Annotated in this window: 53 protein-coding genes (1 of these 53 running past the window's edge); 35 read left to right on the top strand and 18 right to left on the bottom strand. The window is 67.4% G+C overall.

Features of this window, described 5'->3' with window-relative positions:
* The 17 genes from VGK20_06880 to VGK20_06800 all read left to right on the top strand — a co-directional run.
* On the top strand, positions 1-364 hold the end of the coding sequence (locus VGK20_06880) for an RHS repeat-associated core domain-containing protein (GenBank protein HEY2773759.1). Its footprint begins 4,100 nt before the window's first position; the window shows 364 of its 4,464 coding nt (coding positions 4,101-4,464); its start codon lies beyond the left edge, outside the window; it ends in the stop codon at positions 362-364.
* Complete coding sequence (locus VGK20_06875) at positions 361-819, top strand: hypothetical protein (GenBank protein ID HEY2773758.1); 459 nt, start codon at positions 361-363, stop codon at positions 817-819. The genes VGK20_06880 and VGK20_06875 overlap by 4 nt, the downstream gene beginning before the upstream one ends.
* A 247-nt stretch (positions 820-1,066) precedes the next feature.
* A complete protein-coding gene (locus VGK20_06870) occupies positions 1,067-3,454 on the top strand; it encodes a DNA translocase FtsK 4TM domain-containing protein (protein ID HEY2773757.1) in 2,388 nt (795 codons plus the stop codon).
* Between the two features lie 575 nt (positions 3,455-4,029).
* Positions 4,030-4,599 (top strand): outer membrane lipoprotein carrier protein LolA, encoded by a 570-nt coding sequence (locus VGK20_06865; GenBank protein HEY2773756.1) that lies wholly within the window; start codon positions 4,030-4,032, stop codon positions 4,597-4,599.
* 352 nt (positions 4,600-4,951) lie between these two features.
* On the top strand, positions 4,952-5,437 hold the full coding sequence (locus tag VGK20_06860) for a YajQ family cyclic di-GMP-binding protein (GenBank protein ID HEY2773755.1): 486 nt from the start codon (positions 4,952-4,954) through the stop codon (positions 5,435-5,437).
* A gap of 50 nt (positions 5,438-5,487) precedes the next feature.
* Positions 5,488-6,846: a 30S ribosomal protein S12 methylthiotransferase RimO gene (gene rimO / locus VGK20_06855; protein ID HEY2773754.1), complete on the top strand. Its 1,359-nt coding sequence runs from the start codon at positions 5,488-5,490 to the stop codon at positions 6,844-6,846.
* 104 nt (positions 6,847-6,950) lie between these two features.
* A complete protein-coding gene (locus VGK20_06850) occupies positions 6,951-7,376 on the top strand; it encodes a TraR/DksA family transcriptional regulator (GenBank protein ID HEY2773753.1) in 426 nt (141 codons plus the stop codon).
* Between the two features lie 28 nt (positions 7,377-7,404).
* Entirely contained in the window at positions 7,405-8,697 is a 1,293-nt protein-coding gene (locus VGK20_06845) for a DUF4147 domain-containing protein (protein HEY2773752.1), read from the top strand.
* Between the two features lie 43 nt (positions 8,698-8,740).
* Positions 8,741-9,496: a 7-carboxy-7-deazaguanine synthase QueE gene (locus tag VGK20_06840; protein ID HEY2773751.1), complete on the top strand. Its 756-nt coding sequence runs from the start codon at positions 8,741-8,743 to the stop codon at positions 9,494-9,496.
* A 5-nt stretch (positions 9,497-9,501) separates the two neighbouring features.
* Entirely contained in the window at positions 9,502-11,151 is a 1,650-nt protein-coding gene (locus VGK20_06835) for a glycerol-3-phosphate dehydrogenase/oxidase (protein ID HEY2773750.1), read from the top strand.
* 111 nt (positions 11,152-11,262) lie between these two features.
* Entirely contained in the window at positions 11,263-12,399 is a 1,137-nt protein-coding gene (locus VGK20_06830) for a phosphotransferase (protein ID HEY2773749.1), read from the top strand.
* Positions 12,400-12,403: 4 nt separating this feature from the next.
* Complete coding sequence (folE, locus tag VGK20_06825; protein HEY2773748.1) at positions 12,404-12,970, top strand: GTP cyclohydrolase I FolE; 567 nt, start codon at positions 12,404-12,406, stop codon at positions 12,968-12,970.
* Between the two features lie 165 nt (positions 12,971-13,135).
* Positions 13,136-13,372 (top strand): addiction module protein, encoded by a 237-nt coding sequence (locus VGK20_06820; GenBank protein HEY2773747.1) that lies wholly within the window; start codon positions 13,136-13,138, stop codon positions 13,370-13,372.
* Complete coding sequence (locus VGK20_06815) at positions 13,369-13,665, top strand: type II toxin-antitoxin system RelE/ParE family toxin (GenBank protein HEY2773746.1); 297 nt, start codon at positions 13,369-13,371, stop codon at positions 13,663-13,665. The genes VGK20_06820 and VGK20_06815 overlap by 4 nt, the downstream gene beginning before the upstream one ends.
* 160 nt (positions 13,666-13,825) lie before the next feature.
* Positions 13,826-14,002 (top strand): hypothetical protein, encoded by a 177-nt coding sequence (locus VGK20_06810; protein ID HEY2773745.1) that lies wholly within the window; start codon positions 13,826-13,828, stop codon positions 14,000-14,002.
* A gap of 221 nt (positions 14,003-14,223) precedes the next feature.
* A complete protein-coding gene (locus VGK20_06805) occupies positions 14,224-14,847 on the top strand; it encodes a hypothetical protein (GenBank protein HEY2773744.1) in 624 nt (207 codons plus the stop codon).
* Between the two features lie 55 nt (positions 14,848-14,902).
* A complete protein-coding gene (locus tag VGK20_06800) occupies positions 14,903-15,214 on the top strand; it encodes a YciI-like protein (GenBank protein HEY2773743.1) in 312 nt (103 codons plus the stop codon).
* An 18-nt stretch (positions 15,215-15,232) separates the two neighbouring features.
* Here the strand turns inward: VGK20_06800 and VGK20_06795 are convergent, their stop codons facing one another.
* A complete protein-coding gene (locus tag VGK20_06795) occupies positions 15,233-17,239 on the bottom strand; it encodes a TolC family protein (GenBank protein HEY2773742.1) in 2,007 nt (668 codons plus the stop codon).
* A 162-nt stretch (positions 17,240-17,401) separates the two neighbouring features.
* On the opposite strand from VGK20_06795, the gene VGK20_06790 reads away from it, so the two are divergent.
* Genes VGK20_06790 through VGK20_06780 form a run of 3 tightly spaced genes read left to right on the top strand, consistent with a single transcriptional unit; the run spans position 17,402 to position 21,489 of the window.
* Positions 17,402-18,562, top strand: a complete 1,161-nt coding sequence (locus VGK20_06790) for an alanine--glyoxylate aminotransferase family protein (GenBank protein HEY2773741.1) — start codon at positions 17,402-17,404, stop codon at positions 18,560-18,562.
* 16 nt (positions 18,563-18,578) lie between these two features.
* Positions 18,579-20,165, top strand: a complete 1,587-nt coding sequence (gene serA, locus VGK20_06785) for a phosphoglycerate dehydrogenase (protein ID HEY2773740.1) — start codon at positions 18,579-18,581, stop codon at positions 20,163-20,165.
* A 10-nt stretch (positions 20,166-20,175) separates the two neighbouring features.
* A complete protein-coding gene (locus VGK20_06780) occupies positions 20,176-21,489 on the top strand; it encodes an adenylosuccinate synthase (protein HEY2773739.1) in 1,314 nt (437 codons plus the stop codon).
* A gap of 8 nt (positions 21,490-21,497) precedes the next feature.
* On the opposite strand, the gene VGK20_06775 is transcribed toward VGK20_06780, so the two are convergent.
* Both VGK20_06775 and ggt read right to left on the bottom strand, forming a co-directional pair.
* Entirely contained in the window at positions 21,498-22,295 is a 798-nt protein-coding gene (locus VGK20_06775; GenBank protein HEY2773738.1) for an HAD-IA family hydrolase, read from the bottom strand.
* A 29-nt stretch (positions 22,296-22,324) separates the two neighbouring features.
* The gene (gene ggt, locus VGK20_06770) at positions 22,325-24,082 is read right to left on the bottom strand and encodes a gamma-glutamyltransferase (GenBank protein HEY2773737.1); all 1,758 of its coding nucleotides are present in this window, start codon (positions 24,080-24,082) and stop codon (positions 22,325-22,327) included.
* A 165-nt stretch (positions 24,083-24,247) separates the two neighbouring features.
* On the opposite strand from ggt, the gene VGK20_06765 reads away from it, so the two are divergent.
* Positions 24,248-25,309 carry a GNAT family N-acetyltransferase gene (locus tag VGK20_06765; protein HEY2773736.1) on the top strand — a complete coding sequence of 354 codons (1,062 nt, stop codon included), beginning with the start codon at positions 24,248-24,250 and terminating at the stop codon, positions 25,307-25,309.
* Positions 25,310-25,340: 31 nt separating this feature from the next.
* On the top strand, positions 25,341-25,631 hold the full coding sequence (locus VGK20_06760; GenBank protein ID HEY2773735.1) for a hypothetical protein: 291 nt from the start codon (positions 25,341-25,343) through the stop codon (positions 25,629-25,631).
* A gap of 91 nt (positions 25,632-25,722) precedes the next feature.
* On the opposite strand, the gene VGK20_06755 is transcribed toward VGK20_06760, so the two are convergent.
* Positions 25,723-25,947 (bottom strand): sulfurtransferase TusA family protein, encoded by a 225-nt coding sequence (locus VGK20_06755; GenBank protein ID HEY2773734.1) that lies wholly within the window; start codon positions 25,945-25,947, stop codon positions 25,723-25,725.
* Positions 25,948-26,145: 198 nt separating this feature from the next.
* Between VGK20_06755 and VGK20_06750 the strand changes: the two genes are divergently transcribed.
* The 5 genes from VGK20_06750 to VGK20_06730 all read left to right on the top strand — a co-directional run bounded on the left by VGK20_06750 (position 26,146) and on the right by VGK20_06730 (position 31,526).
* Complete coding sequence (locus VGK20_06750; GenBank protein HEY2773733.1) at positions 26,146-28,710, top strand: hypothetical protein; 2,565 nt, start codon at positions 26,146-26,148, stop codon at positions 28,708-28,710.
* A 288-nt stretch (positions 28,711-28,998) separates the two neighbouring features.
* Positions 28,999-29,352 (top strand): helix-turn-helix transcriptional regulator, encoded by a 354-nt coding sequence (locus VGK20_06745; protein ID HEY2773732.1) that lies wholly within the window; start codon positions 28,999-29,001, stop codon positions 29,350-29,352.
* Between the two features lie 154 nt (positions 29,353-29,506).
* Positions 29,507-30,673, top strand: coding sequence for a tRNA dihydrouridine synthase DusB (dusB, locus tag VGK20_06740; GenBank protein HEY2773731.1), 1,167 nt, complete (start codon positions 29,507-29,509; stop codon positions 30,671-30,673).
* Between the two features lie 23 nt (positions 30,674-30,696).
* Entirely contained in the window at positions 30,697-31,236 is a 540-nt protein-coding gene (locus VGK20_06735; GenBank protein ID HEY2773730.1) for a 6-carboxytetrahydropterin synthase, read from the top strand.
* Complete coding sequence (locus VGK20_06730; protein HEY2773729.1) at positions 31,233-31,526, top strand: hypothetical protein; 294 nt, start codon at positions 31,233-31,235, stop codon at positions 31,524-31,526. Before VGK20_06735 ends, VGK20_06730 begins: the two co-directional genes overlap by 4 nt.
* 30 nt (positions 31,527-31,556) lie before the next feature.
* Here the strand turns inward: VGK20_06730 and VGK20_06725 are convergent, their stop codons facing one another.
* On the bottom strand, positions 31,557-32,882 hold the full coding sequence (locus VGK20_06725; protein HEY2773728.1) for an aminopeptidase P N-terminal domain-containing protein: 1,326 nt from the start codon (positions 32,880-32,882) through the stop codon (positions 31,557-31,559).
* Between the two features lie 93 nt (positions 32,883-32,975).
* Complete coding sequence (sppA, locus tag VGK20_06720) at positions 32,976-34,685, bottom strand: signal peptide peptidase SppA (GenBank protein HEY2773727.1); 1,710 nt, start codon at positions 34,683-34,685, stop codon at positions 32,976-32,978.
* 49 nt (positions 34,686-34,734) lie between these two features.
* Here sppA and VGK20_06715 point away from each other — a divergent pair, with 49 nt between their 5' ends.
* Positions 34,735-35,904 (top strand): hypothetical protein, encoded by a 1,170-nt coding sequence (locus tag VGK20_06715; protein HEY2773726.1) that lies wholly within the window; start codon positions 34,735-34,737, stop codon positions 35,902-35,904.
* A 113-nt stretch (positions 35,905-36,017) separates the two neighbouring features.
* Entirely contained in the window at positions 36,018-36,260 is a 243-nt protein-coding gene (locus tag VGK20_06710; protein ID HEY2773725.1) for a hypothetical protein, read from the top strand.
* Between the two features lie 33 nt (positions 36,261-36,293).
* On the opposite strand, the gene VGK20_06705 is transcribed toward VGK20_06710, so the two are convergent.
* The 12 genes from VGK20_06705 to VGK20_06650 all read right to left on the bottom strand — a co-directional run bounded on the left by VGK20_06705 (position 36,294) and on the right by VGK20_06650 (position 51,113).
* Complete coding sequence (locus VGK20_06705; protein ID HEY2773724.1) at positions 36,294-36,926, bottom strand: hypothetical protein; 633 nt, start codon at positions 36,924-36,926, stop codon at positions 36,294-36,296.
* 20 nt (positions 36,927-36,946) lie between these two features.
* Positions 36,947-38,593, bottom strand: coding sequence for a murein biosynthesis integral membrane protein MurJ (gene murJ, locus VGK20_06700; GenBank protein ID HEY2773723.1), 1,647 nt, complete (start codon positions 38,591-38,593; stop codon positions 36,947-36,949).
* Positions 38,594-38,625: 32 nt separating this feature from the next.
* Complete coding sequence (gene lepB / locus VGK20_06695; protein ID HEY2773722.1) at positions 38,626-39,363, bottom strand: signal peptidase I; 738 nt, start codon at positions 39,361-39,363, stop codon at positions 38,626-38,628.
* A gap of 5 nt (positions 39,364-39,368) precedes the next feature.
* Positions 39,369-40,787, bottom strand: coding sequence for a trypsin-like peptidase domain-containing protein (locus VGK20_06690; GenBank protein ID HEY2773721.1), 1,419 nt, complete (start codon positions 40,785-40,787; stop codon positions 39,369-39,371).
* Positions 40,788-41,027: 240 nt separating this feature from the next.
* Complete coding sequence (locus VGK20_06685; protein HEY2773720.1) at positions 41,028-42,710, bottom strand: choice-of-anchor tandem repeat NxxGxxAF-containing protein; 1,683 nt, start codon at positions 42,708-42,710, stop codon at positions 41,028-41,030.
* Positions 42,711-42,959: 249 nt separating this feature from the next.
* Positions 42,960-43,688, bottom strand: a complete 729-nt coding sequence (locus tag VGK20_06680) for a DUF1566 domain-containing protein (GenBank protein HEY2773719.1) — start codon at positions 43,686-43,688, stop codon at positions 42,960-42,962.
* A gap of 172 nt (positions 43,689-43,860) precedes the next feature.
* Positions 43,861-45,987 carry an RNB domain-containing ribonuclease gene (locus VGK20_06675; protein ID HEY2773718.1) on the bottom strand — a complete coding sequence of 709 codons (2,127 nt, stop codon included), beginning with the start codon at positions 45,985-45,987 and terminating at the stop codon, positions 43,861-43,863.
* A gap of 275 nt (positions 45,988-46,262) precedes the next feature.
* Positions 46,263-47,915 (bottom strand): methylmalonyl-CoA mutase family protein, encoded by a 1,653-nt coding sequence (locus VGK20_06670; protein ID HEY2773717.1) that lies wholly within the window; start codon positions 47,913-47,915, stop codon positions 46,263-46,265.
* Between the two features lie 90 nt (positions 47,916-48,005).
* Positions 48,006-48,503 (bottom strand): biotin/lipoyl-containing protein, encoded by a 498-nt coding sequence (locus VGK20_06665; protein ID HEY2773716.1) that lies wholly within the window; start codon positions 48,501-48,503, stop codon positions 48,006-48,008.
* 19 nt (positions 48,504-48,522) lie between these two features.
* Complete coding sequence (locus tag VGK20_06660; protein ID HEY2773715.1) at positions 48,523-48,714, bottom strand: hypothetical protein; 192 nt, start codon at positions 48,712-48,714, stop codon at positions 48,523-48,525.
* Between the two features lie 30 nt (positions 48,715-48,744).
* Positions 48,745-50,295 carry a carboxyl transferase domain-containing protein gene (locus VGK20_06655; GenBank protein ID HEY2773714.1) on the bottom strand — a complete coding sequence of 517 codons (1,551 nt, stop codon included), beginning with the start codon at positions 50,293-50,295 and terminating at the stop codon, positions 48,745-48,747.
* A 215-nt stretch (positions 50,296-50,510) separates the two neighbouring features.
* Positions 50,511-51,113: a TetR/AcrR family transcriptional regulator gene (locus VGK20_06650; protein HEY2773713.1), complete on the bottom strand. Its 603-nt coding sequence runs from the start codon at positions 51,111-51,113 to the stop codon at positions 50,511-50,513.
* Between the two features lie 100 nt (positions 51,114-51,213).
* Here VGK20_06650 and VGK20_06645 point away from each other — a divergent pair, with 100 nt between their 5' ends.
* From VGK20_06645 to VGK20_06620, 6 genes are read left to right on the top strand one after another with little or no spacing between them, the layout of a single operon-like run.
* The gene (locus VGK20_06645; GenBank protein HEY2773712.1) at positions 51,214-52,188 is read left to right on the top strand and encodes an ACP S-malonyltransferase; all 975 of its coding nucleotides are present in this window, start codon (positions 51,214-51,216) and stop codon (positions 52,186-52,188) included.
* Positions 52,189-52,205: 17 nt separating this feature from the next.
* On the top strand, positions 52,206-53,213 hold the full coding sequence (locus tag VGK20_06640; GenBank protein ID HEY2773711.1) for an SDR family oxidoreductase: 1,008 nt from the start codon (positions 52,206-52,208) through the stop codon (positions 53,211-53,213).
* Positions 53,213-54,232 (top strand): ketoacyl-ACP synthase III, encoded by a 1,020-nt coding sequence (locus VGK20_06635; GenBank protein HEY2773710.1) that lies wholly within the window; start codon positions 53,213-53,215, stop codon positions 54,230-54,232. The genes VGK20_06640 and VGK20_06635 overlap by 1 nt, the downstream gene beginning before the upstream one ends.
* Positions 54,229-55,023, top strand: a complete 795-nt coding sequence (locus VGK20_06630; GenBank protein ID HEY2773709.1) for a 3-oxoacyl-ACP reductase family protein — start codon at positions 54,229-54,231, stop codon at positions 55,021-55,023. Before VGK20_06635 ends, VGK20_06630 begins: the two co-directional genes overlap by 4 nt.
* Positions 55,013-55,594 (top strand): hydroxymyristoyl-ACP dehydratase, encoded by a 582-nt coding sequence (locus tag VGK20_06625; protein ID HEY2773708.1) that lies wholly within the window; start codon positions 55,013-55,015, stop codon positions 55,592-55,594. Before VGK20_06630 ends, VGK20_06625 begins: the two co-directional genes overlap by 11 nt.
* Positions 55,591-56,913 carry a beta-ketoacyl-[acyl-carrier-protein] synthase family protein gene (locus VGK20_06620; GenBank protein ID HEY2773707.1) on the top strand — a complete coding sequence of 441 codons (1,323 nt, stop codon included), beginning with the start codon at positions 55,591-55,593 and terminating at the stop codon, positions 56,911-56,913. The genes VGK20_06625 and VGK20_06620 overlap by 4 nt, the downstream gene beginning before the upstream one ends.
* The last annotated feature ends 41 nt before the right edge of the window (positions 56,914-56,954 follow it).

The following is a 56,954-nucleotide window of genomic DNA, read 5'->3' as shown; positions in this document are numbered from 1 at the left end:
CGGGCTCGACGGCGGCATCGACACGTACGCGTACGCGCAAAGCAGCCCGCTGCGCCAGGTCGATCCGACCGGCCGCCAGCTCTGGTGGCCGCCGAACGGCGACGGCCTTCCGCTTCCGTTCCAGCTCCAGGACGGCGTCTGCACGCATCCGGCGGACGTCTTCAACTGGGATCCGGTGCTGGTACGCTGCTGCGAAGAGCACGATCGCTGCTACGAAAAATACCGCTGCAACCAGACGAGCTTCCTTCCGATGGGAAACCTGCTTGGTCCGTGCAAGTCGATCTGCAACCTGCAGGTGGAGCTGTGCGTGGCCAATCGCCTGATGACGCGAAAGATCGACCAGTGCGCAGGCGCGAAGCAATGAAAGAGGCGATAGGAAAAGTCGCGATCGCGGTCGCAGTGCTGGCCGGACTGGCCTCCTGCGACCCGCGGTCGGTCTTTTTCGTCGAATCGAATTTCACCGTCGCCGACTCTTCGCGCCTGCCGCACTGGGTGCACCTGGCGCCGCCACTCTCGCGCAGCGACGTCGTCGCCCGGCTGATCCTCTACACGTTCGGAAAACCGACGATGGAAGTGAGGCGCAAGGACGGCACCGTGATCAGCTCGGAGAGCCTGAGCATCGTCCGCCGCTGGAGCACGGCCCCCGACGACGAAACCAAGGTCGACCCTGCGGTGAACTACCCGGCCTACATGGTTCTCGACGTCGACGGGGTCCGCGATACCGTCGAGTTCCGCCGCATGGAGTCGGTCGTCTCCATGGTCGACTACTCGATTCCCGAGGACGTGCCGGACCAGCCTGCCGCCGCGGCTCCGCCCTGATCGGCCCTGGCCTGCGCAGCCCCGTCAGTTGAGGCCCGCCCCCGGCGCGGTTACCATTGCGCGCTGGCAGTGGAGGTAGGCGGCGGGTGCGGACAGTCTGGCAAGCTCTGATCCTGGGTGTCATCCAGGGACGGACCGAATTTCTTCCCGTCTCGAGCGACGGGCACCTCGCCGAGGGGCAGCCTGAGGGTCTTTGCGATATACTGCCGGATGGTCGGCAGTCTGACGCTGGAGTGGAGTGTGTGGCGTGGGGTCGGTAGCTAGGCCGGGCGCAAGCAGCAAGGATCCTTCGAGGCTGATCCAGGAAGTCGAGGCGATCGTCGCGTCGGCCATGGCGGCGTTCCTCGCCGTCTGCCTGCTTTCCTACGTCCCCGAATCGCCGGGTGTGAACCACGGCGGCCTTCTCGGATTCACGCTGGCCGACATCCTCGTGCAGGGCTTCGGCTACGGAGCCTTCGTGTTCCCCGGCGCCCTCGGCGCGGCCGGCGCCTCGCTGTTCCTCAGCCGCAAGATGCGCCTGACGCCGGTTCGCTGGGTCGGCGCGGTGTTCCTCCTCTTCCTCGTCTCGATCACCCTCGGTGTCTACCGCCCCTACGCAGAGCCGGAGGCGGCCGGAGGCTGGGTCGGCGGCTTCCTTGCCACGCTGATGCTGCAGGGCATCGGCCGCGGCGGCTCGGTGGTGCTGCTGGTCTCCCTGTTCCTTCTCGACTTCATGATGATCACGGGGCACGCGCTGTCGGAGCTCATCCGGCGCCTGGCGATGGCCATCGACCAGGCGTTCGAGACGGCGCGCCAAGCGCTGCGCGACTTTTTCCGTTCGATCGTCGAGAAGCTCCATCTTCCTTCGCTGCGGCCTCGGTTGCGGCTGCGGCTGCCGCTGCCGTCGTTCCTGCGGCGCAGGCAGGTCGCCGTCGTCGAGCCGCGAATCGTGCGGCAGCGGGCACGCGCGGACGAAGACGACGACGAAGTCGACGAGGACGAGGCTCCTGCAAAGCCTGCGCGCCGCGGCTCGCCGATCATCGAAGTGCTGCGCCCGAAGGCTCGCGAAAAAGCCAAGTCCCGCGAAGCCACCCAGGCCGAGTTCTCCTTCGGCAACCTGTCGGGCAACTTCCGCATCCCGGCCTCGAGCCTGCTCGGCAAGCACGACGACCGCGGCGAGTACGTCGACGAGAAAGCGCTGGTCGACAGCTCGGCGATCCTCGAGCAGAAGCTCGCGACGTTCGGGGTCGGCGGCCGCGTCACGGCAGTGCGGCCCGGGCCCGTCATCACCACCTACGAGTTCGAGCCGGAAGCCGGCGTCAAGGTCAGCCGCGTCGTCAATCTCTGCGACGACCTGACGATGGCGCTTCGCGCGCACGGCGTTCGCATCGTCGCGCCGATTCCCGGCAAGAACTGCGTCGGCATCGAGGTCTCGAACAAGAACCGCGCCGTCGTCGGTCTGCGCGACCTCGTGGACGCGGCCGAGTTCCGCGACCATCGCTCGCCTCTTGCGCTCGCTCTCGGCCGCGACACGACCGGACGCGCCGTTTACGCAGACCTCGCCAAGATGCCGCACCTTCTGATGGCCGGCGCCACCGGCACCGGAAAGTCGGTCGCGCTCAATACGTACATCCTGTCGATCCTGTACAAGGCCACGCCGAACGACGTGCGCTTCATCATGATCGACCCGAAGATGCTCGAGCTGTCGCTGTACGAAGGGATTCCGCACCTGCTCGTGCCGGTCGTCACCGACGTCAAGAAGGCCGCGGCCGCGCTGGCCAACGTGATGCGCGAGATGGACCGGCGCTTCGAGCTGATGAAGGACAAGAAAGTCCGCAGCCTCGACGACTACAACCGCCGCATCGCCGAGGAGGCCGCCGCCGCAGCGGCCGAAGCCGGCCGTGCGAAACCGGTGGCGAAGGCTGCTGCGACCGAATCCGAATCCGATGCGGAGGGTGAAGGCGAGGCAGTCGCGGATGCAGCGCCGGAAATTCCGGCGCTGCGGCACGAACACCTGCCGCGCATCCTCGTCATCATCGACGAGCTGGCCGACCTGATGATGACGGTCGGCCGCGAAGTCGAATCCGCGATCACCCGGCTTGCGCAAAAAGCGCGCGCAGCCGGCATCCACCTCATCGTCGCGACGCAGCGACCCTCGGTGGACGTCATCACCGGACTGATCAAGGCGAACTTCCCGTCGCGCATTTCGTTCCAGGTCACGTCGCGTCCGGATTCGCGGACCATCCTGGACACCGTCGGTGCCGACCGCCTTCTCGGCAACGGCGATGCGCTCTACATGGCGCCCGGGACGTCGCACCTGCAGCGCCTGCACGGAGGCCTCGTCGGCGACGGCGAAATCAAGCTGATCGTCGATTTCCTGCGCGGCCAGGGCGAGCCCGACTACCGCATGGAAATCCTCGAAACCGGCAGCGAAGACGGCGACGACGAGGACGGTGAGGACACGTACGACGAGCTCTACGACCGTGCCGTCTCGCTGGTAACCCAGCACGGCCAGGGCTCGACTTCATGGCTCCAGCGCAAGCTCGGCATCGGCTACAACCGCTCGGCGCGCATCATGGAAATGATGGAGCGCGAAGGGGTGGTCGGGCCCGCCGATGGCGCCAAACCCCGGAAAGTGCTCGTATCGGCGCTCTGATCGTGACCCTGCAATTCTTACGGTCCGCGCGTTGCCGTCCAGGCGATGCGCGGCGCACGCTCGTCGCGCTCGTCGCAGCGGGCTTTCTCTGTTGTCCGCTTGCGGCGCGGGCCGAGGACGCCAATCCGTCGTCGCCTGCACCCGCAGCGCCGCCACCTGCCGCGTCGCCGGCGGATTCCGGTGCCAAGCCGCCGGTCCACCCGACCAAGCATGTGACGCCGGTCAAGGCGGCTGCTGGCGAAACTTCAGCCGCACCGGCAAAGCCTGCGCCTGCCGCGAACATTCCTGCGCCTGGAAAAGCGGCGCGGCCCGCGGCTACGACGCCTGCGCCGGCCAGTGCGGCTCCAGCGACAAAAACGCCGCCATCCGCGCCGTCGAGAGCGAAACCCGACGCGAAGGCGGGACCCGCGCGAAGCGATGTAAAGGCGGCGCCGGCCAAAGCGGCGCCTGCGGCAAGCGATGTAAAGGCGGCGCCGGCCAAAGCGGCTTCGAGCGCAGCGAAATCGCCGGCCGCGCCTGCGGCTGCAGCGCCGGCTGCACCCGCTCCGCCGGCATCGGGCGCCGAAGCCGAGGCCGTGTGGAAGTCGTATGAGAAGCGCTGGTCGCAGACCGCCGACTACTCCGCCGGGTTTCGCCAGTCGATCGAAGTTCCCGACGTCGGCACGAAGGTCGAGAGCGCGGGGCGCTTCTATTTCGCGAAACCGGGTTTGGTGCGCTGGGAATACACCGAGGGGCCGCCGCAGACCGTCGTCGGCGACGGGACCTGGCTATGGCTCTACCAGCCCGATCTCGAACAGGTCTACAAGATCCCTTACGACAAGGCGTTCGGCCGCGGCGGCCTCGTCGAACTGCTCGCGGGCCGCGAGGGAATCTCCGAGCGCTACACGGCCTCGCTCGAAAAACCGGATTCGTCGACGGTGCGCATTCTTCTCAAGTCGAAAGCCGAGGGAGGAGGCGACCTCGAGGTGACTCTGGCCTCGGACACTTTCGATCTGCGCGCTGTCACCGTGCACGATGCCGCGGGGACGACGACGCGGATGACGTTTGCCGAGCCGCATCGCAACAAGGGCGTCGACAAGTCGCGGTTCACGTTTACGCCGCCGCCTGCGGTCGACATCATCACCGACACCGATACGGGTTTTTGATTCAAGACCGGGCCGGACGCCGATAAGGGTCCATCTGCTTCGTTGTCGGCGCTTCGTTCGCTCCGGCGTACAGGAAGTACGCCTGCGCTCACTCACGCGCCTCCGCCTCGCATCTGGGCCCTTCTCGGCGCCCGGCTCGCAGATACGTGCCTGAGAGTTGGGCCGGACGCCGATAAGGGGCCATCTGCTGCGTAAACGTGGCTCGCGTTCTTTCTCGAGGGCGTCACGACATGTTTCGCCGCACCGGCCTCGATGCATCCGCTGCTCCCGCGCGCGCGCTCGCAGATTTCGGCCTCGAGGGATAGACAGCGGCTGCCGCAATGCGCGCCATTGCGCACGATGGAGAACAATCATGCCGACGTTCGACGTGGTTTCGAAAGTGAACTGGCACGAAGTGGACAACGCGCTTGGGCAGGCGGTCAAGGAAGTCGCCCAGCGCTACGACTTCAAAGGATCGGACACCAAGCTCGAGCTCGTCGAGAAGGCGTTCGAGATCGAGTCGTCGGACGACTTCAAGATCAAGGCCGCCGTCGAGGTGCTCGAAGGCAAGCTCGCCAAGCGCGGTGTGTCGCTGCAGTGCCTCGACAAGGGGAAGATCGAGCCGGCCTCCGGAGGGCGCGCGCGTCAGAAGATCGGGATCAAGGCCGGAATCGAGACGGACAAGGCCAAGGCCATCGTCAAGGACATCAAGGGCACCAAGCTCAAGGTGCAGGTCGCGATCCAGGCCGACAGCCTGCGCATTTCCGGCAAGCAGCGCGACGATTTGCAGGAGGCGATCGCGTTCCTTCGCAAGGGCGACTACGGGCTTCCGCTGCAGTTCGAAAATTTCCGCGATTAGGGCGAAACTGGCCGGTCTTCATCAGGACGACTTCGCCAGGACGCTCTCGAATGGAAACCGGCAAGAAGATCTACATCGCCCGCCTCGGCTGCCCCAAGAACCAGGTCGACGGGGAGTTGATGCTCGGGAGCGCGCTGGCGCAGGGGCACTCGGTGGTCGACAGCCCCGACGATGCGGACGTGCTCGTCGTCAACACCTGCGCGTTCATCGCGGCCGCGCGCGAAGAATCGGTCGACACCATTCTCGAGCTCGCACGCGTCAAGGCGGCGCGCGAAGGCAGGCGCCTCGTCGTCACCGGCTGCATGGCCGAGCGCTACGGCAGCGAGCTCGTGCACGAGATTCCCGAAATCGACGCGATGGTCGGTACCGGTGCGCTCGACAGCTTTACCACCGCGCTCCATTCCGACGGTGGCCGCCTGTTTCGCGCGGCAAGCCACCACTACCTGCCGTCGGCGCTGATGGAGCGCGCGGTCACCGAAACCGACGGCTCGGCCTATCTCAAGGTTTCCGAAGGCTGCGACCACGAGTGCTCGTTCTGCGTGATCCCGAGCTTTCGCGGCCGCCACGAGAGCCGCCCGCTCGAGGACATCGGCGCCGAAGCCGAAAGGCTCGCCCGGCAGGGAATCGTCGAGCTGAACCTCATCGCGCAGGATCTTTCGGCGTACGGCCGCGACCTCGGCCTGAAGGACGGCCTGGCAAAGCTGCTGTGGCGCCTCGGCCGCGTCGGCGGGCTCGAGAGGGTGCGCTGCTTCTACCTGTATCCGAGCACGCTCGGCGATTCCGCGCTGGACGCGATGCGCGAGGTGGAGAACGTCGCGGCCTACGTCGACATTCCGCTCCAGCACGCCGACGGCGAAGTGCTGCGCAGGATGCGCCGCGCCAAGGACACCGGGCAGATCCGCCGCGTCATCGAACGCATCCGGGAGCGTGTTCCGGGTGCTGCGCTGCGCAGCTCCTTCATCGTCGGGTTTCCCGGCGAGACCGACGCGGCATTCCGTGCGCTGTGCGACTTCGTCGAAGAGAGCCGCTTCCACAACATCGGCGTTTTCGCGTACTCGCCGGAGGAAGGAAGTGGCGCGGCCGGCCTGGACGGCGAGGTGGACGAGACCGTCGCTGCCGACCGGCGCGACGAGCTCATGGCACTTCAGGAGCCGATCACCGCGTCGCTTCTTGACGCGCAGGTAGGTAGTTGCCAGCGCGTGCTCGTCTGCGGCCGGGACGAGGACGGCGCATGGTACGGCCGCACCGAGTTCCAGGCTCCGGAAATCGACGGACTTACCTTTCTTGGTGGGCTCGACGGTCTCGGTGGCGAACTGGAAATCGCCCCCCTGAAAGGAAAAATCGTCGAAACCGAGATTACCGGCGCCCAGGGAATCGATCTTTTCGGACAGATTCTCTTCGTTTCCTGACGACTTGCGCTCCCGGCGCCCAATGCCGCATTGACGAATGGCCATCGCGTCACTAAGGTTACCCGCCTTTTGGCCCGTTCCTGTTCGCTTTGGGGGTTGGTGTGATGAGAAAACGCGACCGCGACAAGTTCCAGACCAAGCTGCTCGACATGCGCAAGGAGATCCTGCGCGTCATCCAGCAGGACATGAAGGATGGCCGCGAGGGCGAAGCCGGCGAAGGTCGTGACACTTACGACATCGCCAGCGACGAGCGCGATCGCGAGATCAACCTTCTGCTCGGCGATCGTGAGCGCAAGAAATTGCAGCTCATCGAAGATGCACTGCATCGCATCGAGACCGGCGAGTACGGCGAGTGCGAAGAGTGCGGCGGCGAGATCGTAACGGGGCGCCTGGACGCCATGCCGTTCACGCGTCTTTGCGTGACGTGCCAGGACGAGCACGAGCAGGCCCAGCGCACGATGCACGTCGATTCGGGCACGATGGCGGCACCGCGCTACCCGGCTACCGAGACCGAAGACGAATCGTTCTGAGCCGCCGGGCGATGGCGCTCTCGTGCGGATGCGCGAGGACGCCGTGGCCGCGTGGCGGGCCGGCCTGGCGGCGGTCGCGCCCGGTCCCGCGACTGCCCGCGCGCTGGCCGCTCGTCCGGATCTCGATCTTTGCGATCCCCGACTGCTGATCGTCGCTGCCGGCAAAGCGGCTGCGCCGATGCTGGCGGCCGCCTTCGGCTTTGCGGCCACGCGCGGTGCGCGGGCCATTGCCGTCGTCCCCGAGGATGCCGATACCGCCGGGCTCCAGGACCACGCTACGGTGATTCGCGCCGGCCACCCGCTACCGGACGCGGGCAGCGAGCAGGCCGCAAAGTGCGTTCTCGATGAAGCCCGACGACTCGGGCCAGGCGATCGCCTTCTTGTGCTGCTGTCGGGCGGAGCGTCGGCTCTTCTCGAAACCCCTCTGGCGCCGCTGACGCTCGAAGATCTTCGCAGAGCGAACCACGTGCTCGTCGAAAGCGGACTCGCGATCGGCCGCATCAATCTCGTGCGTGGCTGTCTTTCGGCAATCAAGGCCGGGCGCCTTGCGCAGGCCGCGCGGCCCGCTGCCGTGACGACGCTGGCGATCTCGGATGTCGAACACGACGATCCGGCGGTGATCGGCTCGGGACCAACCGTCGTGCCCGTCGGATCGCGCCGCGAGCAGTGCCGAAGCGCAATCGAAGCGCTCGGTGCGAGCCTCACGCGACTTCCCCGTGCCGTTGCCGCATTTCTCGAGGAGCAGGCAAGTCGCGATTCCGACGCAGACGACGCGCACATGATCGATGCCGGCGACTACACGGTGATCGCGTCGGCAAGCACGGCCGCGCGCCGCGCCGAAGACGAGTTGCGCGCACGTGGCTATGACATCGCATCGCACGCCGCGGGAGCACGGCTTTACGGCAGCACCGAAGCCGCCGCCGCAAGGATCCTGCGCCGCCTCCAGTCCCCGCACGCCGGCCCTTCTGGCGTAGTCGTCGCGGGCGAAACGACGGTCGAAGTCACGTCGAGAGATCCCGGCCGGGGCGGGCGCAACCTCGATCTGGCCGCGCGCCTGGCGCTGGCAATCCGGGACGAGCGGGAAATCGTCATCGTGGCGGCCGGGACCGACGGCCGCGACGGATCGAGCCGGGCCGCCGGCGCCGTGATCGACGGCGGCAGCGCCGAGAGGGCCGCGGCGGCGGGTTTTCCGCTGGAAAAAGCCCTGCGCGACTTCGACGCCGAGCCCGCTCTGGAGCGCGCCGGAGCCCTTTTCGTGACCGGCGCAACCGGCACCAACGTCGGTGACCTCGTCGTCGCGCTGGCCGGTGCCCGGGTTTGACGCGCCGCGGACTTGGCCCCCGTTTCGTGTTATGCCGACGCGGATGAGCGCCGCGCAGCCTGTGGCATACCTGAGCGAGATCTTCGCGTCCTTCCAGGGCGAGGGATCGCGTGCGGGCCAGCGTCACCTGTTCGTGCGCTTTGCCGGCTGCAACATCCGCTGCCGCTGGTGCGATACTCCCGACTCGCTGACCAGGGTTGCGACCTGCAGGGTCGATTATCCCGGCGGCGGCAGCGAGACGCTCGACAATCCGCTCTCGCTTTCGCGTCTTTGCGAAATCGTCGCCCGCTTCGTGCGCGAAGATCCGTCGCTCGTGATGATCGCGATCACCGGCGGCGAGCCGATGGTGCAGGCCGGCTTCCTCGCCGCATGGCTGTGCACGTCGCCGCCGCCGCTGCCGTGCCTCCTGGAGACCAACGCGATGCTGTCGTCCTCGCTCGCCGACGTGCTGCCGGGCATCGCGGTCGTGTCGGCCGACGTCAAGCTTCCGTCCAACACCGGCGAAGGCGCGCTGTGGGACCGGCACCGCGCCTTCCTCGAAGCGTGTCGCGGTACCGAGGTCTACGTGAAGATGCCGGTGGATGATGGGACCGACCCGGCGGAGGTCTCGCGCGCGGCGGCGCTGGTCGCCGATGCTGCGCCTGGCGCCGTGCTGTTCGTGCAGCCGGTCTCCGACCCTCGGACCGGCCGCTGGTGCATCGACATGAAGCGCCTCGGCGAGCTCGCCGCGCTGGCCTCCGCGAGCGTCGCCGACACGCGCGTGCTTCCGCAGATCCACAAGCTCGTCGGCGTGCGGTGAGCGCGATGCACCCAGGCCCCGAGCACCAGCGCGAGCTCGACTGGCAGAGGCTCGATGCGGAATCCTTCGACGTCTGCGTCGTCGGCGGAGGCATCAACGGTGCGGCCGTCGCGCGCGACGCCGTGCTGCGCGGCATGACGGTGGCGCTGCTCGAGAAGAGCGACTTTGCCGCCGGCACCAGCAGCCGCTCGAGCAAGCTCGTCCACGGCGGCGTGCGCTACCTGCAGCAGGGCGACGTCGCGCTGGTCCTCGAATCGTGCCGGGAGCGCGACGTGCTGCGCACGAAGATCGCGCCGCACCTGGTGCGTGCCCAGCGCTTCGTGTTCCCGATCTACGACGACGATTCGACGCCGGTCTGGCAACTGCGCGTCGGTCTTACGCTCTATGACCTGCTTGCCGGATTCCAGAACGTCGCAAGGCACAAGCACCTCACGGTGGCGGCGCTGCGAGAGATGGAACCGGCGCTTGCGAGCGATGGCCTCAAGGGCGGCGCGCTGTACTACGACTGCTGGACCGACGACGCGCGCCTGACGCTGGAGACGGCGCTTGCCGCGCGCGCCGGCGGCGCTGCCATCCTCAACCATGCCGAGATCACTGCGTTCGAGAAAGACTCGACCGGCCGCGTCGTTGCGGCCGAGGTGCACGACCGCCTCGGCAGCCACCGTGCGACCGTACGCGCGCGCGTTTTCATCAACGTCGCCGGTCCCTGGCTCGACGACGTGCGCCGTCTCGACGACGGCGGGGCGCCGCCGCGCCTGCGTCTTACCAAAGGCGTGCACGCGGTGTTCGACCGCTCGCGCATCGGCAATCGCGACGCGGTCGTCATCCGTGGCATCGACGGGCGCGTGATGTTCGCGATTCCCTGGCAGAGCCAGTCGGTGGTCGGCACCACCGACACGTTCTACAGCGGCGATCCCGACGACGTGCGCGCCGATGCCGACGACATCGACTACATCCTGGCGGCCGCCAACCGCGCGTTTCCGCGGGCGGACGTCCGCGCCCGTGACATCGTCGCGACGTGGGCGGGCCTGCGGCCGCTGGTTGCGCCCGAAGACGAGCGCACGGCATCCGACGTCAGCCGCGAAGACCAGGTGTTCGAGAGCCCGGCCGGCCTGCTCTCCCTCGGCGGCGGCAAACTGACGACGCACCGGCGCGTGGCCGAGGTGCTGGTGGATCGTGCGGCCGCCAGGATCGGCCGCCGGGTGGGACCGTGCCGCACCGCGAGCGTTCCCCTGCCGGGCGGCTCGGGATTTGCGCCCGGAGATGCGGCCGACGACGAGCCGTCCTCGCGCGAGGAGCACATCCGCCGACGCTACGGGGCCTTGTCCGGCGAAATCGCGGCCCTGGTGCGGCACGATGAGAGTCTCGGGGCTCGCGCCGTCTCCGATCGTCCCGACCTCATCGCCGAAATCGTGCACGCGATCGAGTACGAGATGGCCTGCTCGATCGAAGATGTCCTGTCGCGTCGCGTCCCGCTCGCGCTGCGCAGCCGGGAGCGGGAGGGGGACGTCGTGCGAGTCGTCGCCGACCACCTCGCGCGTCATTTCGGGTGGGACCAAAGGCGCGCCGAAGCGGAAATCCGGGCTTACCGCGAGCGCCTGCGCCTCGAATCGGAGGCATTCACGACGCGCGCGCCGACAGCCGACGTCGCGTGAGTTTTCGCTATTTATGCGCCCGATATTGACTTTACTCTAACGCGGCAGCATATCCCGTCCACTTTTTTCCCCGGATTTTCCCGCGCTTTGCGCGAAGTCGACGCTGACCCGATGCCGCTGCAGCCACTGGCCCTCGACAAGAAGGCACTCGCCGACATCGCCGTCGAATACGGCCTGGGCAAGATCGGCCCCGGCAGCGGCGCGATTCCGCTGTGGGGCAACAAGCGCTACCTGATCGACGTCGCCAAGACGGCCTACGAGCTCCAGGTGCGGTCGCTCGAAGACGAATTCGATCTCAGGCGCGAGCTCGAGCTCTTGTCGTTCCTCGAGAAGCACTCGTTCCCGAGCCCTCGTCCCGTTGCGGACCGGCGCGGGCGTCACTTCCTCGAGCGCGAAGGGCACTACCTGGTGCTCTACAAGCTGGCCAACGGCCGCATGCCGACGCCACCGGCGCTCAACCTCAAGGCCGTCAACAGCCTGGGGCGCGCGCTCGGCCAGCTCCACATCGTCGGGCGCGGCTACAAGAAGGCCATCGACAACCGCTTCGGCTTCGAGCGCATCTTCGAGGCCTACGCGACGGTGCGCCGGCGCATCCCGCCGTACTTCAAGAAGATCATCCGCACGATGGACGAGGAGACCGAGTACCTCGGCAACTACCTCGAGACCAAGCTGCCCAAGGGCATCATCCACGGCACCGTGCACTGCTACGGCCTGCTCGCGCGCGGCGACGACGTCGTCTCGATCGGCGACTTCGATGCGGCTTGCCGCGGCAAGTACGTCTTCGACCTCGCCACGGCGGTCAACGCGGCGTGCTTCGTCGACGGCGGCTACGTGCTCGAGCGCTTCGAGTCGATGATGGCCGGCTACGAGTCGCTGCGCACGCTGTCGCTGGCCGAGTGGGATTCGTTCCCGAACGAGCTTCGCTTTGCCGCGCTGCGTTTCGCCGTCACTCGCCTTTGCGAGTTCTTCGAAGGCGAGTCCGACGAAGTCCAGCGCATCAACGAGGACTTCCGCGAATACCTCGACCGCCTGCGCGTGCTGCGCCGCGAGAAGGAAGGCGGCATGGAAGGCCTGCTGATGGCGATGGCCACCGGCTACGACTACCGCAAGTACCAGAGGGTCAAGGGCGGCGAGTTCGAGGGCGAAGAGGGTGAAGAACCCGTCGAGGACGAGCTCGACGGCTCGCCCGGCGAAGAAGTCGCGGGCGACGAGGAATTCGGGGAAGACGAAGAGAGCATGGAGGACTGAGCCCATGTCCTCCAGAGACCCCGCCGAGGCACAGGTGCGCCAGATCCTCTCCGCGCTCGGGGAGGACCCCGACCGCGAAGGCCTGCGCAAGACTCCGGCGCGCGTGATGCGCGCGTACCGCTACTTCACCAAGGGCTACGTCGAGGATCCCCGCGCCGTGATCGGCGACGCGATGTTCACCGAGGACTACTCGGAAATGATCATCGTCAAGGACATCGACTTCTTCTCGCTGTGCGAGCATCACCTGCTGCCGTTCTTCGGCCGCGTGCACGTCGCCTACCTGCCCAAGGGCCGCATCGTCGGGATCAGCAAGCTCGCGCGCCTCGTCGAGACGTATGCGCGGCGCCTGCAGGTGCAGGAACGCATGACCGACCAGATCGCATCGACGATCAGCGAGGTCCTCGGCGCAGCCGGGGTCGGCGTCGTGGTCGAGGCCGAGCACATGTGCATGCGCATGCGCGGCGTCGAGAAGCCGAACTCGGTGGTGGTGACCAGCTCGCTCGTAGGCGTGTTCCGCGAGAAAGAGACTCGGCAGGAATTCAACAACCTCATTTCGACCAAGATGCGCTGAGCGCCGGCGCGGCCGAAGCGCTTCGCCGGCCGCGCTAACTTGAGGTCACAACTTGTGACCTCAAGATCGTAAACTCCCGATCTGCCAGCTGGGATTTCGTCGTAATTGCAACTGTGGAATCGAAGGGGGTTGCCCGACCGCTTACGCTGCGGCACTATCGACCCTATGTCGGATGCGGCCAAGTCACTGGAACTGGAATCCGAAGCTCTGCGATTGCCGGCCGAGGAGCGTGCGCGATTGGCGGAACGCCTGCTTGCGAGCCTCGAATCGGAGACAGACGCTCGAGCTGAAGCACTGTGGCTCGCGGAAGCCGAACGACGCCTGGACGAGCTCGAGAGCGGACACGTCATCGGGGTGAATGCCGACCAGGTCCTCGCCGATGCGCGTTCGAAGCTTCGGTGAAGCGAGTCGAGTTTCATCCAGAAGCGAGCGCCGAGTTCCTGGCGGCCGCGACATACTACGAGTCGCAGGCCCACGATCTTGGGCACGATTTTATCACGCTGGTCGAGCGTGCCGTCGCCCGCCTTCAAGAATTTCCCGACATCGGCCGTCCATTCGGTCAGCGTCTTCGACGGATCGTCGTTCCACGCTTTCCTTACGGACTTGTTTATCGAGCAGAACCCGATCGAATCCACGTCGTTGCAGTGATGCACCTACGTCGTCGGCCTGGATACTGGCGTCTGCGCACGTCGTAGGGGTCTTGCCGAACTCCTCGATCGAGCTGGTCTGACCGACCACCTCCCGGCGGGCAGATTGTTCGTAGTCACACTGTCGATATATCGTAAGGGATGGCCGGCCTGCGATTCGCCGCCTTAGCGTCAGCATTGGACAGCTGGAGCATTCGGAAAAACGACGATGAGGGTGAGTTTTGGACTTTTCGTGATGATGGCCGCGTGCACTACGCTCAAGCCGAACACCACGCACGTCACGGCTGGTACGATGTCCGCAGAAGCGCCCGGCTACCGGGTCTGCAACTCCATCGATATCTCGCTTTCCGCGGGGAGGATCGCGCCGACCTTCCCTTCGTCGTGATTTATGAGCGGTACACGTTCGATGGTGCTCGCTGGCTTCGAAAGGAGCGCACGGAAAAGGGGCTCTGGGAGAACGAGGAGGCTGACGCTTTTCCGTCGAACCAAAAATTCCCTCGATGACAGTCTCCTTGTCCCACTTGCACCGCCGGGTCTTTCAGACGTTACGCGGACGGATCCTAACTTGGTCGATGCGAACCGAAATGCCGTCATGGGGGGCTTCGCGTGAACGAAGCGAGTTTTCGAGGTGGTTCGCGGATAGGATGGGTAAACTCGTCCTGGCCGTTCGCCACGCTGACCGTCAAGGCGAATCGAGTTGCGATCTCCAGTCTGGGAACTTACGAGTTTGCACCGTCCGAGGTTGTGGCCATCGAGCCGTATGGCTCGGTTCCGCTCTTGGCCAGCGGCATCCGGATCCGGCACAACAGGGCCGACTATCCGGAAACGATCATCTTCTGGTGCATGGGATCCAGGGACACTGTCCTCAAATCGTTGGCGAGCACCGGGTTCACCCCCAGTGGCCGGGCCGTCCAACGGGCGGGAGGCTTCCCGGTCCGATGGAGCGTCGTCGTTGCAGTCATCGTCCTGTGGAATGGTCTTTTCGTGCTGGACAGGTCGGCGGGAGTTTCGCGATCCCGGCCGCTCGGTACTTTCGCGCTCGTCGCGCTGTTGCTCATTTTCGGCGCAGCCACCGCCACCCGGGTGTGGCCGCGCTTCCAGCGGCTGGTCTTGCGCGAGGGGCATCACGTCAGCGAGATCAATGCGTTCCTGATCCTCATCCAGATGATCACCGGTTTCATGTTCGTGGTGGCCGGAATGATGTTCCTGGTACTCCAGCGTGTCGCCTGACGCTTCCACCGCGCCGCCGGCGTAGTCGCACCACGCCGGACAGCGAGAATACTCCATGGACTACCTGCTCATCTACGACTACGTCCCCGACATCCTCGAGCGTCGCGGCCCGCTGCGCGATGCGCACCTCGCGCGGGCCTGGGAAGCGCACGCTCGCGGCGAGCTGGTGCTGGCCGGCGCGCTCGCGAGCCCGGTCGACGGCGCAGTTTTCCATTTTCGGTGCGACTCGGACGCACCGGTCGTCGCGTTCGCGCAGGCTGATCCTTACGTCCGCGGTGGGCTTGTCACGCGGTGGCAGGTTCGCGAGTGGACGACGGTGGTCGGGGAGCAGGCAGCGACGCCGGTCGGGCGGCCGGCAAAAACGTGACGGATCAGAGGCCAGGCCTCAGAACCTGAACCACCACGGCTTGCCCGGCGCGTCCGGTGTCTCGATTTCGACGCCGAAGCGGCTGAGCAGAGTGCCGTCGGCAAGGCGAAGACGCGCCACCGACAGGGCGTGGTCGGTGATCGCGCGCACCTCGGCGGCCTGCGCTTCGGCCAGGCGCTCCTGGTAGTCGAGCACGTCCTTGGTCGTGACGGCGCCGAGCTCGAAGCGGCGCGACTGGTTGCGTACGTTCTCCTCGGCAAGATCGCGCGCAGCCTTGGAGGCGGCCACGCGCTTGGCCGACGAATCGACGTCGGCGATCGCGCGGTCGACGTCGAGAGCGACGCTGGAGACCGTCTGCTCGAAGTCGCGCGAGGCCCCCCGCACGTTGATCTCCGCCTGGGCGAGGCTGGCACGCCCCGATGCGTTGCCGAACGGCACCGAAAGCTGCAGCCCGACGCCGTAGTCGAAGTAATTGGTGCCGAACATGTCGTCGAGCGAGTGATCGTAGTCGCCGTTGTACTGGGAGAAGTGCACGTTGCCGTTGGCATCGACGATGGGCCTGGCGTCGCCGCGAAGCCCGAGGAACGAGTAGTGTCCGACGAGGTCGAGGTCCCAGAGGCGCTGGCTCTTGGCGTCCTTTTCCTCGACGTGGCGCCGCCCGAGCGCCGCGGTCGCGCCGCGGATCTCCGCGCGGCTCTCGACTGCCGTCTTCAGCGTAGCGGCGCGATCGAGATCGATCGGCGTCACGACGTGCTCTTCGACCGGCTGGATCGGCAGCGGGGCTTTGTTCTCGGCCGCGCCGAACATGACCTTGTACTGGAGGTCGCGCGCGGCAACGGTCAGCGCGTTCTCGGCCTCGATCGCTTTTTCCTCGCGGGAGGCCGCGTCGGCCAGGGCTTCCTTGACGGCAACCGGCGCAAGCAGGCCCACGTTGACCTTGGCCTCCGCGTCTCGCACCAGCTCGCGCGCCAGTGCTACCGAGCGGCGGTTCACTTCCAGCTGGGCCGCATCGGCGACCACCGTCCAGTAGGCCGCGATGACGTCGGAGACGAATCTGGAAAGATTGGCTTCGAACGACGCGAGCGCTTCTTCGGCTTCCGAGCGAGCGACGAGCACGGTCGTCGTCTGGCCGCTCGCGAGAAAATTTCGCAGAAGCGGCTGGCGAAGCGACAGCGTCAGGCGGTTGTCGTAGCGCGGATTGATCTCGTAGAAGATCGAGTTGGTGTTGACGACCTGGGTTTCCCAGTCGATCGCGGCCAGGCCGCCGCTGCGCAGCAGCTTGGAGATCGACGCTCCGCCGCGAACGGCATCTTCCTGCAACGTGGGTTTGCCGGAGGAAAGCGCGCTGGCCGACGGCTGTTTCAGGCGACTTCCGATCGCATTGGTCTGGAACAGGGGGTCGAAGGCACCGGTGGCGCCGAAGGGAGTCCACGCGTCGTAGTTGGCGACTTCGGCCTGGGAGCGGATTCCCGGATTGTTCTGGACGGCGGCCTGCACCGCTTCGGCAAGACTCATGCGCCGCGGTTCGCTCTCGCCGCGCGTCAGCTCCGAGATCATGCGGTCGACGATCTCACCGACGGCAGCGTCGTTCGGCGCGTGAGCGCCTTTGGCCGGCGGCGCAGCGGCGCCCGACGTGCCGAGGGCGGCCGATTCGGTCGTCGTGATCGGCAAGGTCCTGGCGGCGCCTTTGCCGGCGATCGTCGTCACGGGAGCAGCGGCCGGCCCGGTTTCGGTCCCCGGGGCTGCGGCCGCCGATGAAGTCGTCGCAGCGGTTGCCGCGGAAGACGGCGAAGCGGCGGTTGCGGCGGAAGACGGCGAAGCAGCGGTTGCGGCGGTACCCGGCGAAGCGGCGGGAGCGGACGAAGCGGCATCGTCCTGCGCAACCTGGCGGGCGACCGCGGCCGGGCGAGCAGGCGCCGGCAGCGATGCAGGATGAGAGGGTGCAGCAGCCACCGCCGACGCAGTGGCCAGAACCATCCCGACCGCCAGGACGAGCGAGACGCGTCGACGCGAAAAAACCATCATCACCGGTAAAAGCGCAGCTTTTTCACAGCATGAGCCAGTGTCAAACCGCGCGGAGCGCATTGTTGACATCCTGCCGGGCCGGGAATATCGGGTACCGGAACCAGAGCCGCCTCCTTCGTCGCCGTCGGCGACAGAGCGCGCCCTGCTTCCCCGTTCGAACCCATGCTGAAGAAGTATCTGCTCGCGCCGGGGCCGACGCCGGTTCCGCCTGAGGTATTGCTCGCGATGGCCGCGCCGGTGGTGCTGCATCGCACGCCTGCATTCAGTGAGCTGTTTCGCAAGGTTTCCGACAAGTGCGCGCAGCTGTTCGGAACGCGCCAGAGCGTGCTGACGCTGTCGTCGAGCGGTACCGGAGCGATGGAAGCGGCGGTCACGAACACTCTTTCTCCCGGCGATCGCGTCGTCGTCGTAAGCGGCGGCAAGTTCGGCGAGCGCTGGGCCGAGATTTCCCGCGCCTACGGCCTGGAGGTCATTGAGATCGCGGTCGAGTGGGGCTCGGCGGTCGATCCTCAGCAAGTCGCCGACGAGCTGCGCGCGCATCCCGAGACCAGGGCCGTGATGGTCCAGCACAGCGAGACCTCGACCACCGCCGTGCACCCGGTCGAAGACATCGCAGCAATCACGCGCAATACCGAGACGCTGCTCATCGTCGACGGCATCACGTCGGTCGGCGTCATCGACGCGCCGATGGACGCGACCGGCATCGACGTGCTCGTCACCGGCTCCCAGAAGGCGCTGATGCTGCCTCCTGGCCTGGCGCTCATCGCTCTGAGCGAAAAAGCGTGGCGCGCCAGCGCGAAGGCGAAGCTGCCGCGCTACTACTTCGACCTGGCCAAGGCGAAAAAGAGCCTCGAGGACAACACGTCGGCGTACACGCCGGCCGTTTCGATGATCTTCGGCCTGGACGCGGTTTTTCGCCTGGTCGAGGCCGAAGGGGGCTGGCCGGCCGTCTATCGACGCCACCGCATCCTGGCGGCCGCCGCTCGCCGCGGAGTGACCGCGATGGGGCTGGAGCTGCTGGCGCCGTCGGCGCCGAGCCCGGCGACCACCGGAATCCGGGTGCCAGGCGGCATCGACGGCGGCACGCTCGTGAAATACGTCCGCGATGTGATCGGAGTCACAATTGCGGGCGGCCAGGGAAAGCTGAAGGGCAAAATCCTGAGGCTGGCCCACATCGGTTACGCCGATACGTTCGACGTCGTGGTCGGACTGGCGGCGATGGAAATGGGACTCCGGCACTTCGGCCGCGACGTGCCGCTCGGGCGAGGACCCGGTGCGGCCCAGGAAGTGCTGCTCCAACTGTATCAAGAGGCCTGCCAATAGCGGAGAGGTGACGGACGTGGCTCGAATTCTGGTTTCCGACAAGCTCGACAAACAGGGTCTCGACATCCTCGAGGCCGCCCCCGGCCTCGAGGTGGACAACAATCCCGGCCTTCCGCCGGAGGAGCTGAAGAAGATCATCGGCGCCTACGACGGCCTGGTGATCCGCAGCGGCACCAAGGTGACGGCCGACCTCCTGTCGGCGGCCACGTCGCTCAAGATCGTCGGCCGCGCGGGCATCGGCGTCGACAACGTCGACGTCGTCGCGGCCAGCAAGCGCGGCGTCATCGTCGCCAACACGCCGGGCGGCAACAACGTGACCACCGGCGAGCACGCCATCGCGATGCTGCTCGCGTGCGCGCGCGACATTCCCCAGGCCAACGCGACGCTGCGCGCCGGCCAGTGGAAACGCAACGACTTCCTCGGCGTCGAGGTCACCGGCAAGACGATCGGAGTCATCGGCCTCGGCAACATCGGCTCCATCGTCGCCGACCGCGCCAACGGCCTGAAGATGCGCGTGCTCGGCTACGATCCTTTCGTCAACGCCGAGGCGGCCGCGCGCGCCGGCATCGAGCTCGTCACTCTCGACGAGATGTATTCGCGCGCCGATTTCCTGTCGATCCACACGCCGATGACGCCCGAGACTCGCGGCCTCGTCGGCGAGGCGGCTATCGCGAAGATGAAGAAGGGCGTGCGCATCGTGAACTGCGCCCGCGGCGGGATCGTCGACGAGGCCGCGCTGCTGGCAGGCCTCAACTCGGGCCAGGTCGGCGGCGCGGCCCTCGACGTGTTCGCGACCGAGCCTCCGCCCAAGGACGATCCGCTGGTCGCGCACCCCAAGGTCGTCGCCACGCCTCACCTCGGCGCGAGCACCGGCGAAGCGCAGCTCAACGTCGCGATCGCGGTGGCCGAGCAGATCCGCGACTATTTTGCCGACGGCACGATCCGCAACGCCGTCAACGTGCCGTCGCTTTCGGCCGAAGCAGCCGGGCAGGTCGCGCCGTTCGTCGTGCTCGGCGAGAAGATCGGCAGCATGCACGCCCAGATCGCCGGCTGCGCGCCGACCGAGATCACGATCGCCTTCAACGGCGACGTCGCGAGCCTCGACACGCGCCCGGTCAACGCGGCGGTGCTCAAGGGGCTTCTGGCCTCGGTGCTCGACGAGCCGCTCAACGCCGTCAATGCGCCGTTCCTCGCCAAGGACCGCGGCATCAAGATCGTCGAAGTGCGAAACCGCGAGACCAAGGCGTTCACGAGCTCGATCGCGGTGACGTTCAAGTGCGCGGGCCAGTCGCTGCTGATCGAAGGAGCCGTCTTCGGCGGGCAGCACGTGCGGCTGGTGCGCTACGACGACTTCTTCCTCGAGGCGACGCCGGAAGGGAACATCCTGATCCTGCACAACCGCGACGTCCCGGGCGTCGTCGGCCGGCTCGGGACTTTCCTGGCGCAGCACAACGTCAACATCGCAGGCCTCGCGCTCGGCCGCACCAAGGCGGGAGGCGAGGCGGTGGCGTTCTACCACGTCGATTCGCCGCTGGCGCCGGCCCAGGTCGACGAGCTGCGCCGCCTGCAGGACGTCACCGGCGCGCGGATGATCCAGCTGTGAGAGCGTTGCCGTGAACGTATCTGCAAAGACGGTGGTCGTCGTCGGCCTGCAGTGGGGCGACGAGGGCAAGGGCAAGGTCGTCGACCTGCTTTCGGGCAAGGCCGACGTCGTCGTGCGCTACCAGGGCGGCAACAACGCGGGGCACACGCTGGTCGTCGACGGCGAGCAGACGGTGCTGCACCTGGTGCCGTCCGGTGCGCTGCACCCGAATACGACGTGCGTGATCGGCGGCGGCGTCGTCGTCGATCCTACCGTGCTCATCAAGGAGATCACTGCGCTCAAGAAGCGCGGGCTGCTCGCGGGCGCGCGTTCGTTGCTGATCAGCCAGGAAGCGCACGTGATCCTGCCTCACCACAAGGCGATCGACCAGGCGCGCGAAAAAAAGCGCGGCACCGGCATGATCGGTACGACCGGTCGCGGCATCGGCCCGGCCTACGAGGACAAATCGGCGCGCATCGGCGTGCGCATGGCCGACCTCGTGCGGCCCGAGCACTTCGCGCGCGTGCTGCGCGGCGTGCTCGAGGACAGGAACGACTACCTGCATGCGGTGCTGTCGAGCGCACGCCTGGATTTCGACGCGATGATCGACGAGCTCGTCGAGTGCGGGCGCCAGCTCGCGCCGATGGTCTGCGATACGTCGAGCTTCCTCGATGAGGCGATCCGCTCGGGCAAAAACGTGCTTTTCGAAGGCGCCCAGGGCGTGCTGCTCGACGTCGACCACGGTACCTACCCGTTCGTCACGTCGTCGAACACCGGAGCCGGCGGCGTGCCCAACGGTGCGGGTGTTTCGCCGAAGCTGGTGAGCCGCGTCATCGGCATCTCCAAGGCGTACACTACGCGCGTCGGCAGCGGCCCGTTCCCGACCGAGCTCACCGATGCTCTCGGCGAGAGGCTGCGGGTCGAAGGCGGCGAATACGGCGCGACGACCGGACGGCCGCGTCGCTGCGGCTGGTTCGACGCGATGGTCGTGCGCAAGGGTGTGCGGCTTTCGGGCGTCGATGCGATCGCGCTGACCAAGCTCGACGTGCTGACGGGCCTGGAGACGCTGCGCCTTTGCACCGGCTACAAGCTCGACGGCAAGCGCATCGATGCGATCCCGCCGCTCGCGGACGATTTCGGCAGGGTCGAGCCGATGTACGAGGAGATGCCGGGATGGAGCGAGCAGATCACCGACGCGCGCTCCCTGTCGCAGCTTCCCGAGAACGCGCGCCGCTACGTCGCGCGCCTCGAGCAGCTCGTCGGCGTCCCGGTAGGCATCCTGTCGACCGGCCCCGGCCGCGAGCAGACGATGATCCTGTCGGAGCCCTTCGACTTCGCCGACTGAGACGCGGATCAGCCCGCCGCCAGCGCTGCCAGCTCGACGAAATCGCGCGCGACGAACGTCCATTCTCCTTCGACGTCCACCTCGGCGGCCGCGATGTCGGCGCTGCCCTTGGCTTTGATTGCTCCGCCGAACTCGTCGCGGCGGATCACGAATGCCGTCTGCATGCCGTGTCCCGCCGCGTACGCCAGGTCCACCTGGTGCGCCGCGACCATGCAGCACTCGCGCGGCTCGAGGCGAAGCGCCTCGCACGATTTCAAATAAATGTCGGGGTGCGGCTTGTACGCGCGTGCGACCGACGATCCGAGCACGAGGTCCCACGAAAAGCCGGCGTGCCGCGACAGCGCTACGATGTCGTCGAAGTTGCCGTTGGATACCGGTGCGACGACGGCGATCTTCTTGAGCGCGGCCAGGCCGGCGACGCTGTCCGGCCATGGATCCAGGTGGTTCCACGTAGCGACAAGATCATCGAGCTCGGCGCCGGTCACCGCCGCAGGAAAAGCGTCGGCGACAAGCGCGACGAGATTGTCGCGATGCATTTCGACCAGAGGCCGCAGCGGAAGGCCGAAGCCTGCCGCGAGGAACGTCGAGCGGGCGTAAGCGCCGCGCCAGGCGATCGCGAGCGCTCCGGCGTCGCACGCAACGCCCTTGTCGCGCGCGAGCGCGTCGAACGCGCGACGCAGCGGCTGGTAGAAATCGCAGACCGTGCCGTAGACGTCGAAGAAGAACGCGCGCACCGGCGCCTCGCCCTTCTTCGGGGAGCGGCCGGGTCCCGGCTGGATCGGAAAGCTTTCGGGAACCAGGCTCATGCGCGAAGTCCGCAGATCTCCCGGATTTTTCAGTAGCCCGCCGGGATGCCGCCTTTTCGCGGATCGCTCGTCGCGTGCAGCACGCGCGCGTCGCCGGTTCCGCTCACGTCGATGGCCTGCACCGAGGCCTTCGCATTGAGCGGCGCGAGCGTGTGCCCGACGCTCTTCAGCGACTTCTGGATGTTCTCCGGCATCTCCGGCTCGACCATCAGCACTTCGGGCAGCCACTGGTGGTGCACGCGCGGGGATCCCACCGCCACCTCGCTCGTCAGGCCGAAATCGACGACGCCGACGAGCGTCGCCAGCGTTGCCGTGATGATCAGCGGCCCTCCGGAGGCCCCGGCGACGAGCTGGACGTGACCGTCGTTGGTGACGATGGTCGGCGTCATGCTCGACAGCGGCCTCTTGCCCGGCGCCACCGCATTGGCTTTGCTTCCGACGAGCCCGAACGCATTCGGCTTTCCGGGCGCCACCGAGAAGTCGTCCATCGTGTTGTTGAGAACGATGTCGCGGCCGGGCACCGAGATGCCGGCGCCGAACCCGGTGTTGACGCTCGTCGTCAGCGACGCGGCGTTGCCGTCGGCATCGACGACCGAGATGTGCGAGGTACCGGCGTCGTGCCCCGCATCCGCCTTCGGCGCGAAATCGGAAGAGTGTGCGGCATGGTTCCAGTCCAGCTTCGCGCGGATCTCACGCGCGTGGTCGGGGCCGAGCAGCCACACCAGCGGGATCTTCGTGAACGCGGGATCTCCGTAGAACGTCGCGCGGTCGGCGAACACGGCTTTTTCGGTCTCTGCCAGCAGGTGGGGCAGCGTCGGTCCGTTGCGGTCGATTTTCGAGACATCCCAGCCCGACAGCACGTCCAGGGCCTCGGCCAGCACCGGTCCGCCGGAGCTCGGCGGAGGCATCGACCAGACGTCGCGGGTGCGGTAGCGAACGTGAATCGGGTCACGCTCGATGGCGCGGTAGTCCTTGAGGTCCTTCGCATCGATCGCGAGCGCCACCTGCGCCGGCGTGGCTCCCTTCCACGTCGCGACGGCGTGGACGATTTCGGCGCCCAGCTCGCCGTCGTAGAAATCATCGGCGCCCACCTTGGCCATTCGTTCGAGAGTGGCCGCGAGCTGGGGCCGCTGCAGGGTCTCTCCTTCGCGCTTGGGGCTGCCGTCGGAGTGCAGGAATACGCTGGCGAGCTCCGGATCGGCGGCCAGGCGGTCGCGGCCCGACGCGATCATCGACGCGAGGTGGGCCTCGATCGGAAATCCCTCGCGCGCCAGCCGGATTGCCGGGGCCGCGACCACCTCGAGCTTGAGCTTGCCGTAGCGCTTGAGCGCCAGCGCCAGCCCGCGCGGCTCGCCCGGAATGCCCACCGCGAGGACGCCGGTCTTGCTGGCCTCCGAATCGACGGTGCCGTCGGGGCGCACGTACATCGTCTCGGTGGCGTGGCGCGAGGCGGCCTCGCGAAAATCGATCGTCGCGGCCTTGTGGTGCCTGGCATCCCAGAGGACGAGGAAGCCGCCGCCGCCGATTCCGGATGACGACGGATTGACGACGCCGGTTGCCAGGGCGGCGGCCACTGCCGCGTCGACGGCGTTGCCTCCCTTCTGAAGGATCTCGACTCCGGCTGCCGACGCGAGACGATGCTCGGCCGCCACGGCTCCGTGCCGGGCTTCGAGGGTGGCCGCAGCGGCCGGGACTGCCGGTGCGGCAACGACGAGGCAGAGCAAGAGCGGGATCGAAACGGCGATGCGCAGCCGCGCCGTGACGGGGGCCGACGATGGTCGCGACATGCCGAATGCGTACGGCGAGGCGAAGAATGTTGCAACGCCATTTGCAACGCGCCCGCCCGGCACGGAAATTGGCCGGAATTGGGGACAGTCCCCATTACATCGCAGTCATGGGGTCAGACCCCATGACATCCGTGTAATGAGGACTGTCCCCAAAAACCCACTGCGATGCATCCCGAGCCGGCCGAGAAACAGTTCTACCTGAAGGACTTTCGCGGTCGCGCGATCCTTTTCCACGTCGAAGACGCCGGCCGCCTGGAAAGGCACGCCGCTACGGTGCTGGCCGAGCTCGTCGACAATCCGACGCTGGTGATCGTCGTCGCGAGGCGCTTTCCGCGCAAGAGGCGGCCCCTTCGCCTCGTGCGCCGCGATTTCGAAAAGCGTCCCGCCGCGCTCGTTCCCCTTTCCGAAAAACTGATGAGCGACCGGCGCGCCGACGTCTACCTGCCGCGCGGCCTGGCAGGCGCCCGGGCGCTGGCCTGGTCGCGCGAGCTGGCCGCGCGCCTCGGCGTCAGCAAGCTCGTCGTCGTCGACGAGAGGGGAGGGCTCGACTCGGGAAGCGGGACGCGTTCGTTCGTCAACGCGATCGCGCTCGGGCGCCTGGTGCGCGCCGAGGAGGACTGCGGCGACTGGAGCTTTGCCGAGCTGCAGCAGCTCCTGCTGGCCGTGCGCAATGGAGTCGACGCTGTGAACCTGACCACGGCCGACGGAGTTGCCGAAGAGCTGTTCACGTACCAGGGTGCGGGCACGCTGGTTACTGCCGAGGAGTACTGCACGGTGGAGCGCCTCGGTGTCGAGCATTTCCAGGAAGCCGAAAGGCTGCTGGCCCGCGGCGAGCGCGAAGGTTTCCTGCTGCCGCGCGACGAGGAGCAGAAGCACCGGCTGCTGCTGACGGGCTACGGTGCCTGGTTCGGAGGCACCCGCCTTGCCGGCGTCTGCAGCCTCGAGACCGAAGCGTATTCCCGCCGCCGCGTCGGCGAGATCGTCGGCCTCTACACGATTACCCGTTTCCAGGGCGAGGGAGTCGGTGTACGCATGATCGACCACGTCGTCGACGTCGCGCGCGAGGGCGGGCTCAGGGGCCTCTTCGCGTGCAGCTCGAACGACCGCGCCGTCGCGTTTTTCGAGCGCTGCGGGTTTGCTTCGGTGGATCCGGCGCGGGTTCCGCCGGCAAAGTGGGTAGGACGCCGCAGCGACGCGATGCCTTGCGTGCTGTGGCGGGACCTGTGACGCTGCCGCGGGCGCTACGGGGAGGATGACGATGGCAAAGTATCTTCGCTCGCTCGGAATCCTGCTCTGCGTGCTCGGGATCGCCGGGTCGATCTGGTGCACGGCCGGCACCGTCGGCGACGACACCTACTACGACGCCGCCCGGGGCATGGACAAGTATCCGGGCAACGTCCTGTACAAGACCGAGTTCAAGATGGCCGAGCCCCGTCACATGCTGCTCGTCGCCGGCGCTTTTTCTTCGGCCCCGGTGGGCCTGATTCTCGGCAGCATCTGCCTCGGAATCAGCGCCCTGCTGAAAAGGGGTCAGGCACCAGAGGAATAGTGCCAGGGTGTTATGGGGTCAGGCACCAGAGGAATATTGGCACTATTCCTCTGGTGCCTGACCCCATAACACATACGCACGTCGCGTTGCGTCATTTTTCGATGAGGATTCGCAGGTGAGTGCTTTTGTTCTCGATCGCGAGAACGAAATGTCCTGCGCTTTCAGCCGCTACGGGCAGGTCCTTCTCGGAGCGGGGGTCGTCCACCAGCACTTCGACGACGGTGCCGGCAGCCAGCGTTTCGAGCACTGCCGCAGTCTTGGCCCAGTTCACGGGGCACTTGAGACCCCTCGCATCGATGGTGACCGAAGCCTTCACCACCACCCGCAAACCCCCGCCGGCACCGCCGGCCCGCAAGTGTTGAAACCCGCGTTCAGGCTGCGCAAATGCCAAAGCGCCCTTGCCAAATCGGCTCGCGGTTGGTTAGGAAGGATGCTGCGGGGGATCGGTCCGTCCGGACCATGACCAGGGACCGTTTCCCGCCGCCCTTCGATCCGCAACCTGAGGAGAGCTTTCATGCGTAATCGCAATCGTACCGTCCTTGCCGCGGCCGTCGCCGGGCTGCTCATTGCCGCCCTGCCGTCGCTGTCGCCGGCCCAGACCGGCTACAGTGCGGCCGAGCAAGCCTGCCGCTCCTCCGTTGCCAAGTCCGGGGGCAAGTACACAAAGACCGTCCTCAAGACTTTGTCGAGTTGCCACAAGAGCCGCGACAAGGACGGCTCCCTGTCGGGCACCGACTGCAACTCCGTCGCGGCAGCCGACAGCAAAGACAAGCTCCCCGGCGCCAAGGACAAGTTCAGCTCGAGCGTGGTCGGCAAATGCGTCGGCGTCGATCCGCCGTCGACGGTGCTGTACTTCCAGTGCCCGGACCCGTGCAACGCGGACGTTCCGCTGATTTCCAATTTCGCGCAGGTCGTCGATTGCGAGGCCTGCCTGGCCAATCACGACTCGGAAGACTACAGCACCGAGGCCAACGGGACGCCCTCGTCGCCGAACGCCAACGATGCCGAAGCTGCCTGCCACAAGTCGATCCTGAAGAACGGCTCCAAGCTCTACAGCGCGGTGATCAAGGACGTCACCAAGTGCCAGACCGACGAGGAGAAGGCGGGAGCCACTGCCATCGACGACTGCATCAATGCCAACTTCGACACGCTGACGCAGCCGGATTACGACAAGTCGCTCAATGCGATCCAGGCCGACTGCGCCGCGGTGACGCTGCCGAGCGGCACTCTCGACAACTGCGGAGGAGGCGGCGTGCTGACGTCCTTCGCGCTCGCCGGTTGCGTCTGCGACGCGGCCCGCGACGGCGCGAGGTCGGATTCGAAGCACTACTACGACCTGAGCGGTCCGGTCACGACGACCACCACGACGACCACCACGACCACGCTGCCCACCCAGAGCGCGCACTGCCCGGATGTCGGCGAGCTGACCCTTTTCTCGAAGATGTCCAACGAGGTGTGCACCACGAACGCCGACTGCACGTTCCCGCGCACCTGCAACACTTCCGACTCGCGCTGCGAGACGGTGACGAACCTCGACAGCGGCTGGAAGGGCATCGGGCACAAGGCCGACGTCAACGATGACGTGACGACCCGCGCCCGGCTCGTCTGTACCGGCCCCGGTCCGAACTGCGGCCAGTGCACCGTGGCCGGCATCGACCCCGAGCCGCGCAACTGCCGCTGCTCCAACGACACCAGCATCGTCTGCAACCAACCGTTCCAGTCGGACGCAGCCGAATGCGGCAGCGGCAACACCTGCGAGTGTTACTTCGGCGCGCCGTTCCCGCTGAACTCGGCGGGCACCCACGTCTGCATCGTCAACAAGTTCGCCAATGACATCACCGGCACGGCCAACATCGACCTCGGCAGCGGCCAGGTCACCGCGAACCTGCACACGCGCGTCTACCTCGGCGAGGACGATGCCGCGCCGTGCCCGATCTGCGGTGGCAAGTGCAGCACCAAGATCTGTAGCAACAACAACGCAATGGCCTGCGTGACCAACGGCGATTGCGGCACCGGCAACACCTGCAACCTCGAGGGTTGCACGATCAACTCCGACTGCACCGGAGGCGGCACCTGTGGTGCCCAGGACACCCCGAACGACGGCATCCGCGACGGCATCTGCTTCAACGGCGGCGACAACACCGGATCGCCGTGCGACGTGCAGGCGACCAACCCGAGCTTCCCGGCCCGGCACGGGCTGCCTGCCGGCAGCGGCGGCGGCGGCTACTCGCTGGACTGCCAGCCCAAGAGCTCGATCAACGTCTCCGGCGACGGCATCATCATCAACCTGACCCAGAACACCGGTGCGAACTCGCTGTCGGCCGGCGTGGACTGCGACGGAGCCCAGGCTGGAACGGATCTTTGCCCCTGCCTGGTCTGCACGAAGGATCCGCAGTTCCCGTGCTCGGCCAACAGCGACTGCACGTTCCAGGGCGGCCGCTGCCACAACGAGAAGACGAGCAACACGATCTACACCTGCAACGCGAACACGGACTGCGACAACCTGAACATGGGTCGCTGCGGAACGGTGATTGCGCACAAGTGCGAGTTCGGGTTCCAGAACACCTGCAACATCAACTCCGACTGCAATCCGGCCAGCGCGGGCGCCTGCGAGGTCTCGTCGTGCTCGTCGATCGGAGCGAACGGGAATAACCCGGTTCACCCGAACGCGTGTTCCGACCACATCTGCACGTCGCAGGACGTGGACAACCTGACGGGCAAGTGCATGAACGGTCCCTTCAACACGTACTGTGACGGGCTGGTGCGCGCCGACGGAACCGGGATGAAGACCTGCAGCTCGAACGCCGACTGCCAGGTCAACTCGGTAGACAACGGCCTGTGCTCGATCCACGAGAACTTCAACTGCTTCCTGGATCCGATCAAGGTCACCGGCTCGCCGGACCCGGTCTTCCCGGTAGCGGCTGCCAACTTCTGCGTCCCGCCGGTGGGCAGTCCGGGCATCAACGGCGCCGTCGGACTGCCGGGACCGGGCCGGGTGCTGAGCCAGGGCTCGGCAAAGACGTTCTGTGCCGGCCACCACGAGATCCAGTACACGCCGGGCGCGGGCAACTGTCCGTAACGGCCTGAGCGGATCACCCGGCCGTGTTCGATCGCGGCTCGAACACGGCCGGCCTCGAGCTGCGACGCCCCGGCTGCCTTCGGCAGACCGGGGCGTCGCCGTTTGGAGCTGTGCGCAAGGCCATTTCTGAGATCGGGATCACATCCCGACTGATTGTGAGAAAAGTTACACCGCTGTAGCCGGCGCATCGCGGCCGCTCCATATGCACGAACGCCGATATCGGCACGCGTCGCCGGATCGCGGCCACGGGTGCCTGCGATGCCGCGATGTCATTGACCCCCTGCGCCATTGTTCGATACGCAAAGAGCCGCCGCCGGTTCTGCGGCGCAGTCGTTTCGACTGCGCAGGCACAGCACGGCAAAGTTCGCAGCGTGGGGTGGAGCGATGAAGACGAAGCTTTCGAAAATTCTCTACGACAAGGGCTGGACCGAGATGGAGCTGTCGCGGCGCACCGGGCTTGCGCAGAGCTACATCAATCGAGTCAAGAACGCGCGCGTCGTTCCGACGGTGCGCACGGCGCTGCGCATCTGCCGCGCGCTCGACGTCGCCGTCGAAGAAGCGTTCGTCTACGAAGAGAAGCCGTACGGCGTCTCGCACTCGGCGTACTTCCCGAGCGCCCACGGGCTCGTCGCCGACGACTGAACACGGTGGGCGGCGCCCGGGCATCGGCGACGGCGCAAGGGCTTGCCGGACGCCAGTCCCCGATTGCCGGCGCGCAGCCAGGCGCAGCGCGGCTTGGCCGCCTGGCTTTTCCGCCTGCTGGCCTGCGCCGGTCTCCCGGGATATCAGGCCCCGGATGAGCGCGGACCGCGACCTCCTGAGGCCGCTTGCGATCGGCCCGATCCGCACGCGCACCAACCTGGTGCTTTCGCCGATGTCGGGCGTCACCGACTGCGCGTTTCGCACCACCGTTCTCGAAGCCGGCGGACGCGACGCCGTCGGCCTGCTGGTGAGCGAGTTCATCGCTGCCGAAGGACTGTCGCGCGACAACCCGAAGACCGTCGCGATGCTGCGCTACGCCGAGAACGAGCGGCCGTTTTCGATCCAGATCTTCGGCGCCGACGCCGACCGCATGGTGCGCGCTGCCGAGATGGTCGAAGAGGCCGGCGCCGACATCGTCGACATCAACTGCGGCTGTCCGGCGCCCAAGGTCGTCAAGCGCGGCGGCGGCGCCCAGCTCATGCGCACGCCCGACGTGCTGCAGGGCATCCTTCGCGCGGTGCGTGCGGCGGTCTCGATTCCGGTCACGGTGAAGATCCGCGCCGGCTGGGACGACAACTCCCGCAACGCCGTCGACTTCGCGAAGATGGTCGAGGACGAGGGCGCCGCGATGCTCGCGATCCACGGGCGAACGCGGCTTCAGCTCTACAGCGGCGAAGCCGACTGGGACCTCGTCGGAGAAGTCGCCTCCCGCCTTTCGATCCCGGTGCTCGGAAGCGGCGACATCGCAGATCCCGACGGCGCGCTCGCGCGTCTTCGCGGCGGCTACAGCGACGGCGTGATGATCGGGCGCGGCGCGATGACCAACCCGTGGATCTTCGGGCAGACGCTCGCACTCGCGCAAGGCCGGCCTGCGGCCGGGCCGACTGCCGCGGAGCGGCTCGCCGTCCTTTCGCACTTCGCTGCCGCATTGCAGGAGACGAAGGACCTTCGAAGCTGGATCGGGCGTCTTCGCGGCCTGGCGTGCCACATGTGCAAGGGACTGCCCGGCGGCGCGGCGACGCGCCGCGTGCTCGGGCGCGCCACCAGCGCCGCGGCCGTCGAACGCATCCTGCGCGAATTCCTCCTCGAAGGGCGGCGCTTCGATTTCGAGATTGCGGACGACGAGGCGCCGGCGCGCTGCGTGGATGGGCCGGCGTACGGCGCGGACGAGCCGGCGTACAGCGCGGTTTCACCGCAAGGGCCGGATCCGGACGAAGCGCGCAGCGACGACGGTTTCGACGCCGTCGCCCAAGTCGCCTGATCCCTGCTGCGGAGCTTTCCTCGATGACCTCGAGTTACGAAGTCTACGTCAGCAAGGATTCCTTCAAGTTCAACGCTGCGCATTTCATCGCGTACCCGGGGTTTCGCGAGCGGCTGCACGGGCACAACTACCGCGTGTCGGTTCGCGTCGAGGGGCCGGTCGGAGACGACGGCTACGTCGTCGATTTCGGCGACATCAAGCGCGCGGCACGCACGGTCTGCGAAGAGCTGAACGAGCGAGTAATCGTGCCGATGCTGTCGGACGTGCTCGTGATCCGTACCGACGGCGGGCAGGTTTCGGTGGCCTGCGAGGACGGCACGACGTTTTCGTTTCCGCTTGCCGACTGCGTGCTGCTCGACATCCGCCATTCGTCGGCCGAAGAGCTGGCGGCCTGGCTCGGCGAGCGCATGAGGACTGCGCTGCCGATCCTCGAAAAGCGCGGCGTCACCGTGCTCGAGGTGGGCGTGGCCGAGGCGCCGAACCAGGAAGCGCGCTTCCGCATCGAGTTGTCGCCGGTGTCGCCGGTGTCGCCAGTGTCGCCAGCGTCGCCAGGGTCACGATGACGCGCCGGCGCCGCGTTGCAGTCGGCGCTGCCCTGGCGGCCGCGCTCGGTATCGGCGCCGCTGCCTGCTCGCGCCCGTTGCCCGAAGAGGGAAGCGCCGACGCGCAGCTCTATGCGGCCCAGTGCGGCAGCTGCCATGCCCCGTACCAGCCGCACTCGATGACATCGACGATGTGGAAGCTGCAGGTCGACCGCATGGACCAGAAGTTCCGCGAAGTGGGCCGGGTTCCGCCGTCCGGACCCGAGCGGCAGCGCATCCTGCGGTATCTCAGCCGCAACGCCGGCGGCTGAAAAATCTGTACACGGATACGTGTACGGGTTTCAGCCGAGCGCGCGCTTTCTCAGCTTTTCCAGCTCGCGGCGGTCCTTGGGGACATCGTCGGTCAGCACTTCGCGGCCGGATTCGGTGACGAGCACGTCGTCCTCGATGCGGATGCCGATGCCGCGCAGCTTTTCGTCCACCGGCGCGTCGGTGCGCAGGTAGATGCCGGGCTCCACCGTCAGCACCATGCCCGGCTCGAGCACGCGCGAGTCGCCGCCCACGCGGTAGCTCCCCGCGTCGTGAACGTCCATGCCGAGCCAGTGGCTCGTGTTGTGCATGTAGTAGAGCGCATACGCGTTGCGCTCCATGCATTCGTCGACGGTGCCGGTCAGCAGCTCGAGCCCGAGCATTCCTTCGACCAGCTCGCGAATCGCGATGCGGTGCACTTCGTCGATGCGCACTCCGGGCCGTACGGCCTCGATCGCCGCTTTCTGTGAAGCCAGCACGATGTCGTAGAGCGCCGCCTGGCCGCTCGTGAACTTGCGACCGACCGGGAAGGTCCGCGTGATGTCGGCGCAGTATCCGCCGTACTCGCCCGCCGCATCGACGAGCATCAGCTCGCCGTCGACCAGCTCGCGGTCGTTGGTCGTGTAGTGCAGCACCGTGGCGCCGGCGCCGCCGGCGCAGATGCTGCCGTAGGCCGGACCCGTGCAGCCGCCGTTGCGAAACTCGAACTCGAGCAGGGCCTGGGCCTGGTACTCGTTCTGGCCGGGACGGATCGTCTCCATCAGCCGCGTGTGCGCCGCCGCGCTGACGCGCGCCGCTTCGCGAAGCCGGTCGATCTCCTCGGGCCGCTTGCGCAGCCGGAAATCCGCCAGCAGCGGCGCCGCTTCGCTGACGACGAGCGGATCGCCGCCGCGGCGCGGCCTTTCGGAGTTGGCTTCGTGCACGAGGTCGAGGATGCGCTGGTTCACGAGGGGATCGCGACTGTGCGCGTAGTAGAGGCGGTCGGCGCGGCGAAGGTGCTGCAGCAGGACGTCGAAAGCCTCGTCGAGCGTCACGGCGTGGTCGGCCCCGTAAGTCTCTCTCGCGCCTTCGAGGCCGGCGCGGCGGCCGGTCCACGTCTCCGACTTGTCGTCGCGCGGGCGCACGCACATCGTGAAGCCGTCGTCTTCCTTGCCGTGGCTCGTCAGGATCAGAGCGCAAGGCTCCTCGAAGCCGCTGAGGTAGCGCGCGTTGGTGTCGGGGCGGTAGCTGTAGTGGACGTCGTTGGCGTAGACCGCCTCCGGCGTCTCGGGAAGGAAGAGCACGGCACCCTTCAATGCGGCGCGCACGGCGGCGCGCCGCTCGGCGAAGGCAGATGGTGCCGGTCCATGAAGAGTCATCGTCATTCCCTCATGGGGTTTGTCCCCATTCCTGTAATGTTATGGGGGCAGTCCCCATGACAGCGGTGGAATGGGGACTGACCCCATTCCATCCTAGTCGATCATCGGCACCGAGTCTGCCACGACTGCGACGCCGGGCTCCAGCGTAAGCAGCGAGGCGCTGTCGCCGAGCAGGGCCTGGATTCGCGTGACCAGCGGCGGAGCCATCGCTGCGGAGGCGCCGGCGCCGAGCTCGGCCATCTGCTCGACCAGGGTGTCGCCCTTCGGGTAGTGCACGAGCTGCACCTTGTCGATGTCGTGGATCCCGGCCGCGTTGGCGGCTGCCCGCACCGCGTCCTCCATGGTGCCGACCTCGTCGACGAGTCCTCTTTCGAACGCCTGCTGGCCGGTCCAGACCCTGCCGGCGCCGATGCGGTCGATCTCCTCCACCTTCTTCTTGCGGCCGGTCGCGACGCGCTCGAGGAAAAGCTGATAGACGTCGGCGATCTGGCTGCGCACCATCGACAGCTCTTCGGCGTCGAGGCTGCGGTCGAGGTCGAACATGCTCGAAAAGCGGCCGCGCTGCAGCGTCGCGGTGTGCACGCCGATGCGACTGAGCAGGGCGCTGACGTCCGGCTTGAAGAAGACGACGCCGATCGAGCCGGTGAGCGTGCCGGGAGCCGCGACGATGCGGTCGGCCGCCGACGCGAGGTAGTAGCCTCCCGACGCAGCGACATCGCCGAGCGAAGCGACGACGGGCTTTTTCTTTGCGGCTTCGCGAATCGCCAGCCAGATCTCGTCGGACGCGGCCGGCGATCCTCCGGGCGATGCGACGCGCAGCACGATCGCGCTGACGCCCTTGTCTCCGGCGGCTTCCGCAAGTGCAGCCGCGATCGAATCGGAGCCGAAACTTCCGCCACCGGGCGGGCTCTTGCCGGTCTGCACCGTTCCGACGGCATGAACGATCGCGACGACGGGACCGTCGTCGATCCCGAGCGAAGCTGCGCGCACCCTCGAGTACACCTGCTCGTCGACCGTCGGTGCTGCGTTTTTGCCGCCGAGCTCGACGAGCACTTCCTGGTGGCTGCGCACGCCGTTGGCGACGCCGGTCTCGACGAGCTGGCGCGGTCGTGAAACGCCGCGGTCGATCGCCTTCTGCAGGTCGGCTGCAGCGATGTTGCGCGCAGACGAGACGGTGCGCACGAAGCGCGCGCTCACGTCGTCGAGAATCGCGTCGAGCATCTCGCGCTGGGCCGGCGACATCGACTCGCGCGCGAGCTCGTCGCCGGCGCTCTTGTATTCTCCGACCTGCTCGACCTGCATCGCGACGTCGATTTTCGGCCACAGGCCGCCGAGGAACACCGAGTGGGCCGAAAGGCCGATCAACAGGGGTGCGGCGGCCGGCGTCACGTAGACGGTGTCGGCGGCCGATGCGACGAAAATCTCCTTCGATGCGGGAGCCAGCTCGACGTCCAGCTCGGCGACGACGCGCTTGCCGGCCGCCTTGACCTCGGCAAGCGCCGAACGAATCTCTTCGGCCTGGGCCCAGCCGCAGTCGAGCTTGCCCGTGCGGGCGACGACGCCGGCGATGCGGCCGTCGTGGCGCACCTTGCGCAGCGCCTCGGTCACTTCACCGAGCGAATGTCCCTGATGAAAGAGACGCCCGACCAGGCCGTTCGGCCGCGCCTCCGAGAAGCTGCCGGATAGGTCGAGCACGAGGTAGCTGCCCTGCTCGATGGTCGGGCCGTGCACCCAGTACCAGGCCGCCCACGCGATGCTGGCCAGCGTCGCGATGCGCACGATCCATTTCCAAAGCTGCATCATCGCGATTCAGCTTGGCATTTTGACAGGTTCGCGCAACGGTCCCCCGCCGATGGCGGCTACTCGTGCGGTGCGGCTGGTCGAGGTCGAGTTCGCCGAGGGCGAAGACGCGGCAACCACGTTCGCGCGCGACGCTCTTGCGATGCTGCGCGTCGCCGACGAGCAGGTTGCGCGCATGCGCGTCTGGCGCCGCCAAACCGAAGGGCTTTCGTTCGGACGGTTTCACCGGGTCGGCGCGGCCGGCGGTGCTTCCTCCATATCCGGCTCCGCCTCGGGCTCCACGTCCGGCTCCGCCTCCGGCTCCGCCTCGGGCTCCACATCCGGCTCCGCCTCGGGCTTCGCCTCCGCTGGAACGGGTACTGCTGCGGGCGACGACGGTGTTTCACGGCGCCTCTGCGGCGGTCGCATCGTTCCGGTCGGTCCCGCTGTCGTCTGCATCACGCTGGTGGTTCCCGTCGTCGACTGGCTGGACCCCGGCGCGGCCTCACTGAAGCCCGAGCAGGTGCTCAATCGCGCGCTGAGGCCCCTTCTGGCGCTGCTGCGCGCCGACGGACTCGACGTCGTCTATCCGGGGCGCGACCTGGTGACGATGGCGGGACGGGCGATCGCGCACGCGTCGTTCACCGTGTCGCGGGACGGCACCTGCGTCGTCGAAATGCACGTTGCAGAGGAGCCTTCGTTCGCCGGTCTTGCCGCGCTACTCGACCGCTCGGATCCGGACGCGGTGGCCGGAACGGATCGCGCTGCGCTCGCGGGCGCGACGTCACTCGAGCAGCACAACGTCGCGCGGCGCAGCAACGAGGAATGGGCGCGGCGCCTCGTGACACTTTCGGCATCGACGTTCGGCTGCGAGGCGCGCCCGGTCGGCGAGTGGAATTCGAACGGACCTGCCGACGTGACGATGGCCAGCGCGGAAGCGGCGGCCGCATTCGTGCGCGAAATCGGACCGGCCCCCGACGGCGCCGCCACCGCGGCGACGGTCTCGATGCTCGGAATGGTGGAGTGCTCGGCCGGCAGGCGGGGCGACCGCATCACCGGCCTGGCGATCACCGGCGACTTGATCGCACCGTTCCACACGATCGACGACATCGCGTGCGAGTGCGAAGACGAGCCGCTGCGGCCCGCGAACATCCGCAAGGCGCTGGCAAGGGCCCTGGCGCGTCCGCGCAGCTTCGTGCTCGGGCTGCGCGACCTCGACGAGCTGATCGCGCGCCTGGCATAGCCCTGCGTGCCGGTCCCGGGCTTCTCCAACCCTCGTTGCCAGTCGGGGCGGGGCGTGGCATTGGTCACGAATATGGTCACGGGCCACGCGCGGCGAGTGGCCCCAGGAGCGCGATGAGCGACAGCGACGAAATCAAGGAAGCTCTTCTCGAACAGATCGCCGACGTCCACGAGACGTTCGTCGAGCTGATGAACGAGCGCCTTCCCGAAGTCGGCAAACACGAGCTCGAGCTCTACTTCACGGTGCTCGGCAAGCTCGTCTCCAAGCTCGAGCAGAAGGACAAGGACCTTCGCTCGGCCGCGCAGGAGCTGTTCGCCGAGGTCGCTTCCGTCGTGATGACCGGACTCACCCGGTGACCGGCGCAGCCCGGCGCGGTTGACGCGCGGCGTTCACGCCTCGACGCGGTATCCCGCGTACGCGACCGCCACATAGATCGTCAGCGTCGACACACCGAGCGCGGTGATCGACGCCGGCAGCGGCCCGAACGACGTGGCCGTCTGCAGCACGACGAGGGCGCCACCGAGCCACAGCCAGCGCCGCCGCTGCGAGGCATCCGAAGTAGCCGCACGCATCGCCATCGCGATGCTCGCGATCACCAGGGCCACTTCCAGCAGCCAAGCCGCGATCGGATGATTCCACAGCGCGAAGCCGAGCTTGTAGTCGCCGCCGGCAATCGTCAGGTCGGGCCGGTGCACGACGAGGTCGAGGAACCAGTGCGACAGCACGACCGCCGCGACGAGCACGGATTCGCCCGTCGCAAGCGCGAGCAAGCGTCGCGCGAGCAGGAATGCGACGGCCGACCACACGAGGCTCGCGACGAGGCTGTGAGTCCACGGCATGTAGGAGAGAACGAGCGGATTCGAAGCGAGCGACGCGTCGAGCCTGGCCTGCTCGACGCCGGAAAGAATCGCGAATACCCACAGGAAATCGACGAATTGCGCGGCAACGAGCAGGATCCAGAGTGGTGTGCGCGGGGACGCCGATTTGGCGACGAAGGCTGAGGTGTAGTGCCCGGCGAACATCGATCGTCCTCAATTCCTCTTCAACGCGCGCGCGACAGGATGCGCGCGAACAGGGAGCGAGCTTCGCCGATTCCGGCTGCGGCAGTGACGCCGAGATAGCCGGCTCCGTAAGGCAGAAGCACGACCGCCGCGCGGATCACCGGATGCGAATCCAGCGGCGCCAGATGCCGCGCGACCAGCGCGAGCAAGGCACCGACGAGCGCACCGCCCCAGAGCGTCGCAAGATGCAGCGGCGCAATGCCCGTTCGTCCGATGCGCCGGTGCAGCGTGCGTCGAAGCAGCACGAACTCCACCCATCCGGCGACGCCGGCTGACGCCGTGAGCATGGCAACGCCCCACTTGGCATCGATCCCGATCATCGACGGCAGGTGCAGGGAGGCGAACCAGCCGAGCCCGATCGTCAGCAGCACGCGAAGCGTCGCGAAGCGAAGCGGGGTTCTCGTGTCGTGCAGCGCGTAGAACGCCGAAGCGTAGAGACGCCCGAGCGTCGTCGCGACCAATCCTACGGCTGATCCCGCAAGGATGCCCCAGACCCACGTCGCGTCCTCTGCCGAGAAGCGACCGGTCTGGAACAGCGCCGCCGCGATCACGTCGCCGACGGCGAGGAACGCCATTGCCGAGGGAACGATGAAGAACGCGACGCGCGAAAGCCCGGCATCGAGGCGGCCGCAGAGCGCTTTTGCGACTTCCGCGCGGCCTCCGACGAGGCTCGACATCGCGGGAAGCTCCGCCGCCGAAACTGCCATCCCGAACAGGCTGACCGGAAGCAGGTACAGCGTCTGCGCATTGGCGAGCGCGGTCACCGATCCGACCGGCAAAAAGCTCGCGAGCACCGAATCGACGTAGCCGCTGATCTGCACGACGCCGCGCCCGACGAACACGGGCCCGAACGTGCGCACCACCGTGCGGGCGGCTGCGGAGCGCAAATCCAGCGAAGGCCGCACTCCGCGCGCGAGGCGGCGCACGACCGGGATCTGCACGAGGAACTGCAGCGCCGCGCCGCCTACCGAAGCCCAGGCCAGCAACACCGCCAGATCCTGGGTGCGCACGAAGCCGCCGAACATCAGCATCGCGAAGATCATCGCGACGCTCCACAGCACCGGCGCCGTGTACGAAAGGAAGAAGCGGCGATGGCTGTTGAGGATTCCGAGGCACCACGCCGACAATACGAGCAGCCCCGTGCCTGGGAAGATGATGCGGACCATCCTCACGGTGAGCTCGCGCTTGGGGCCGGAGAACCCGGGCGCAATGACGTCGACGAGCACCGGCGTGGCCAGCATTCCGGCCAGCACGAGCACCGACGTGACCAGCGCGAGCAGCGTGGCAACCACGCCGGCGACGCGTCGCGCCTCGACCTCGTCGCCGCGGGCCAGAAGCTTCGAGTAGACCGGGATGAACGAAGCCGACAGCACTCCTTCGCCGAACAGGTTCTGCAGGAAGTTGGGGATGCGAAACGCGGCGTTGAACGCGTCGCCGGCGTCGGACTGGCCGAAGTAGTGTGCGAATACCCGCTGGCGAACCAGTCCTGCGATGCGCGACAGCAGGATTCCCGATGCGACGAGGAAAGCGTGTCCGGCGGAGCTCGACGCAGCGGCGGCGCCGGCGTCGCCTCCGGCGGCCGCGAGCGCGGCGCCGTCGGCAGCCATTTCGCCCTGGAGCTCGCTCATCGTGTCTTTTGCCGGCGGACGGAAAAGCCGGATCAGGACACGCGCCGGTTCATGCGGTCCCAGCGGATCCCCGTCTCGTCGCTCGCATAGTAGACGAAAGAGGCCACGCCGACGATGGCCGTCAGCGGAATTGCACCGAGGATGCGCGAGTCGCGCTCGTCGACCCGGTTGTCGTTGAGCACGAAAACGTGCTCCGCGGGCACCTGCCGGGCAGCAAAGTACAGGGCCGAGAGCGCGCCGGCCTTGCGCGTGAAGTAGAGGTGGTCCCCGACCTCCTCGGCGCCGATCACCGAAGCGGCTGCCGCCTCGTCGCCGTCGCACTCGTCGGCGCTGCACGGCTGCGCGCCGGCGGCGGCCGGCGTCGCTCTGTCGTTCCCGCCCGAAACCGCGGGAAGCGGAATTGTCGCCGGATGCCCGTCGATGCGAACCCCGCTCCCGTCCATCTCGACGGTCTGGCCGGCCGTCGCGATGATGCGGCCCACCTGCTGGACATCCGGATCCAGCGGCGAGCGGTAGACGACGACGTCTCCGCACACGGGATCGGCTCCGTAACCCCGAACCACCACGCGATCCTCGACGGCCAGAGTCGGCGCCATGTTGATCGACGAGACGCGCAGTGTCTGCACGAGCCCGAAGCGGAACGCGACAATGACGACGAGGACGAGCGCGAACGGGACGTTGGTCGTCAGCCGGCCGAGCAGGGAGCCTCCGCTCGCGCGAGGCGGCCGCGAAGCGGAAGGTTCGCCGAGCGGCGACGAGCCTGGATCCACGGCGTTCACTGGCTGTCCTGGTTCCTCCCGGCCCGGCCGCTGCGCGCGAGCGGCACGACGACGCGATAGAGACGGCGCCCCCGGACCACCGACACGAGCAGGCTGCTGCTGCCGCGTGCCGCGCCGATTTCGCGGCGGAACCCGTCGACCGTGTTGATTTCGCGGCCGCCGATCGCGGCCAGCACGTCGCCCGTCGCAAAGCCGATTTTCTCGGCCGCGCTGCCGCGCCGGACGCTTTTCACCGTGACGTTGTCGCCGTCGGTGACCACCTGCACGCCGACGTTGTCCCACGCGAAACGGTCGACGACGTCGGTCGGCAGCGATGCGATCTCGACGGTGACCTGCTTTTCGCCGCCCGACTGGTCGACGATGCCGAGACGCAGCGTCTCACCGGAGGCCAGCGCGCGCGCGTGGCGCTCGTACTGGGCCGTATTGCCGAGGGGCTCGCCCTGCACGCGCGTGATGATGTCGCCGGTGTGAATGTCGGCGCGGGACGCGGGACTGTCGGGCTCGATGCCGCGCACGAGCACGCCGCTTCCGGCTCGTACCTTGAAATGGGCCGCGAGCTCGCTCGTCAGGTCCTGCACGTCGATGCCGATCCACGTCGGCAGCACCGAGCCGTGGGCGAGGATCTGGTCGACGACGTTTCGCACTCTCCAGATCGGGATCGCAAAGCCGATTCCCTGCGCGTCGCGGTGGATCGCGGTGTTGATGCCGATCAGGCGCCCGCGAATGTCGAGCAGCGGACCCCCGGAATTGCCGGGATTGATCGATGCGTCGGTCTGCACGATGTCCTGGTAGAGCGCGTCGTCGGTCTGCAGCGTGCGGCCGAGCGCGCTGACCACTCCGGTCGTCACGGTATGGTCGAGACCGTACGGGTTGCCGATCGCGATGACCGTCTCGCCGATGAGGATGGAGTCGTCGTTGCCGATCGGGATGAACGGGAACGTCGACGTCGTCTGCAGCTTGAGCACCGCAAGATCGAAATCGGAATCGCCGCCGATCAGCTTGGCCTCGAACTCGCGGTTGTCGGCGAGCTGGACGCGGATCGTGTCGCCGCCGACGATCACGTGCTGGTTGGTAATGACGACGCCCGATGCGTCGACGACGACGCCGGAGCCCATCGACACGCGCTCCTTGTGAGTCTGCGGGGCGCCACGCCGCTGCTGCTGCTGCCCGAGAAACGGCGCAAAGAACTGGTCGAGCATCGGGTCGCCGCTGCCGTTGGAGCGAAACGGCGACGATTCGGCGACGGTGCGCTCCGTGTAGACGGCGACGACGGCCGGCGCGACCTGTTCCACCGTGCGCACGACGACGGAGCGGCGAAGGTCGTCGGTGACTTCGGCCTGGCCTCCGGCAACTGCGGGGAGGGGCTGAAGGACCGTGGCGACAAAGAGCAACGACAGTGCGGCACTCGGTCGCATCAGGATCTCTCGCAGGATCTCTCGCAGGATCTCTCGATGGATCTCTCGATGGAGACGCCCGCTGGGTGGAACTCGGGCGCGAGGCCGGGGGCCGTTCCGGTTTGCTTCGTGGGTATTTTCCCTTGGCGAGTCACGATCCTCGAAATATTTGGCACCGGGTTCCTGGGCAAACCGTCGTGACCAGCGCTCCTGCGAAGTTTGCCCGCTCACGATGGAAACCTGCGGGTCGGACGGTCCGGCTCAGCAGGGACAGTTCAGCGTAACGTCCTGGCCGACGGCTTTCTTCAGGCACAGCAGCGCATCGGTGGCAGTCGTATGGTTGTCGCCGTTGACGTTGCAGACGCAGTCTTCCGGCGTGCAGGTCTCGCTGCCGACGGCGACCTTCAGGATGAACAGGCAGTCGGACGCCTTCGGCGATCCTCCGGTCGTCACGGGTTCGCCGCATACCGGGGGCGGGGATGGCGACCAGATCGCGACCGCGACGCTCTCTCCCGCGAAGCAGCGGAACGCGACGTGCCCGGCCTGGTTGAAACCGTCTTCGGTGGTCGTGGCAGCAGTGAGCGTGCCGGCGAAATTGATCGCCGAGATCGGACCGAGGTTGGCGAGCTGTTGGCCGTTGCGCGCCACCGCGACCAGGCCCTTGAGCGGGTCGTACAGGAAGAGTCCCGACGTGTCGTCGATGCCGCCGCCGTCCTGCAGATCGATTTGCGCGAAGAACGCGACCTGTCCGTTGTCGTTGAGTGCGTGGGGACCGAGGAACGAGAAGCGTCCTCCGCCTGGCGCGTCCTCGTTGATGCGTGCGACCACGCTGGCGCTGCTGCCGTCGGCGAGAAACAGGCCGTCGTTGGAACCGTTGCTGCCGCCGCTGATGCTGGTCTGGAACAGCACCTGCCCGGACGCGTTGATGAGCGGCACGGGGACGAACTGCAGATAGCGGCCGTTCTGGTCGGGCGCGAGATCGCCCTTGCGCGCGATCGTCACCGCAGTCGTGCCGTCGCTGCGAAATACACCGGCGTTGTCGAGGGCGCCCTGCTGCGTGTTCTGCAGATCGGTGTCGACGAAGGCCACCTGGCCGGCGTCGTTGATCGCGCCTGACGTCGCCGGCACGAAATACGTGCCGTTGCCGTCCGGTGTCGCGCCGCCAAACAAGGCGATGGCGACAGTCGAGACGCCGTCGCCGCGAAACAGGCCGTTGTTGGTCTGGTCGGAGTTGTCGAGTCCGGAGAACAACATCTGTCCGGAGGAGTTGAGAGGCCCGGTGCCAAGGAGATCCAACGTGAACGCGCTGCCGGGCGCCGGGCTGTGGACGCGTACGATCTGCGTGACCCCGCTCTTGTCGGCGCGGTAGAGCCCCTGCGCATCGGTGGTGTCACGCAGGCTTCCAAGGAAGGCCACCTGCCCGGCGTCGTTCGTCGAGATGTCGGAGAACACTGCGAAGCGACCGACACCGCCAGGCACGAGATCGTTGGTTCGCACGAGCTGGACGAGGCCGCTGCCGTCGTCGAGGTAGATCGCCGTGTTGTCGAGCTGGCCGCCCAGCGTGCCCGCGAGCCCGACTTTCGCGGCGACCTGGTCCTTGGTGTCGACGAGATGGATGTCCGCCTGGACGGCCTGATTGAGGTTGCCGTTGAGATCGGGCAGCGGATCGCCGTTGAGCATGATCGTCGTCAGGTCGCCGGCCGTGCCGTTGCTGCGGAAGATGCCGCCGCCGGAGATGAAACCGTTGTCGCGCAGGTTGCTCGGGAAGGCGGCCTCGTCATGGTCGTCGAGGACGGGCGTGCCGAGTTCCTCGGCGAACGCACCGGTTCCGCGCGGCGGAACGTCGCCGCCGACCGCGACGACCGTGAATTCGGCGGTGGCCGGCACCGGGGAAAGGCCGAGTACGAGTGAGGCCAGCAGCAGCAACGAGAGCGTTCGGCACATGACGGGACTCCTCCGCGCGCTTCTTGCGGGCGGTCTGCCGTTCACGTGGTAGTGTGCCGAGACTCGGGCGACCAGAGGGACGAGCGACGACGCGGTATTCGTTGCGGCGCCGCCGAACGGCAACGGCATACGGTTGGCAGCGGGACCTACCATACGCTCGCGCCGGGGCTCACGCCATCGCTGCCGATTTTGGCCGGCGCCATCGCCGGCAACCTCAGAAGTCCCAATCGTTGCCGAGTCGTCCTTGCCTCAGTTGGCGTTGCGAACCGCACGTACGGGCTTGAAGCTTCCGATCTTCCCCGCCGGGTCCGTCCCCGGACCGTTGAAGCCGACGATCCAGCCTTCGATGGGATTGTTCGCGTGCGTGGTCGACGACCAGTACGAGTCCAGCCGCGTGCAGCTGCAGTCTGCCACCGTGCAGGACGCCGCGCAGTCCGAGTCGAACTCGGCGAACGTCGATGCGTTGAATCCGTCCCCGAAGTTCTTGATCGTCTCGAGCTCCACGACGTTCGGGATGCGCCAGTCGGTGTGACCCGCAAAGCCGCCGCCGGCATTGATGCCGGCGAGGAAATCGGTCGCGAGCGTTCCGTCCATGTCGGTGCCCGTGGCCGAGAACGAGTAGGTGTTCTCGACGTCGTGAAGCCCGCCGGAGCGGTCCTTCTTCTCCCACATCAGCCCGGTGGCGTCGTCGGTGACCGTGCCGTCGCCGTTGTCGGTGAACTGCCGCGGCGTCCCCGCCTGGACGTTGCCGTCGGATCCGGGCCCATGCGAGACCGTTTCGCCGGTTTGGGCCGGCGTCGAGGACTGGGCGCAGATCAGCTCGACCGATTGGCCGACTGCTTTCCTCAGCACGGCCAGCGCGTCGGCGCTCGTGACTTTACCGTTGTCGTTTACGTCGCCGCAGACCGCTGCGGCGGTGGTGCTCTTCGCCGCGAGGGCGATGGCGACCACCATCACGGTTGCAAGGAAATTTCGCATCGGAGAGCTCCCTGCATCGTCTTCGGCAGCGATGGCGACCGCTGGCCCGCTGCTCCCGTCGGGCCCCGTGCAGGTCGGGCGGCCGACTCCGGCCCGGATCCTAATCCCCCGCGCAAGATGAGCCCAGACCGGCCGCGCGCCACGGCTGGAAGGCCCGGCGCCGGGCGCCGTCTCAGGCCGGCTCGAGCTCGATTCGCCGAGACGCGAGGTCTACGGAAACCACCCGGACCCTCATGCTTTGCCCGATGTGAATCACTGCCGCGGACACGCGGCTCTGGAGCTCCATTTTCTCCGGCACCCAGTCGAAGTACTCGCGAAGCTTCCCGACGTGGACGAAGCCCTCGACGAAAGCGACGTCCAGCTCGACCCAGAAACCGAAGCGGTCGACGCCGCTGACGGTGCCGGCAAGGCGCTTGCCGACGTAGCTCGTCATGAACAGGCAGCCGGCCGCCGCGACGACGTCGCGCTCGGCATCCATCGCGCGCCGTTCGCGTTCGGACGTGTGGGCCGCCTCGGGTCGCAACGCCTCGCGCGAACGCGCCTGCCCGTTCTGGCCAAGGGTGGCCAGCAGCGCGCGGTGCGCGATGATGTCGGGATAGCGGCGGATCGGCGACGTGAAGTGCGTGTAGCAGCGGCTGGCGAGGCCGAAATGGATTTCCTTCTCGGCCGAGTAGCGCGCCCGCGTCATCGTCCTCAGCACCATGTTGTTGATCTGCCGGGCCTCCGGGCGACCCGCGGCGTCGGCGAGCAGCTTCTGGAACACCGCCGGCGCGACCACGCCGCCGTCATGCCGCAGCCTCAGGCCGAGCGCTCGCGCCCGCGTCGCAAGCTGCACCAGCGCGTCGTCGTCGGGCCTTTCGTGAATGCGATAGAGGAACGGAACGTCGGACGCGTCGATCTTCCCGGCTACTGCCTCGTTGGCGGCCAGCATGAATTCCTCGACGAGACGGTGAGCGAATCGTCGCGGGCGGCGCCGGATGGCCGAGACATCGCCGGCTTCGTCGAGAACGACGACCGCTTCGGGAAGATCCATGTCGATGGCGCCGCGCTGCATGCGGCGCCGGTGCAGGGCATCGGCGCAGCGGGCCATCTCGACCAGGCTTGTGCGCACGTTGGCGGCGATGCGCGCCGGGTCCTCGGCGGCATTCCGTGACGAGGCGCGCGAGGGCTCCTGCAAAGTCCCGCCGGCCGGAGCCTCGGCATCGGTGTCGGCCTCTGCCTCTTCCAGGACCGCCGGCGCTGCATCGGCCGCGGATTCGGTTTTCTCGTCCGTGCTCGCCGGCGCGAACCCTTCGTCGTCGAGCACGGCCTGCACCTGCTCGTACGTCAGCGATGCGAAGCTGTGGATCGCCGAGCGGGCGAACGACGTGTTTCGTACGTCTCCGCTCGAATCGATCTCGAGGAATACCGAGACCGCCAGCCGGTCTACGCCGGGATGAAGGCTTGCAAGACCGCCGGAAAGCTTTTCGGGCAGCATCGGTACCGAGCGACCCGGAAAGTAGACGCTGGTCGAGCGATCGTAGGCCGCGCCGTCCAGCGCAGTCCCGGGCACGACGTAGTGCGAGACGTCGGCGATCGAGACGACGAGGCGCCAACCTGTCGCCATGCGTACGATCGAGACCGCATCGTCGTGGTCCTTTGCATCGACCGGATCGACGGTGACGGTCAGCTCCTCGCGAAGATCCTCGCGCCCGTGCAAGTCCTCGGCAGAAGGCTCGCCAAACGCATTCGCTTCGGCTTCGGCCTGCTCCGGAAAGTCCTCGTCGATCCCGCGCAGCACGCAGACGCTGCGGATCTCGGTCGCGAGCCTGCCGATCTCGCCGAGAACACGCTCGACGCGCACCGTGAGGTCACGATGCGACGACGGATATTCGACGATGGTTGCGGCGACGGCCATTCCCGGCGGCGCCGGATCGCTGTCGTCGGCGAGGACAATGACGTAAGGGCCGATGCGATCGTCCAGCGCAAGCAGCCGCGTGCGTGCGATCGGCGAGGCAACGGCGACGATGGTGCGGCGCGCGCGCTCGAGCACGCGCCGGATCTTCGCGTGGTGCAGTCCCCCGCGCGCGTAGCGAACGGGCTCGACGAGAACGCGGTCGCCGTCCATGGCCGGCCGCAGCGCGCCGCGCTCGACGATGAGCGGTGCGTCGGGCACGTCGAGGATCACCAGCGCCCGCCCCGAGCGCTCCACCTTGATGCGGCCGGTCAGCAGGCCCGATCGCTCGGCCAGTGCCCAGCGCCCGCGAGGCATGCGCACGACGGTGCCTTCGTCCTCGAGCGACTCGAGCGAGGACCACACGTCGGCCAGCGGCGCACCGGTGGCGTGCTCGAGCTGGTCGGCGGTCGAGGTCGGTCGCTTGGATGCGGCGAGCAGGTCGAGAAGACGAGACGCGAGCGCATCGCGAACGATGGTCGCGCCCGAATCGGAGCCCGCCGCAGGCGCAGCGCCAGGAAGATGCGCCGCAGGCGCAGCGCCCCGAGGATGCGCCGCAGGCCCAGCGCCGCGGTCGCGGCGTTTCTTGTGCTTGCGCTCGCCGCCGCGCTCGGCGTGGCGGCGCGAAGGCTTCTTCCTGCTCAGATGAAGACCGGCGCGTCGAACTCGCCGAAGGCCGACCGCATCGCGTCGGAGATTTCTCCGAGCGTCGCGTAAAGGCGCACGGCGTCGATGATTGCCGGCATCAGGTTGTCCGTGCCGGAAGCACGACGGCGGACTTCGGCCAGCGCGGCCTTGACCGCGGCGTTGTCGCGGCCGGCGCGTACCTTGGCCAGCTTTTCCTTCTGGCGCTTCTCGATCATCGGGTCGAGGCGAAGGATGTCGATCGTCATCGTTTCCTTGCTGGTGAACTTGTTCACGCCGACGATGACGCGGTCGCCCGACTCGACGGCCTGCTGGTGCGTGTAGGCGGCCTGCTGGATCTCGCGCTGCTGGAAGCCGGTGACGATGGCTGCCACCGAGCCGCCGAGCTTGTCGATGTTGGCGATGTATTCGCTCGCGCGCTTTTCGATCTCGTCGGTGAGGGCCTCGACGTACCAGGAGCCGCCGAGCGGATCGACGGTGTCGGCAGCACCCGACTCGAAGGCGATCACCTGCTGGGTGCGAAGCGCGGTGGTGGCCGCGACCTCGGTCGGCAGGCTCAGCGCCTCGTCGTAGCCGTTGGTGTGCAGCGACTGGGTGCCGCCACAGACGGCGGCCAGGGCCTGCAGCGTCGTACGCACGACGTTGGTCAGCGGCTGCTGCGCCGTCAGCGAAGAACCGGCCGTCTGCGTGTGAAAGCGCAGCATCATGTTGCGGTCCTTCTTCGCGCCGAATCGTTCCTTCATCGTGCGCGCCCACAATCGGCGCGCTGCGCGGAACTTGGCCACTTCCTCGAAGAAGTTGTTGTGGCAGTTGAAGAAGAACGAGAGCCGGCCCGCGAACTGCTCGATGTCGAGGCCCGCATCACGCGCCGCCTCCACGTAGGCGATTCCGTCGGCAAGCGTGAAGGCCACTTCCTGCACTGCCGTGCACCCGGCCTCGCGCATGTGGTAGCCGCTGATGGAGATCGTGTTCCACTGCGGCACCTTCTCGCTGCAGAACGCGAAGATGTCGGTGATGACGCGCATCGACGCTTTCGGCGGGTAGATGTAGGTGCCGCGCGCGATGTATTCCTTGAGAACGTCGTTCTGGATCGTGCCGCCGACCTTGTCCCACGAAACGCCCTGCTTCTCGGCAAGGGCCAGGTAGAACGCGAGCAGGACCGACGCGGTGGCGTTGATCGTCATCGACGTCGTGACCTTGTCGAGCGGGATGCCGTCGAACAGCGTCTCCATGTCGGCCAGCGAATCGATCGCGACGCCGACCTTGCCGACTTCGCCTTCGGCCAGCGGATGATCGCTGTCGCGTCCCATCTGGGTTGGAAGGTCGAACGCGACCGACAGGCCCGTCGTGCCCTGGCCGAGCAGGAAACGGTAGCGGCGGTTGGATTCCTCGGCGGTGCCGAAGCCTGCGTACTGGCGCATCGTCCAGAAGCGGCCGCGGTACATGTTCGGCTGCACGCCGCGCGTGAACGGGTACTCGGCCGGCATGCCGAGCCCGCCCGGATAGTCTCCGCTCGAAGGGCCGTACAGGGGCGCGACGGGAATGCTGGACAGCGTCTCGAAGCTCTTGCGCCGCTCGTCGGATTTCGCGCGCGCGGGCTCGAGCACCTTGGTGGTCCAGCGCGACAGTTCCTGGTCGAAGCTTGCCATTGTGTTGTTCCCAGCCTCCGGTTGCGGCCGGTTGAGTATTCAAGAGCGGCGTCTGGATGGGCAAGCCGCTCGCCAGCTCGCGGCTTTCCCTCACACCACGAGGACGAGCAGCTGGCCGTCGGAAACTTCCGCGCCCTCGGTGACGGCAACCTCTTTGACGGTGCCGGCCACCAGCGCGGTGATGTCGTTCTCCATCTTCATCGCTTCGAGCTTGACGACGGTCTGACCGGCGCGGACTTCCTCGCCTTCGGTGACGCAGACTTTGGTGATCACGCCCGGAATCGGTGCGAGGACGGCGCCGCGACCGGTGGGCGCGGCGGATTTTGCAGGTGCAGCAGGCGCCGCGGCTTTTGCCTTGGGCGCGGCCGCTTTCTTCGGCGGCGCAGCGACCGGTGCCGGTGCTGCTGCAGGCGCCGGCGCAGCGGTTCTTGCCGCCGCGCGTGCGGCCGTGTGGCCCGGCACCGAGCCCGGCGAAGCCTGCTCTACCTCGAAGCTGTAGCCTTCGACGATGATGCGGGCGCCCGAGGCCTGCTCGATGACCTCGACCGTGTATTCCTTGCCGTACGCCTTGACCTTGTAGGTGGCCATTTCCGTTTCCGGCCGCGCGTCAGCGCGTGCCCATCCTCTGGATCGATGCGATGCGCGCTGAAAGTCCCCACGGTGTCTGTGCGCGCGGGATGCGCACGCGCGCGCGCTGCTGCATGTGGGCGGCATACGCTGCCAGCGCGACGCGCAGGAGGTCGGGCCTTCCCCCGAGGCCGCCCACTCCGGGCGGCACGGTGCGGAATTCATCGACCACGGCGGTGTGTCCTGTTGCAGCGCATCGTCGTCACAGCGGGATGTTGCCGTGCTTCTTCGGCGGGTTGGTATCTTTCTTGTGCGCGAGCATCGCCAGGGCCTGGCCGATGCGAAGCCGGGTGTGCGACGGCGAGATCACTTCGTCGATGTAGCCGAGCTCGGCTGCCTTGAACGGCGTCGCGAAGCGGCCGCGGTAGTCCGCGACGAGCTCCTTGCGGCGTGCTTCGGCGTCGTCGGCGTTCTTCAGCTCGCCGCGGAAGATGATGTTGACGGCGCCGTCGGCGCCCATCACGGCGATCTCGGCCGACGGGTACGCGAGCACGACGTCGGCGCGCACGTGGCGCGGCCCCATGACGGCGTACGCCCCGCCGTAAGCCTTGCGCGTGATGATGGTGATCTTCGGGACGGTCGCTTCGGCGTAGGCGTAAACGATCTTCGCGCCGTGGCGGATGATCCCGCCCCACTCCTGCGCGGTGCCGGGAAGGAAGCCGGGCACGTCCTCGAACGTGACGACAGGGATGTTGAAGCAGTCGCAGAAGCGCACGAAGCGGGCGATCTTGTTCGACGAGTTCGAATCGAGACAGCCGGCCAGGTGCAGCGGCTGGTTGGCGACGACGCCGATCGAGCGGCCGCCGATTCGGGCGAAGCCGACCACCGCGTTCTTCGCGAAGTGCTCGTGCACCTCGAAGAAGCTCCCGGAGTCGACCGTCGCTTCGATGATGGCGTGGATGTCGTAGGGCTGGTTCGAGCTGTCGGGTACGACGTCGTCGAGCTCGGGCGTCAGGCGGTCGACCGGATCGTCGCAGGCCAGCACCGGAGGATCGTCGACGTTGTTCGACGGCAGGTAGCTCAGCAGGCGGCGCACCTTGGCAACGCAGTCCTCGTCGCTCTCGGCCATGAAGTGCGCGACGCCGCTCTTGCTGTTGTGCGTGAACGCGCCGCCGAGGTCTTCCTGCGTGACCACTTCGCGCGTCACCGACTTGATGACGTCGGGGCCGGTGATGAACATGTAGCTCTTCTGGTCGACCATCAGGATGAAGTCGGTCAGCGCAGGAGAGTAGGACGCGCCGCCGGCGCAAGGTCCCATGATCGCCGAGATCTGCGGCACCACGCCGGATGCCAGCGTGTTCATGCAGAAGATGTCGGAATAGCCGCCGAGGCTCTCGACGCCTTCCTGGATGCGTGCGCCGCCCGAATCGTTGAGGCCGACCACAGGTGCGCCGGCTTTCATCGCCAGCCCCATGATCTTGCAGATCTTCTCGGCGAACGCGTGCGAAAGGCTTCCGCCGAGCACCGTGAAGTCCTGGGCGAACGCGAACACCGTGCGGCCGTCGACGCTGCCGTAGCCGGTGACGATGCCGTCGCCCGGGATGCGCTGCTTGTCCATCCCGAAGTCGTTGCAGCGGTGGGTCTTCAGCTTGTCGACTTCGACGAAGGTGCCGCTGTCGAACAGCAGGTCGATGCGCTCGCGGGCGCCGAGCAGGCCTTTTTCATGGCGCGCGGCGATGCGTTCCTTGCCGCCGCCGGCCTCGGCCTGGGCGTTGCGGGTCTGCAACTCGTGGAGAACGTCTTTGAGGGCCATCGCTGGTATCGCGTTTTGTGGGTAGCGCGCGTCGCGCTCCGTGCCCGGGTGCCGATTCAGGCGGCGAAGCCGGGTTACCGGCACGCGGCGGGCGCCGCTGCTGGTCCGGAGTCGGACACCGAGGCAGGCCGCTGCGTACACAGGGTCCGCCAAAAACTCAAGGCGCCCGGTTTCCGGGACTTCGACGTCGCAGTCGGCCGTTTTCCTGCAACCTCTCAGCCGGGCGCAGGCCGCGAAGCCGACATCACCAGGACCAGCGCGGAATCGAGAGCCTGGTCGCGAGTGCCTCCGATGCCGCTTTCGGTCCAGTCGAGCACCACTCCGAGAAGCACCCGCACGATGAAGCGCGCGAGGATCTCGGGTGCGATGTCGGTGCGGACCTGGCCGCGGGCCTGCCCGATCTCGACGAGAGGCTTGACGAGGCCGCGCACCACCTCCTCGTAGTCGGCCGATCTTGCAGTGATCGTCTCGATCGCAAGGCGCGCGACGTCACGGTTCCACCACAGCTTGCCGCGAAGGCTGATCGCAACGACACGGGCGAGCGCAGCCTCGAAGTTCGGCTCTGCCACGAGCAGCGGAAGCTGGGCCTCGGCCCTCGTGATGCGCGTCGAGACGTACTCGAGCAGCAGCTCCTCCTTGCTGTCGAAGTGCGCGTAGAACGTACCCTTGGCCACGCCGGCCTGGGCGACGATCTCGTCGACCGTCGTGGCCTCGAAGCCCTGGCGGATGAACAGGGCATTGGCCGCATCGCGGATCTTCGCGCGGGTGGCGGCGCCGCGCGCGGGAGGCTTGGTGCTTCCTTTGGGTTGCAGTGGCATCGGGGTGCTCTGTACTTCGGTCTATACTGTAACTACCTGTTTTTATTCAGTTTGTAAAATATTTGACGCGCAATGTCGACGGTGGTACTGTACCGCGGTCATGTTCCAGAACCCCGCTGAACCTGCCCGCCGTACCCGCCGGCCGGTGCACGCCGCCCTAGTCTTTCCGGGCCAGGGTTGCCAGCGCCCGGGGATGGGTCGCGATTTTCACGACAGTTCCATAGCTGCACGGCGCACCTTTGAAGAGGCCGGCGACGCGATTTCGCTCGATTTGCGCACCCTGTGCTTCGGCGAGGATCCGCGCCTGCAAAGCACCGAGTTTGCGCAGCCGGCCATCCTCACGGTCGAGATCGCGATGCTCCGCGTGCTCGGCGAGCGCTTCGACCTCGTGCCCGACTGCTACGGCGGCCACAGCCTCGGCGAGTATACCGCACTGGTGGCTGCCGGGGTGCTGCCGCTGGCCGACGCCGTGCGGCTGGTCCGGCAAAGGGGTCGCCTGATGCAGGAGGCGGTCCCCGCCGGCAGCGGCGGCATGACGGCGCTGGTCGGCTCGCCAATCGATCGAGAGCTGGTCGCGCGCGTGCTGGCCGGCACCCGCGTCTGGATCGCCAACGACAACTCGGACTCTCAGATCGTCCTGTCGGGCGCGAGCGCGGCGCTCTCCGATGCGGTCGCCAGCATTCTCGAGCTGCACCGCCAACCGCTGCGCGCGGTCGAGCTCGCGGTGAGCGCGCCGTTTCACAGCCCGATGATGAGCGGCATCGAGGAATACTTCGGCCAGTGCCTGCGTGACGTACTGCCGCGTATCGATGCGTGCCGCGCGACGCTGGTCACGTCCAACACCAGCGGAGGCTTCCACGACGGCGACGCGTACGCCCTCATACGGGCGCTGGTCGCGCAGATCTCTTCGCCCGTGCGGTGGAGGGACAACATGCGCGCGATCGCGTCACGCTGCTCCCGCGTCATCGAGGTCGGACCGGGCAAGCCGCTGCGGCCGATGTTCCTCAGCCTCGAGCACGGTCCCGAGATCTCGTCGGTCGTCGCGGTCCGCAGTCTCGAGCAGCTCGCCGCGTAGCGGGCAAGGTGGCGCCGATGACGAGCGCAGCTTCGATCGACAGTGCAGGCGCAGCTGAGGCGGTGCCGCGGGTTTTTGCGGCGGACTGCTGGGGTCTCGTGCTCGGCGGTTCGAGCGGAATCGGTCTGGCCTCTGCGCGGCGTCTTGCGGCCGCCGGCATGTCGCTCGTCGTCGTGCATCGCGACCGCCGTGCGGCGATGGCGCGCATCGAGAAGGATTTCGAGAGGCTTGCCGCCGATGCGCCGGCTCTCGTCACCCTCAACGTCGATGCTCTGAGTGCCGAGGGGCGCTCGCGCGTGCTCGACGAAGCGGCTGCGCGCCTGCAGGGACGCGGCCGCATCCGCGTGCTGCTGCATTCGATCGCGCTCGGCAACCTGAAGCCGTTGTCGCTTCCGGGCGACGGAACGGTCGCGAATCACCGGCGCCGTGCGCTGGACGATCTCGCGTGCGCCCTCGGCATCGACGGCGACGCACTGGCAAAGGCAGTCGACCAGAGTTTCGCGGGCGGCTGCGCAATGCTGCACGCGCTGGCGACGCCGGCCGACTACGGCAAGCGCATCGCCGACGACGAGGATTTCGCATCGACGGTCCACAACATGGGCACGAGCCTGTACACGTGGGTGCGGGACGTGCACGAGCGTGCGCTGTTCGCGCCCGATGCGCGAGTGCTCGCGCTGACGAGCGAAGGCAACACGATCGCGTGGCGCGGCTACGGTGCCGTCAGTGCCGCAAAGGCCGCGCTCGAAGCCGTCTCGCGCCAGATCGCGCTCGAGCTGGCGCCGTGGGGAATCCGGTCGAACATCGTGCAGGCGGGGATCACCGAGACTCCCGCGTCCGCGCTCATTCCCGGCATCGCAGCGATGAAAGCGGACGCGATGCTGAGAAACCCCCTTGGCCGCCTGACGACGCCGCAGGACGTCGCCGACGCGGTCTATCTGCTGTGCACCGACGAAGCGCGCTGGATCAACGGATCGATCCTTCGCGTCGACGGCGGCGAGCACATCTCCCGCGGAGCCTGCGCCTGATGCTGACCGTCTGCGGCATGGGCCACGCGCATCCGGCGTCCGAGATCAGCAACCGCTTCCTCGAGGATCTCGACATCGGCACCGACGAGGCCTGGATTCTCGAGCGCACCGGCATCCGCTCTCGCCGCACGGTGCTCGACCTCGACTATATCCGCACGACGCGCAACGCCGACATCCGGGCAGCGCGCGAGGCGACGCTCGAGAGCAATGCGGTGCTGGCGGCGCGCGCCGCACGCATGGCGCTGGTCAATGCGGGGATCGACGCCGCAGGCGTGGGGCTCGTCATCGGCGTCGGCAGCGCACCCGACCACGTGACGCCGGCCGAAGCGTGCATCGTCGCCGCCGAGCTGGGCATCGAAGTGCCTGCCATCGACGTGCGCTCGGCCTGCACGAGTTTCGGCGCGGCACTGCATCTTCTGGCGGGCATGCGCGACGATGCGCTTCCCGAACACGTGCTCGTCGTCGCGCCCGAGACGGTCACCCGTACCGTGGACTACGCTGACCGCACGGCCGCCGTGCTGTGGGGCGATGCCGCCGCGGCCGCCGTCGTCTCGCGCGATCCGGCGCGGCCCGGTGCGCGCATCGTTTCGACGTCGCTCGATTCGCGGCCCTCGGGGTACGCCAGCGTCGTCGTGCCGTGGGCCGATTACTTCGCGCAGCACGGAAGCGTCGTGCAGTCGTTCGCCATCCGCACCAGCGTGCGGCTGTGGAAGGACCTGAACACGCGCACCGGAGGCGACGCCGGCAACGGCTCGACCACGGGCGAAGCGATGCACTACATCGGTCACCAGGCCAACCTGCTGATGCTGGAGAACGTCGCGCGAAGCTGCGGAATCGCGGCAGAGCATCATCACTTCAACGTCGACCGCTTCGGCAATACCGCCAGCGCCGGATCGGCCTCGGTGCTATCGGAGCACTGGCGTTCGTTCGGGGCCGGCGAGCGCGTCGCGCTGATCGGAGTCGGCGCGGGTCTTACGTGGTCGGCCACTCTTCTCCAGTTCGCGCAGGCCGCGCAGTGAAGCTGCTCGACAAGGACGGTATCGTCGCTGCCGCGACGCCGGCAGCGAACGACGCCGATGTGCCTGCGGTTCGCAAAGTCGCGCTCGTCACGGGCGCGGGCACCGGCATCGGCCGCGCGTGCGCACAAGCGCTTGCCGCCGACGGCTTTCGCGTCGTACTGCACTGCAATCGCAGCGAAACGCGGGCCCGGGAGCTGATGGCGACGCTCGAGGACGCCGTGCTCGTGCGGGCCGACCTGGCCTCGAGCTCCGAAATCGACGCGCTCATCGCCGAGCTGAAGGAAAAAGCCGGCCGCATCGACGTGCTCGTCAACAACGCCGGCATCACTGCCGACGCGCCGATGGTCGCGATGAAGCTCGAGGACTACGATCGCGTGCACGCGCTGACCCGCGGCACCTGGTACCTGACGCGGCTCGTCCTGCGCCGCTTCATGTACAAGGCCGGTCGCGGCCGGGTGATCAACGTATCGAGTGTCGTCGGGCACACGGGGAATGCGGGGCAGACCTCGTACTCGATGGCAAAAGCTGCGCTGGACGCCATGACGTTGTCGCTGGCGCAGGAGGCAGCCTGCTACGGCATTCTCGTCAATTCGGTAGCGCCCGGCTTCATCGACACCGACATGACGTCGTCGCTGTCCGGCGAGATCCGCGGCGCGATCCTTGCGCGCGTGCCGCTCGGGCGCCTCGGCAGCGCCGACGAAGTGGCCGACGTCGTTTCCTTCCTCGCATCGCGCGCCGGTTACATGACCGGCAGCGTCGTGCACGTCAACGGAGGCATGTATGGCGGCTGAATCAATTGCCGGCAGCGTGCCGCTGCCGGGTGTTGCCGGCAGCATGACGCCGACAGGTGCCGGCGGCAGCATGTCGCTGTCGAGTGCCGGAGGCGGTGCAATGCTGCCGGAGGCCGCGGCGACGATGGGATCGCTGTCGGCGGCCGACGTGCTCGCGCTGGTGCCGCAGGCGCCGCCGTTCCGTTTCATCGACGAGATCGTCGAGCTCGACGACGACCACGTCGTCGGTACGTACCGTTACCGCGAGGACGAGTGGTTCTACCGCGGGCATTTTCCCGGCGATCCGGTGACTCCCGGCGTGATCCTCGTCGAGACGATGGCGCAGATCGGCGTCGTCTGTCTCGGCATTCGCCTGTTCGGCGCCTCTGCTGGCGGCGGCGCGGCGCGCCTGCTGTTCACCGACGTCGAGGCGGAGTTCTGCGGCGTCGTTCGTCCCGGCCAGACCGTCACCGTCCGCTCGCAAAAGCTGTGGCTGCGCCGCGGAAAGCTGCGCGCCGGCGTGGTGATGACGGCGCAGGACGGCCGCGAAGTCTGCCGCGCGACCATGTCGGGCATGAGGCTGTCGTCATGAGCCGGGTGCGCGTCGTCGTCACCGGCATGGGCGTCGTCGCGCCGAACGCGGTCGGCGTCGGCGCGTTCGCCGAAGCGCTTCGCGAGGGGCGTTCGGGCCTGAGGAACGATGCGCGCCTTCGCGACATGGGGTTTGCCTGCACCGTTTCCGGCGTGCCCGAAGGCGTCGACGAGCGCGCGCGAGCTCGCTTCGGCGAGGCCGAGCTGGCCGCGATGAACCAGAACATGGTCTATGCCGCTCTGGCTGCCGACGAAGCGTGGCGGGACGCCGGTCTTCCGGATCCTCGCGACGACGAGGACGCGATCGACTGGGACTGCGGCGCGGTGATCGGCACCGGCATCGGCGGCATCGACACGGTCGCAGAATTCGTCGTTCCGATGATCCAGGCCGGCAAGGTGCGCCGCCTCGGATCCACGTGCGTCGAGCGCGTGATGACCAGCAACGTCAGCGCGAAAATCGCCGGGATGTTCGGGCTCGGCAACCAGGTGACGACCAACAGCAGCGCGTGCTCGACCGGAACCGAATCGGTGCTGCAGGGTCTCGACCGGATCCGTTCGGGCAGGGCAAAACGCATGCTGGTCGGCGGTTCCGAGGCGGCCAGCCCGCACATCTGGGCCGGTTTCGATTCGATGCGCGTGCTCGCGCGTGCATGGAACGACGATCCACAGGCGGCGTCGCGGCCGATGAGCGCGGCGGCAGGCGGGTTCGTCCCCGCCGCCGGCGCGGGAATCCTCGTGCTCGAATCGCTGGACAGCGCGCTCGAGCGCGGCGCGAGGATTCACGCCGAAGTGCTTGGCGGCGCGGTCAACTGCGGAGGCCAGAGAGCCGGCGGCTCGATGACGGCGCCGAATCCGCGCGGCGTGCAGCGCTGCATCCGCGCCGCGCTCGCGGACGCCGGCGTCGATCCCGATGCCATCGATGCCGTCAGCGGGCACCTCACTGCGACGATGGCCGACCCGCTCGAGATCGCGAACTGGGCCGAGGCTCTCGGCCGCGGCAGGCGTCTTCCGATGATCACGTCGACCAAGTCGCTGATCGGCCACACTCTCGGTGCGGCCGGCGGCATCGAGACGGTGGCGGCGGTGGCGATGCTCGAAGGCGGGTTCGTGCACGGCTCGCGCAACTGCGAAGACCTTCATCCCGACATCGAAGACTACGCCGGCTGCGTCGTTCACCGCACGCTGGCGATGCCGCAGCTCGAGATCATCGCCAAGGCCAGCTTCGGCTTCGGCGACGTCAACGCCTGCCTGCTTATGGGGTCAGGCACCAGCGCGCATCATTCGGGTGCAGGCGCTCGCTCGATGCGCGCTGGTGCCTGACCCCACTACTCACAGGAGAACCACACATGTCCGAGCTCGAA

It is taken from the genome of Candidatus Binatia bacterium (assembly GCA_036493895.1).
Classification (GTDB): domain Bacteria; phylum Desulfobacterota; class Binatia; order UBA1149; family CAITLU01; genus DATNBU01.
The sequence above is the reverse complement of the archived record's forward strand: the minus strand, read 5'-3'. Positions and strand labels throughout refer to the sequence as shown.

What these genes read in the sequence shown, in the direction of transcription:
- VGK20_06875 (HEY2773758.1), top strand. Translation starts at nt 361, where the DNA reads ATGAAAGAGGCGATAGGAAAAGTCGCGATCGCGGTCGCAGTGCTGGCC.
- VGK20_06860 (HEY2773755.1), top strand. Translation starts at nt 4,952, where the DNA reads ATGCCGACGTTCGACGTGGTTTCGAAAGTGAACTGGCACGAAGTGGAC.
- rimO (HEY2773754.1), top strand. Translation starts at nt 5,488, where the DNA reads ATGGAAACCGGCAAGAAGATCTACATCGCCCGCCTCGGCTGCCCCAAG.
- VGK20_06850 (HEY2773753.1), top strand. Translation starts at nt 6,951, where the DNA reads ATGAGAAAACGCGACCGCGACAAGTTCCAGACCAAGCTGCTCGACATG.
- VGK20_06845 (HEY2773752.1), top strand. Translation starts at nt 7,405, where the DNA reads ATGCGCGAGGACGCCGTGGCCGCGTGGCGGGCCGGCCTGGCGGCGGTC.
- VGK20_06840 (HEY2773751.1), top strand. Translation starts at nt 8,741, where the DNA reads ATGAGCGCCGCGCAGCCTGTGGCATACCTGAGCGAGATCTTCGCGTCC.
- VGK20_06835 (HEY2773750.1), top strand. Translation starts at nt 9,502, where the DNA reads ATGCACCCAGGCCCCGAGCACCAGCGCGAGCTCGACTGGCAGAGGCTC.
- VGK20_06830 (HEY2773749.1), top strand. Translation starts at nt 11,263, where the DNA reads ATGCCGCTGCAGCCACTGGCCCTCGACAAGAAGGCACTCGCCGACATC.
- folE (HEY2773748.1), top strand. Translation starts at nt 12,404, where the DNA reads ATGTCCTCCAGAGACCCCGCCGAGGCACAGGTGCGCCAGATCCTCTCC.
- VGK20_06820 (HEY2773747.1), top strand. Translation starts at nt 13,136, where the DNA reads ATGTCGGATGCGGCCAAGTCACTGGAACTGGAATCCGAAGCTCTGCGA.
- VGK20_06810 (HEY2773745.1), top strand. Translation starts at nt 13,826, where the DNA reads ATGAGGGTGAGTTTTGGACTTTTCGTGATGATGGCCGCGTGCACTACG.
- VGK20_06800 (HEY2773743.1), top strand. Translation starts at nt 14,903, where the DNA reads ATGGACTACCTGCTCATCTACGACTACGTCCCCGACATCCTCGAGCGT.
- VGK20_06795 (HEY2773742.1), bottom strand. Translation starts at nt 17,239, where the DNA reads ATGATGGTTTTTTCGCGTCGACGCGTCTCGCTCGTCCTGGCGGTCGGG.
- VGK20_06790 (HEY2773741.1), top strand. Translation starts at nt 17,402, where the DNA reads ATGCTGAAGAAGTATCTGCTCGCGCCGGGGCCGACGCCGGTTCCGCCT.
- VGK20_06775 (HEY2773738.1), bottom strand. Translation starts at nt 22,295, where the DNA reads ATGAGCCTGGTTCCCGAAAGCTTTCCGATCCAGCCGGGACCCGGCCGC.
- ggt (HEY2773737.1), bottom strand. Translation starts at nt 24,082, where the DNA reads ATGTCGCGACCATCGTCGGCCCCCGTCACGGCGCGGCTGCGCATCGCC.
- VGK20_06765 (HEY2773736.1), top strand. Translation starts at nt 24,248, where the DNA reads ATGCATCCCGAGCCGGCCGAGAAACAGTTCTACCTGAAGGACTTTCGC.
- VGK20_06760 (HEY2773735.1), top strand. Translation starts at nt 25,341, where the DNA reads ATGGCAAAGTATCTTCGCTCGCTCGGAATCCTGCTCTGCGTGCTCGGG.
- VGK20_06750 (HEY2773733.1), top strand. Translation starts at nt 26,146, where the DNA reads ATGCGTAATCGCAATCGTACCGTCCTTGCCGCGGCCGTCGCCGGGCTG.
- dusB (HEY2773731.1), top strand. Translation starts at nt 29,507, where the DNA reads ATGAGCGCGGACCGCGACCTCCTGAGGCCGCTTGCGATCGGCCCGATC.
- VGK20_06735 (HEY2773730.1), top strand. Translation starts at nt 30,697, where the DNA reads ATGACCTCGAGTTACGAAGTCTACGTCAGCAAGGATTCCTTCAAGTTC.
- VGK20_06730 (HEY2773729.1), top strand. Translation starts at nt 31,233, where the DNA reads ATGACGCGCCGGCGCCGCGTTGCAGTCGGCGCTGCCCTGGCGGCCGCG.
- VGK20_06725 (HEY2773728.1), bottom strand. Translation starts at nt 32,882, where the DNA reads ATGACTCTTCATGGACCGGCACCATCTGCCTTCGCCGAGCGGCGCGCC.
- sppA (HEY2773727.1), bottom strand. Translation starts at nt 34,685, where the DNA reads ATGATGCAGCTTTGGAAATGGATCGTGCGCATCGCGACGCTGGCCAGC.
- VGK20_06715 (HEY2773726.1), top strand. Translation starts at nt 34,735, where the DNA reads ATGGCGGCTACTCGTGCGGTGCGGCTGGTCGAGGTCGAGTTCGCCGAG.
- VGK20_06710 (HEY2773725.1), top strand. Translation starts at nt 36,018, where the DNA reads ATGAGCGACAGCGACGAAATCAAGGAAGCTCTTCTCGAACAGATCGCC.
- VGK20_06705 (HEY2773724.1), bottom strand. Translation starts at nt 36,926, where the DNA reads ATGTTCGCCGGGCACTACACCTCAGCCTTCGTCGCCAAATCGGCGTCC.
- murJ (HEY2773723.1), bottom strand. Translation starts at nt 38,593, where the DNA reads ATGAGCGAGCTCCAGGGCGAAATGGCTGCCGACGGCGCCGCGCTCGCG.
- VGK20_06690 (HEY2773721.1), bottom strand. Translation starts at nt 40,787, where the DNA reads ATGCGACCGAGTGCCGCACTGTCGTTGCTCTTTGTCGCCACGGTCCTT.
- VGK20_06685 (HEY2773720.1), bottom strand. Translation starts at nt 42,710, where the DNA reads ATGTGCCGAACGCTCTCGTTGCTGCTGCTGGCCTCACTCGTACTCGGC.
- VGK20_06680 (HEY2773719.1), bottom strand. Translation starts at nt 43,688, where the DNA reads ATGCGAAATTTCCTTGCAACCGTGATGGTGGTCGCCATCGCCCTCGCG.
- VGK20_06670 (HEY2773717.1), bottom strand. Translation starts at nt 47,915, where the DNA reads ATGGCAAGCTTCGACCAGGAACTGTCGCGCTGGACCACCAAGGTGCTC.
- VGK20_06665 (HEY2773716.1), bottom strand. Translation starts at nt 48,503, where the DNA reads ATGGCCACCTACAAGGTCAAGGCGTACGGCAAGGAATACACGGTCGAG.
- VGK20_06655 (HEY2773714.1), bottom strand. Translation starts at nt 50,295, where the DNA reads ATGGCCCTCAAAGACGTTCTCCACGAGTTGCAGACCCGCAACGCCCAG.
- VGK20_06650 (HEY2773713.1), bottom strand. Translation starts at nt 51,113, where the DNA reads ATGCCACTGCAACCCAAAGGAAGCACCAAGCCTCCCGCGCGCGGCGCC.
- VGK20_06645 (HEY2773712.1), top strand. Translation starts at nt 51,214, where the DNA reads ATGTTCCAGAACCCCGCTGAACCTGCCCGCCGTACCCGCCGGCCGGTG.
- VGK20_06640 (HEY2773711.1), top strand. Translation starts at nt 52,206, where the DNA reads ATGACGAGCGCAGCTTCGATCGACAGTGCAGGCGCAGCTGAGGCGGTG.
- VGK20_06635 (HEY2773710.1), top strand. Translation starts at nt 53,213, where the DNA reads ATGCTGACCGTCTGCGGCATGGGCCACGCGCATCCGGCGTCCGAGATC.
- VGK20_06625 (HEY2773708.1), top strand. Translation starts at nt 55,013, where the DNA reads ATGGCGGCTGAATCAATTGCCGGCAGCGTGCCGCTGCCGGGTGTTGCC.
- VGK20_06620 (HEY2773707.1), top strand. Translation starts at nt 55,591, where the DNA reads ATGAGCCGGGTGCGCGTCGTCGTCACCGGCATGGGCGTCGTCGCGCCG.